The following is a 54,129-nucleotide window of genomic DNA, read 5'->3' as shown; positions in this document are numbered from 1 at the left end:
AGCGCTGCGGGAAGTGCGGCGTGCGCTTTTGGAAGCGGATGTCGCGCTCGAAGTGGTGCGCGCCTTCACCGAGAAGGTGCGCGAGCGTGCCGTCGGCGCCGAAGTCGTGCGCTCCGTCAAGCCGGGGCAGATGGTCGTCAAAATCGTCCACGACCAGCTCGTCGAGATGCTGGGCGAGGAAGCCTCGGAGATCAATCTTCACGCCGCGCCGCCCGTCGCCATCATGATGGTCGGTCTGCAGGGCTCGGGCAAGACGACCTCGACGGCGAAGATTGCCAAGCGCCTGTCGGAGCGGGAGAAGAAGAAGGTCTTGATGGCCTCGCTCGACACCCGCCGGCCGGCGGCGCAGGAGCAGCTCAAGGTGCTGGGCGAACAGATCGGCGTCGCGACCTTGCCGATCATCGAAGGGCAGGGGCCGGTCGACATCGCCAAGCGGGCGCAGAATGCGGCTCGCCTCGGCGGCTACGACGTGCTCATGCTCGATACGGCGGGCCGCACGCATATCGACGAGCCCTTGATGATCGAGATGGAGGAGGTGAAGCGGGCTTCCAATCCGCATGAAATCCTCCTCGTCGCCGATGCGCTCACCGGCCAGGACGCCGTCAATGTGGCGCGCTCCTTCAACGAGCGCTGCGCCGTCACGGGCATCGTGCTGACGCGTATCGACGGTGACGGACGCGGCGGTGCGGCGCTTTCCATGCGCGCCGTCACCGGCAAGCCGATCAAGCTCATCGGTACCGGCGAAAAGATCGACGCGATCGAGGCCTTCCATCCCTCGCGCATCGCCGACCGCATTCTCGGCATGGGCGACATCGTCTCGCTCGTCGAGCGGGCGTCGGAGCAGATCGACCAGGAGAAGGCCCTCAAGACCGCCCAGAAGATGAAGAAGGGCGAGTTCGACCTCGAGGATTTTGCCGAACAGCTTCGTCAGATGGAAAAGATCGGCGGCATGTCGGGCATCATGAGCATGATGCCGGGCATCGGTAAAATGAAGAAGCAGGTGGCCGCGGCCGGCATCGACGACAGCGTCGTGAAACGCCAGCTCGCCATCATCTCGTCGATGACGCGCCAGGAGCGGCAGAAGCCGGCGGTGATGAATGCGAGCCGCAAGAAGCGCGTGGCGGCGGGCTCCGGCGTCGAGGTGCAGGACGTCAACAAGCTCCTCAAGATGCACCGGCAGATGTCGGACATGATGAAGAAGCTCGGCCGCAACAAGAAGATGGCCGGTCTCTTCGGGGGCGCGCAGCCCGATCCGGCGATGCTGGAAGAAATGCAGAAGGGCGGTTTGCCGGGCGGCATGTCTGGCGGGCTCCCGGGCGGTCTCGGCGGTATGCCGGGCGGCCCGCCCAAAGGATTGCCGGGCCTTCCAGGAATGGGAGGCGGGATGGGCGGTCTGCCGGGGCTTCCCGGTCTTGGCCGCGGCAAGAAGAAATAAGGTTCAAACGCAAGGAAGACTGAAATGACTGTGAAACTGAGATTGTCCCGCGGCGGCAGCAAGAAGCGCCCGTTCTACCGGGTCGTGGCCGCTGACGAGCGCTCCCCGCGCGACGGCCGCTACATCGAGCGTGTCGGCACCTACAATCCGCTTCTGCCGAAGGATCATGCCGAACGCGTCGTGCTCAACACCGAGCGCGTCGAATACTGGCTGTCGCAGGGTGCCCAGCCGACCGATCGCGTGCTGCGCTTCCTCGACGCGGCCGGCCTTGCCAAGCGTCCGGCGCGCAACAACCCGAAGAAGGCCGAGCTCGGCGCCAAGGCCAAGGAGCGCCTCGAGCTGCGCCGCCAGGCCGAAGAAGAGGCGAAGGCTGCCGCCGAGGCGCCGGCCGAGGAAGCGGCGGAGTAATCCGCCGCTTTGCCGGTGCGGCAGGACAGGCCGATGGCGGTTTCGCAAGATCGTGCGGCGGGAGACCGCCTCATCGTCGCAAAGATCGGCCGGGCGCATGGCGTCAGAGGCGAGGTGAGGGTGAAGGCCTTCACCGCCGATCCCCTGGCGCTCGCCGATTATTCGCCGCTTTTTGCGTCGGACGGGCGGAGCTTTTCCGTCAAAGAGCTGCGTGCCGACAAGGGTGACATGGTCGTCGCCCGCTTCAAGGGCGTGTCGGACCGCAATGCGGCCGAGGCGCTCAACGGCACGATGCTCTTCGTCGCGCGCGCGGCGCTGCCCGCGCCTGACGAAGACGAGTTCTATCACGCCGATCTCATCGGCCTTGCGGCCGAGGCGCCCGACGGTTCCCCGCTCGGGCGGGTCGTCGCCGTGCACGATTTCGGTGGCGGCGATATCCTCGAGGTGAAGCCCGAGCGGGGCGAGAGCCTGCTCGTCTCCTTCACGCGCGAGGTGGTTCCCTCCATCGATCTTGCCGGCGGGCGCATCGTCGTCGACCTGCCTGCCGAGATCGAAGTGCGGGAAGACGATGCGGCGCGCGAAGATGCGCGAGAAGACGACGCGCAGGACGAAGCCCCGCAGACAGAGAACGCAGGCGAAAGCCCGGCGGAAGAGGACAGGGCATGATCATCGTTGCCGGCGAATTTCGCATTCCCGAGGACCAGCGCGACGCCTTTCTGCCGGCGGCGCAGAAGGTGATGGCCGCGACGCGGCAGGAGGCGGGCTGCCTCCTCTACACCTTCGCCTTCGATCTCGACGTGGCGGGGCTCGTGCGCGTCTTCGAGAAATGGGAAAGCCGCGAGGCGCTCGCGGCGCATTTCAAGACTGAACATATGGCCGAGTGGCGCCAGGCGCTGTCGGCGATCGGTGTCTCCGGGCGAAGCGTCAAAGCCTATGCCGCCGATGACGGCGAGCCGGTCTAGGACCGGTCCGGAATGAGCTTCAAGGCGAGCGTTCTGACGCTCTTTCCCGAAATGTTTCCGGGGCCGCTCGGCATCTCGCTGGCCGGGCGGGCGCTCGAGGCCGGCCGTTTCGCGCTCGAGGCGCGGCAGATCCGCGAGCACGGCATCGGCACGCACCGCATGGTCGACGACACGCCGGCCGGCGGCGGGCCGGGCATGGTGATGCGCGCCGACGTGATGGCGGCGGCGATCGATGCGGCAGCGCCCGAAGGCGATCCGCGCCCGCGCCTTCTGATGAGCCCGCGCGGGCGTCCCCTGACACAGAGAATGGTGAAGGATTGGGCCCAAGGCCCCGGCCTCGTCATCGTCTGCGGGCGGTTCGAGGGGATCGACGAGCGCGTCATCGAGGCGCGGGGCCTCGAAGAGGTGTCGATCGGCGATTTCGTCCTCTCGGGCGGCGAGATTGCAGCACTTGCTCTTCTCGACGCCGTCGTGCGGCTTCTGCCGGGCGTCATGGGCAAGGCGGAATCAGCTTCCGAAGAGAGTTTTGAAAACGGGCTTCTGGAATATCCGCAATATACGCGGCCGCAGGAATTCGAGGGGCGCGAGATCCCGGAGGTTCTGACCTCGGGCCATCACGGCAAGGTCGCCGAATGGCGGCGCGCGGAGGCGCTCAGGCTGACGCGCGAAAGACGGCCGGATCTCCTGGAGACACCCGCTCAGCCCGTCACGAAATAATAGACGGTGAGGACGAGGCCGACCGCGATGACGAAGCCGCGGACATAGGTCTGCGGGAATTTCCGTGCCGCGGCGACGCCGAGATAGCCGCCGAGCGCGACGGCGACGAGCATCACCGAGCCGGCCTTCCAATCGACGATGCCGCCCTGGACGAAGACGGCGATGGCGATGATGGCGATCACCACCGACAAAAGCGTCTTGATGGCATTGATGCGGTGAAAATCGTCGCCCTCGGTGAGGCCGAGCGAGGCGAGCATCATGATGCCCATGCCGGCGCCGAAGAAGCCGCCATAGATCGCCACGACGAACTGGATCAGCCAGGCGAGCCAGGGCGGGGAATGGAGATCGCGCGCCCGCAAGGTGCGTGTGACGCGGGGACCGGCGGCAAAGAGCGAGGTGGCGGCGATCAAAAGCCAGGGCACCATGGCGCGAAATTGCGGATTGTCGAGCGCCAGAAGTACCAGGGCGCCGATCAGCCCGCCGAAGATGGAGACGATGAGGTACGGGAACGCTGCGCGGCCGATCTTCCGCAATTCGCGCCGATAGGCGAGCGTCGAGGTCACATAACCCGGGAACTGGGTGATGGAGGTCGTGGCGTTTGCAGTGATCGGCGGGACGCCGACGAGGGTGAGCGCGCCGAAGGCGATGAAGGTTCCGCCACCGGCAACGGCGTTGATGGCACCGGAGACGAAACCGGCGAGGACGAGCAGAAGAATGTCGAGAAGAGACATGGCGCAGGTTTCGTCGTGACGAATTGAGGCGTTTCGGAGCGGTGGATGGCCGTTTGTGGGCGGCGCACGTCGTAAACCTGTCTCCGCCGGGGCGCAAAAGGCAAGTCCGCCATTGTGACGAGAGATGAAAGGTGTCATCGGGGGTGGGTCGGAGCCGCAGAGTCTCGCTGCAGCGTCGTTTTTGCATGCCGGGGGCGTCGACATGAGGCCAGAGAGCGTGTATATGGCCGCCAACTTCCGATCCGATGTGCGAAACAAAGCCGCGCAACGGTCGTTTCGTCGTGAAACGACACGTCGAGACAAACCAGCGCGCGACGAAGAGGTTTGAGAAATGAACGCGATCCAAGAGATCGAGCAGGCGGAGATGGCGGCGATCGTCGATCGGCGTGTCATTCCGGAGTTCGAGGCGGGCGACACGGTCCGCGTACATGTGCGTGTGACGGACGGCAACCGCACCCGTCTGCAGGCCTATGAGGGCGTGGTTATCGCGCGCTCCGGCGGCGGTCTTCACGAGAGCTTCACGGTGCGGAAGATCTCGTACGGCGAGGGCGTTGAGCGCGTCTTCCCGGTCTATTCTCCGCTGATCGAAAAGCTCGAAGTTGTGCGGCGCGGCAAGGTGCGGCGCGCGAAGCTTTATTATCTGCGCGGCCGTCGCGGCAAGTCGGCACGTATCGCCGAAGATGCGCGCGTGCGCGCCAAGCGCTTGAACGACGAGGCGCGAGAAATCGCAGCCGCCGAGCGCGCAGCCGTCAAGGAAGCCAAGGAAGCGGCCAAGGCAGAAAACGCCGAAGCCTGAGCTTCAGCTTTTATTCCGGTCCGTTTTATCGGGCCGCGACATTCAAAGGCGCCCCGCGGGGCGCCTTTTTATTTGCGCGATCGAACGTCTGTCCTTCAGAAAATTTTGCGGCAGTGCAACCGAGCCTTGTCGGAACGGCGCGGACCATCGAAAGTAGTATTGCGATGGGTGCATGGGACCTATACCGAAACGCATGGCGAACCAGCGTCGCCCGAATGCGGTCCGCCGCCAACGAATTGAAAAATATACTGGAGGAATGAACGCTCATGAGCACTAACGATAGGACGAGTCTGTCTCGCCGCAGCCTCCTCAAGGCCTCCGCTGCCGGCGCGACCGTACTCGCGGCCCCGCATTTCTTCATCAAGGGTGCGTACGCGGCCGAATACTGCAACATGCCGACGGGCGACACAGTCACGCTCGGTTTCAACGTGCCGCAGACCGGCCCTTACGCCGATGAAGGCCTCGATGAACTCAAGGCCTTTAAGCTCGCCGTCAAGCATCTGAACGGTGAAGGCGACGGCGGCGCGCTCAACACGTTCAAGCCGTCGAACCTCAAGGGCAACGGCATTCTCGGCAAGAAGGTCGCCTATGTATCGGGCGACACGCAGACGAAGTCGGATGCCGCCCGCGCGTCTGCCAAGCGCATGATCGAAAAGGACGGCGCCTTGATGATCTCCGGCGGTTCCTCGTCGGGCGTCGCGGTGGCGGTGCAGTCGTTGTGCCAGGAAACCGGCGTGATCTTCATGTCCGGCCTCACGCATTCCAACGACACGACCGGCAAGGACAAGCGCCGTTACGGCTTCCGCCACTTCTTCAACGCCTATATGTCCGGCCAGGCGCTCGGCCCGATCCTCGCCCAGGAATACGGCAAGGACCGCAAGGCCTATCACCTGACCGCCGATTACACCTGGGGCTGGACGCAGGAAGAATCGATCAAGGACGCCACCGAGAAGCTCGGCTGGGAGACGGTGCAGACCGTGCGCACGCCGCTCGGTGCCGGCGATTTCTCGCAGTATCTGACGCCGGTCCTGAATTCCGGCGCCGACGTGTTGATCCTCAACCATTACGGCTCCGACATGGTGAACTCGCTGCGCCAGGCGGTGCAGTTCGGCATGCGCGAGAAGCAGGTGAACGGCAAAGACTTCCAGATCGTCGTGCCGCTCTATTCCGAGCTGATGGCGATGGGTGCCGGCGAGGCGGTGAAGGGCATTCTCGGCACCGCCAACTGGAACTGGCAGCTCGACAACGACGGTACCAAGGCCTTCGCCAAGTCGTTCGGCCAGGAATACGGCCAGCCGCCGTCGCAGGCGGCGCAGACCTGCTACGCCCAGACGATCCTCTACGCCAATGCCTGCGAGACGGCGGGCGAGTTCACGCCGCCGGCGGTGATCAAGGCGCTGGAAGGCTTCGAATTCGAGGGCCTCGGCAACGGCAAGACGCTCTATCGCGCCGAAGACCACCAGTGCTTCAAGCCGGTGCTCGTCGTGAAGGGCAAGGAAAACCCCTCCAACCAGTTCGACATCCTGGAAGTCGTCGAAGTGGTGTCGACCGAACAGGTGACCTACGACCCGTCGATCTTCGGCGGCGAGCTCGGCCCCTACGAGGTCAAGGGCTGCTAAGGCCCAAGCAACCGGTGCCGACCGCCTGCGTGCGGTCGGCTTCCTCCCCCCGTTGATGCCTGATCGACCCGCTTTGCGAGCGGGTTGGAGGGGATATGGACGCGCTTATTCTTCAAATTTTGAACGGTCTCGACAAAGGCGCCGCCTATGCGCTCATCGCGCTCGGCCTGACGCTCGTCTTCGGGACGCTCGGTGTCGTCAACTTCGCCCATGGGGCGCTTTTCATGCTCGGCGCTTTCTGCGCCGTGACCATGCAGAAGCTTCTGACCCTGTCGACGCGGGTTCGCGACGAGAGCATCACCTTCTTCGAAGCCTATAAGGAAGTCCCGTATCTGGAGAGCTGGCTCGGCGATACGGGGCGGATCATCATCGATTATTCGGTGCCGCTTTCGATCCTCCTGACGATCCCCGTGATGATGCTCGTCGGCGTCGTCATGGAGCGCGGCCTCATCCGGCATTTCTACAAGCGCAGCCATGCCGAGCAGATCCTCGTCACCTTCGGTCTCGCGATCGTGCTCCAGGAGATCATCAAGGCGATCTTCGGCGCCAATCCGGTGCCCGTGCCGGCACCGGCCGCCGTTGCCGGCTCCGCTTCGATCGGTGAATGGTTCGGCCTCGGCCCGGCGATCTCCTATCCCTGGTGGCGCCTCGTCTATCTCGGCTTCTCTCTCGTCATTCTCGCCGCCGTCTTCGCCTTCCTGCAGCTCACCACCTTCGGCATGACGGTTCGGGCGGGCATGCGCGACCGCGAGACGGTCGGGCTTCTCGGCATCGACATCGAAAAGCGCTTCATCATCGTGTTTGCGCTGGCGGCGATCGTCGCAGGCCTCGCCGGTGCGATGTACGCGCCGATTCTCGCGCCCAACTACCATCTCGGCATGGACTTTCTGGTGATCTCCTTCGTCGTCGTCGTGGTCGGCGGCATGGGATCGCTCGGCGGCGCGGTCGCGGCAGGCTTCCTTCTCGGCATCCTGCAATCCTTCGCCTCCATGACGGAGGTGAAATCGATCCTGCCGGGCATCGATCAGATCATCATCTATCTCGTCGCCGTCGTGATCCTCTTGGTGCGCCCGCGCGGTTTGATGGGCCGCTCCGGGATCATGGAGACCTAAGCATGGTCAAAAAAGTCATCCAAAAAATCCGCAAGGCCGCGATTTCCGATCCGGATTTCGAAGTCTCCACCCGGCAATTGCCGCCGCGGGGGCCCGAAACGAAGCCGATGACGCCGGTCGACAAGGACTGGATCGCCATCGTCGCCTTCACGATCATCATCCTTGCCATGCCCTGGTGGCTGCAGCCGCTCGGCGCCGCCTATCCGGACCTCATGCAGAAGTTCGCGATCTACGGCATCTTCGCGCTCGGCTTCAATCTGCTCTTCGGCCTGACGGGCTACCTCTCCTTCGGGCATGCCGCCTTTCTCGGCGTCGGCTCCTATGCGGCGGTGTGGTCGTTCAAGCTCTTCACCATGAACATCATCCCGGCGGTCCTCTTCGCGATGCTGATCGCCGGTGTGCTCGCCGTCGTCATTGGCTTCATCAGTCTCAGACGGTCGGGCATCTACTTCTCGATCCTGACGCTGGCGCTTGCCCAGATGTGCTACAATCTCGCCTATTCGGTCCTGACGCCGATCACCAATGGCGAGACCGGCCTGCGCGTCTTGCGCGACGATCCGCGCTATCTCGACGCCGCCTTCGGGGCCGAGCACCAGGGCGTGCTTCTCGGCACGCTCTTCGGCGAGCGGATGGTCGGCTATCCGGGCTTCTATCTGTGCGCGGTGCTTCTCATCATCGCCTTCTACATCGCGCTTCGGATCATGCGCTCGCCCTACGGCATGATGCTGCGGGCCATCAAATCGAACCAGAACCGCATGATCTATACGGGCTTCAACCCGCGTCCCTACATGCTGACGATCTTCATCATCTCCGGCATGTATGCGGGGCTTGCCGGCGCGCTCCTTGCCATCACCGATCCGCTGGCCGGGGCGGAACGCATGCAGTGGACGGCCTCGGGCGAGGTCGTGCTGATGACCATTCTCGGCGGTGCCGGCACCATTTCCGGACCGATCCTCGGAGCGGCCATCATCAAATATTTCGAGAACATCTTCTCGGCCCTGAACGACAGTGCGCTCGCCTCCGCCTTCTCGTTTCTGCCGCACAGCGTCCAGGAATTCGTCGTCACTATTCTGAGCCCCTTCGTCGGCGAGGGATGGCATCTGACGCTCGGCCTCCTCTTCATGGTGATCGTCATCTTCCTGCCCGGCGGCATCATGGAAGGCATCCGGCGGACCTACCGCTTCCTGCGGGGGCATGACCGCCGATCCAAGGCGCAGACCGATCTGCAGGCTGCAGAGTGAAAGGCTGACAGATGACCAACGCAGTCCTGCAAGTGTCGGAAGTGCAAAAGAGCTTTGGGGGCCTTCGCGCCCTCACCGACATCGAGCTCCAGGTGGAACAGGGCAAAACCCACGCCATCATCGGGCCGAACGGTGCCGGCAAATCGACGCTTCTCAATGTGTGCATCGGGCGGCTGCCGCCCGATTCCGGCACCGTCACCTTCGATGGGCATCTCATCACCGGGCGGCCGCCCTATGAGATCAACCAGCTCGGCGTGGCGCGCGTTTTTCAGACGCCGGAGATCTTTCCCGATCTCTCGCTTCTGCAGAACGTCATGGTGCCGGCCTTCGCCAAGCGCGACGGAACGTTCCGCATGAGCGCGCTCTCCTCGCTCGAAAAGGAGACGGATCTGCGCGAGGAGGCGGAGAAGCTTCTGGAGGATGTCGGGCTTCTGCAGTTCTACGCCAAGCTCGCCTCCAGCCTGTCGCGCGGCGACAAGCGACGGCTCGAACTCGCCATGTGCCTCATCCAGCATCCGAAGCTTCTGCTTCTCGACGAGCCGACGGCGGGCATGTCGCGGCACGACACCAACCGTACCATCGATCTTCTCAAGCAGATCAAGGAGCGCGGCATGACCAAGGTGATCATCGAGCACGACATGCATGTCGTGTTCTCGCTCGCCGACCGTATCTCGGTTCTGGCGCAGGGCAAGATCATCGCCGAGGGAACGCCCGACGAAGTGCGCGGCAGCCCGCGCGTGCAGGAAGCCTATCTGGGAGGAGCGCATTGATGAACGCCATGATGACCGGGACAAGCGAGGCGACCCCGATCGATCCCAAGGCGTCGACGGCTGCGAACCCGCAGGCGCCGGGCACCGCCCAGACGAAGATGATCGAGAGAACCGGCTACGAAGAAGGTGCCTTCTTCTCCTGCCGCGATCTGCATGCCTATTACGGCGAGAGCTATATCGTGCAGGGCGTCAGCTTCTCCATCCAGGAGAGGGAAGTGCTCGCCCTTCTCGGGCGCAACGGTGCCGGCAAGACCTCGACCTTGCGCACCATCGCGCGCGCCAGCAATCCGGAACTCAGGCAGGGCGAGATCTGGCTCAAGGATCAGGCGCTGCACAAGATGGTCGATTATCAGGCGGCGCGGGCCGGCGTCGTTCTGGTGCCGGAGGACCGGCGCATCATTCCGGGGCTGACGGTGGAGGAAAACCTCGTCCTCGCCCGCATCGAAGAGCCGCGCGGCTGGGAAATCGAAGAGGTCTACGAGCGTTTTCCGCGGCTTGCCGAGCGGCGCAACCAGGAAGCCACGACGATGTCGGGCGGCGAACAGCAGATGCTGGCGGTCGCCCGCGCGCTGGTGCGCGATCTGAAGCTTCTGCTCCTCGACGAGCCCTATGAGGGGCTCGCGCCTGTCATCGTGCGGGAGATCGAAAAGATCGTCGCCGAGATCAAGGAGATCGGCATCACCACGGTGATCGTGGAACAGAACGCCGTCGCCGCCTTGCAGCTCGCCGACCGGGCGATGATCCTCGACATGGGCGAGGTCGTCTATGAGGGGACGGCGAAGGAAGTCCTCGAGAACGAGGATCTCAGGCACGAATATCTGGCTGTGTGATCGGCCCGGCGATCCGGGCGGCCGCGGGGTGTGTCACCGGCGGCCGCTTATTTCCCGCTATTCCTGCCGTCTATTTTTCGACCGTCTACTTCTCTGCCGTCACGGCGATGATCGGGCCGAGCGGGAAGAAACCGTCGGCGCGGCGCAGCTCGGGAGCGTAGAGGCTCGATATCGAGCCGTCGAGAAACAGCGCGTTGTCGCAGCCGATCCGGTCCTTGAAGAAGCCTGAAAACTCCCAGAACGTCACCGGGCCTTCCGAGACCGCGAAAACGATCTCGCCCTTTTTGGTGACGCAGACGCCGTTTCTTTTCTTGGCGCTGTCGCTGTCCTTCAGGAAGCGCGGATGGCGCTTGCCGTCGATCAAGAGCATCGGGCCGGACTGGGTGGCAAAATCCGCCGGCGGCTTGCGGCGCAGATAGGCCTCTGTCTCCAGAACCCCCGCTTTGCCGCCGCCGATCCAGAAGATGCCGTTCGGCAGCATGTGGAAATTGCCGGGGCCCTTGTTGGTGTTGGCGCTCTTCACCGTGCGGCCGCCTTCGACATAAAGGCCGACCGGCGAGAAATCCTCGTGGTACATGCCGCCGTTCATGGCGAAGACGAGACGCTTTCCCTCGCTTTCGAGCGCCGATTTCAGCGCCCGGAACGAGCCATAGGGCTTGCCCGTCGCGTCGTTGAGATAAAGGCGGACGTCGTCGGTTGCGGGATCGAAGCGGCAGACGGCATAGGAGCGTTCGCCGTCGCGCGTCACCTCGCAATTCTGGCCGGCGGCAAAGGCCGGGCCGAGAAGGGCGGAGGGAATGGTGAGGCCCGCAAGAAGCAGGGAAAGAAATCTGCGCATTCCTCCGGTTAGCCCGGACCGGCGGCGAAGTCATCCCGGCGCGTTGCGAAGAAGGGCCGGCACGAGGCGAAGGGCGGTCTGCCCCTCACGCGCAAGGCCATGAGCGAACTTACGCAATTGTGCGGGATGAAAGAATTGAGAGGAGCGGGCCAAGTTGCTATATGCAGCGCCATGTCGTCGAACGAAACGCCCAAGGCCGGATCGCGCGGAGCGATCGGGGCCATCTTCCATTCCACGCACGCTTTTGCGGCGATCGACGACCATGCGCGTCTGCCCTGGCGGTTTTTTGCGCGTCTCTTCGCCTCCGACGGATCGCTTACGAGCGCCTGACGGCGCCCTTTCCCCTTTTTGCGATCACAACCGAGTAGACCCATGAAACCGAGAACGCTTTACGACAAAATCTGGGACGACCATCTGGTCGACCGCCAACCCGACGGCACCTGCCTCCTCTATATCGACCGTCATCTCGTGCACGAAGTGACGAGCCCGCAGGCCTTCGAGGGCCTCAGGATCGCCGGGCGCAAGGTGCATGCGCCGGACAAGACGCTCGCCGTCGTCGATCACAACGTGCCGACGACCGACCGCTCGAAAGGCATCGACGATCCGGAATCGGCGTTGCAGGTCGACACGCTCGCCACGAACGCCGCCGATTTCGGCATCGAATATTACAATGAACTCGATATGCGGCAGGGTATCGTCCACATCATCGGGCCGGAGCAGGGCTTCACGCTGCCCGGCATGACGATCGTGTGCGGCGACAGCCACACCTCGACGCATGGCGCCTTCGGCGCGCTCGCGCACGGCATCGGCACGTCCGAAGTGGAACATGTGCTCGCCACGCAGACGCTCATTCAGTCGAAGGCGAAGAACATGCGCGTCACCGTCGACGGCAAGCTGCCGGACGGCGTGACGGCGAAGGACATCATCCTTGCGATCATCGGCGAGATCGGCACGGCCGGCGGCACCGGCCATGTCATCGAATATGCCGGCGAGGCGATCCGCTCGCTGTCGATGGAAGGCCGCATGACGGTGTGCAACATGTCGATCGAGGGCGGTGCCCGCGCCGGCATGATCGCCCCCGACGAGATCACTTATGCCTATATCGCCGACCGGCCGCGGGCCCCGAAGGGCACGGCCTGGGACATGGCGAAGGCCTATTGGGAGAGCCTGCCCTCCGACGAGGGGGCGCATTTCGACCGGGAAGTCCGGCTCGACGCGGCCAATCTGCCGCCGATCGTGACCTGGGGTTCATCGCCCGAAGATGTCATCTCGGTTCTCGGCGCGGTGCCGAACCCGGACGACATCGCCGATGAGAACAAGCGCGCCTCGAAGTGGCGGGCGCTCAAATATATGGGGCTGACGCCGGGCACGAAGATGACCGACATCACGCTCGACCGCGTCTTCATCGGCTCGTGCACCAATGGCCGCATAGAGGATCTCAGGGCTGCCGCCAAGGTCGCGGAAGGCCGCAAGGTCGCCGAGAGCGTCAATGCCATGGTGGTGCCGGGATCGGGCCTCGTGAAGGCGCAGGCGGAAGCGGAAGGTCTCGACAAGATCTTCATCGCGGCGGGCTTCGAATGGCGCGAGCCGGGCTGCTCCATGTGCCTTGCCATGAATGCCGACAAGCTCGCCCCGGAAGAGCGCTGCGCCTCCACCTCGAACCGCAATTTCGAGGGGCGCCAGGGTTTCAAGGGCCGCACGCATCTCGTGTCGCCGGCCATGGCGGCCGCGGCGGCGATCGCCGGGCGCTTCGTCGATGTGCGCGATTGGGGCCACTGAATCTCGGGCCACTGAATTAGGGGCCGCTGAGAACTGCTCACCCTGAACTCTCAGGGATTTGAATACGGAAAGGGCCGTCCCTCGGGCGGCCCTTTTTCGTTGGGAATTTTTCGGTTCGCTGCGATTTTCGGGTGGTGCGCCGCGTTCAGCGATGCACGATTTTGTTGAAGCGGCTGGTGCGGCCGCCGGCCGTCTCGTTCTGAACGAGCAGCGCCAGGTTGCCGCCCTCGAAGGTTTCGAACCAGGTCTCCCAGGTGATCGGCTCCAGCCCCTCTTCAGGTTCGCCGAAATCGATCCGGAGCACGCCGACGCCGTCGCCCTCTGTGGCCGTTGCCGACACCATCGCGGGTTTGCCGCCGCGCTCTTCGACCCACTTCTTGATGTCTTCGTGGCGGGTCAATTTGTGCGCTTCGCTCATCGCTGTCTCCTCTGGGTTTGCTGAGGAAACAGGTGTGGTTGGGTCCGGTTCCCCGGGAATTGGGGGTGTCCCGCAGAAGCAGACGGGTGGGCGGTCCTCTCCGGGTGAGCGACTTTTCGCAAGCGCTCACGCAAAAACAGGCGGGGCCGCGGCCCCGCCTGTCATCACCCGCAAATTGCGGGAAGGCTCTTAAAGCTCTGCCGAAGAGAGCTTAGTTGTTGGTGCCTTCGGTCCCCGGAGCATACGGCTCCAGCGGACGGTCACGGCTTTCCTCGCTGGCCATGTTCGAGTCCGAAGACGCCGAATCCATCGACCCCGAGTACATCGTCTTGTCGTCGTCACAGGACACGTAGACCTCGCGGTCGTTGTCCATCATCGTGTAGTAATTGCCGGTCTCGCAGGTCTCCGGGCGCTCGCCAGAGGTCTCACCCGGGCCATAGATGCGGGCTTCCTGCTCGGTCTCGGTGTTGACGATCACCTTGTTGTCCTGGGCGTCCTTGCGCAGGATCATTTCAGCGTTGGCGGCGCTCACGCCCACCATCATGGCGGTCATGGAAACGGCGGTCAGCTTGGCGATATTCATGGAGTAGCTCCTTAATCGTTTGCCTCTCGTTGCGGGTTCCCGCCCGATCGATCGCATGAGGGATCAGACGGCACGGGAGAGGCGATGTTGGCGTTGCCTCGCCGAAACAACGTGGAGACCTGGAGAGGGTTCGCTGAAAAAAATGTGATCGGTGAGACGGCTAAGTGGTTGGAACTCAAGGACGAAACGTCTGTTCGCGCGCGCCTTGCGCGAGCGCATTGGATAGAGTGAGGGGCTTTCGGGCGCCGAGGGACTTTGAGTTCATCGCAAGCGGGGGAGGGGCTGAAATGTTATCGTGTGCCGGAAAGTTGGAGGTGATCGGTGAGTGAGGATCGCGAGGCGAGAAGAAGCCGCGAGGCGCGCGAGGCGCTCGAACGCGTGCACCGCGACAGCGAGGCTGTCGGCACGTCGTCGTTCGCCCGCGCCGCCGGCCGCGCGAAGGACCATCTGGCGGGCGCCGACGCGCCGGCGAACGACCGCGTCGAAGTGTGGGGCCGCCGCGTCGGGCGCGGGCTCTCGATCGTCTTCGTGATGTGGCTTTTATGGTATCTCGTCAGCACCTATCTGACGCGCTGACGTCCACTTCGCCGGTGCCGCGCCATGTCCGCCTTTTCATCGATCCCCGACCTTGAAGAGTTCGAGCGCATCGCGCTTGCCGCCTACGACGGATTGCCGGAGGAGTTCCGGGCGCTGACGGGCGACATCCAGATCCGCGTCGCCGAGCGCGCCGACCGGGAATCGCTCGCCGCCGTCGGGCTGACGCATCCCCTCGAACTTCTCGGCCTCTTCGAAGGTATCGGCCTCGCACATGCGCCGGCCACGCCCTATTCCGGGCTGATGCCGAACCGGGTGTGGCTCTACCGTCAGGCGATCCTCGCCTATTGGCAGGATCACGACGAGCGGCTCGACGACATCATCGCCCATGTTCTCGTCCACGAGATCGGCCATCATTTCGGCCTCTCCGACGACGATATGGAAGAGATCGAGGCGGCTGATTGAGGCCGGCCCGCAAGGGCGCAGCCAAGATCGGACCCGTAATATCTTGACCGGAACGCGCCTGCGAAGCATTGAAGGGGACTTCGAAAAGGAACCTGCGAATGGAAAAGTTCACGACCCTCACTGGCGTCGCCGCGCCGATGCCGATCATCAATATCGACACCGACATGATCATTCCGAAGCAGTTTCTGAAGACGATCAAGCGGACCGGGCTCGGCGCGTCGCTCTTCTACGAGATGCGCTTCAACGACGACGGCTCGGAAAACGAGGATTTCGTCCTCAACAAGCCGGCCTATCGCAACGCCAAGATTCTGGTTGCGGGCGACAATTTCGGCTGTGGCTCGTCGCGCGAGCATGCGCCCTGGGCGCTCAAGGATTTCGGCATCACCTGCGTGATCTCCACCTCCTTCGCCGACATTTTCTACAACAATTGCTTCAAGAACGGCATTCTGCCGATCATCGTCTCGCCGGACGATCTCGAGAAGCTTCTCGACGACGCCTCGCGCGGCGCCAATGCGACCTTGACCGTGGATCTGGAAAAGCAGGAAGTGCGCGGCCCGGACGGCGGCAAGATCGAGTTCGAAATCGACGCCTTCCGCAAGCATTGCCTGCTCAACGGCCTCGACGATATCGGCCTGACGCTGGAGAAATCGGAAAAGATCTCCGGTTTCGAAGGCCAGATGACGGAAGACCGTCCCTGGGTCTGACGCGCCGCTGATGTGCTGATGATGTGTTTGGGGGCGTCCGTGGGATGCCCCTGAGACGTCTGTGGAGGGGCGGCGCTCTCGGCGCCGCCGCGAGGGCGCCCGTTTCTCTCAAGTTGCCGTGATAACGACGATTTCACCGGCAATTTTGATTTCGTTAACCATTTTCAAACTGCGGTGAGCGAGGCTCCCGGGACGTGCACGCGGATTCTCATCCGCGCTGAGACCGCGTACAATTTTTCTGCGACCACTGAGGAGTGCAGATGCGGACCGCAATCCCCGGCCTGGCTGCGCGCGCTCTTGTCGGAGCGACGCTCGCTTTCGGTCTTTCCTTCGCCCCGATGCCCGCATCGGCCGCGAGCTTTTCTTCCTGCGTTCAGAGCCTGAAGCAGGCGGCGGTTGCCGCCGGCGTCAGCCCGCGGCTTGCCGCACGGGCGCTCGACGGCGCCCGCGTCGACGACGAGGTGTTGCGCAAATCGCGGGCGCAACCGGAATTCAAGACGCCAATCTGGGATTATCTCGGCTTCCTTGTCGACGAGGAGCGCATCGCCGACGGCAAGACGATGATGCGGCGCTATGATCGGGTGCTGCGCGCGGCGGAGGAACGCTACGGCGTCAACCGCTATGTCATTGCCGCGATCTGGGGTGTGGAGAGCAATTTCGGCCAGGATGCGGGGGACGATTTCCTGCCGCATGCGCTCGCCAATGTCGCCTGCTACGGCAGCCGGACAAAATTCTTCCGCGGCGAGTTGATCTCCGCCTTGAAGCTCGTGCAGCGCGGCGATCTCGATCTCGACGAGCTCTACGGGTCGTGGGCCGGCGCCTTCGGGCAGACGCAGTTCATTCCTTCGACCTATGAGCGGCTCGCTGTCGATTTCGACGGCGACGGTCGGCGCGACCTCGTGAAATCGGTGCCCGATGCTCTGGGCTCGACGGCGAATTACCTGCGCCGTGCCGGCTGGCGTCCGGGCGAGGCCTACATGATCGAGGTGAAGGTGCCGGCGAGCTATAAGGGGCCGACGGGCCGCAGCCGCAAGGCGTCCCTGTCGACCTGGGCGAAACGCGGCGTGGTACGTGCCGATGGCGCGCATCTTTCGGGCGGCAGCCAGGCGGGCCTGCTTCTGCCGTCGGGGCCGCGCGGGCCGGGCTTTCTCGTCTTCCGCAACTTCGATGCGATCTATTCCTACAACCAGGCGGAATCCTACGCGCTCGCCATCTCCCATCTCGCCGACCGCATGGCCGGCTATCCGGGCCTGCGCACGGCCTGGCCGACGGACGATCCGCCCCTGTCGCGTGCCGAGCGCTTCGAGTTGCAGCGGCTTCTTCTTGCGCAGGGCTATGATGTCGGCGAGGTCGACGGGAAGGTCGGGCCGATGACGCGCGATGCGATCAAGAAGGCGGAGCAGCGTTTCGGTATGGAGCCGACCGGGCGGCCGGGCGGCAAGATCTACCGCAAGCTCGGAGGGCGCTGAGGGCGTTTTACGCTCTCTGGCCCAAGCGCCTTCTCCTGATGAGGTCGGGCAGTTACCGTCAGGTGACCTCCGGAATTGTCACTGCGCCTCTTCGATGCTAGGCGGATAGCCCGGCCAAGGGGAGAGGCCATGGTTTCCATCCGCAGTGTTCTGGCGCTGTCGCTTGCGGGGCTGCAGTTTGTTGCAGTCGTCGCCGTCCTCTTTCTTTCCTACGTCACCTCCGAGCGGGTTCTGCTGCAGCATGCGCGCGATCTCATGGGCGATGTCGCGCGCAGCACCATCAACCATACGGTCGCTTTTCTCGCCCCTGCGGAGGCGGCCGCCGACCTGTCGCAGCGGCTTGCGCGCCAGGAGGTCGTCAGCAGCGAAAACGAAGGCGCGATGGAGCGCTACTTTTTCGAGCAGCTGCGATCGCACAGCCAGTTCGCCGGCATCTTCTACGGCAACACCAACGGCGATTTCGTCTTTGTGAACCGCGATGCGAGCGTCGCGGGCGCGCCGTTTCGCATCAAGACCATCGCCAACCGTGCGCAGCGCCGCGACGTGGAGCTCTATTGGCGCGACGGAGATTATACCGTCGCCGCCCATCGCAGCGATCCGGCCGACGGTTACGATCCGCGCACGCGGCCCTGGTACGGCCGGGCGGTGGAGGCCGGCGGGGTCACCTGGACCGATCCCTATATCTTCTTTTCCTCGCAGGAACCCGGCATCACGGTCGCCACTCCGGTGACGGGCACGCGCGGCGAACTCCAGGGTGTCGTCGGCATCGACATCGAGATCTCGGCCTTATCGACCTTTCTTGCCGATCTCGAAATCGGCGAACATGGCAGCGCCTTCATCCTTAGCGACAGCGGCGACGTGATCGCCCATCCGGAGCCTGCAAAGATCAAGACGCGTGGCACGGCGGGCGACACTTTGCGCTTCACCCGCATCGACGAGCTCGACGACCCGCTGGCGCAGGCGGCCGCGGCCTCGTTCAACACCTCGCAGACGGCAAGCGATGCACCGAACGAACGCGCGGCGAGCTTCACCTTCGGCGGGGAGACCTATCATGCCGTCGCCTCGTCTCTGCCGGGCACGCGCTGGCCGTGGACGGTCATCACCTATGTGCCGGAGAACGACTTTCTCGGGGCGATCAAGGACAATCGCCGCAACGGCGTCCTGCTTGCGGCGCTGGTTGCTGCGGTGACGGCGATGATCGGTCTTGCCATCGCCCGCTCCATCACGCGGCCCGTCGGCGCGCTGGCGGGGCAGGCCGACCGGATCAGCGGCGGCGACATTTCGCCGATGCCGCCGTTGCGCACGCATTATCGCGAGTTGCAGCGGACGGGATACGCCTTCGGGCGCATGACGGAATGGCTGAACCGGCGCAATGCGGAAAACCTCGCTCTGACCGATGAACTGCGCGCGGCCTCGCGCGAGCTCGAGGCGCGGGTGGAGGAACGCACGCGGGAGCTCAATCACGCCAATGCGCAATTGCGCGAGGAGGCGGAGCTCAGGGCGCAGCAGGCGGAGAAGCTGGAGCGGGCGAACACGCAGGCGGAGCTTCTGACGCGGGAGCTCAATCACCGGGTCAAGAACGTCTTCGCCGTCGTCTCCGCCGTTCTGTCGCTCGGAGCCCGCTCCGCGCGTTCGGTGGAGGATCTCGCGAGCACGACGCGCCGCCGCATCGACGCGCTGTCGAAGGCGCATTCGGCGACGCAGGGGCATCCGGGCCGCGCCGGCAGCATCGCAGATCTCACGCGCCTCGCCGAACTCGTCCTGGCGCCTTATGCGGGCGACGGGGAGGGCCGGATCGACGTCTCGGGCGTCCGGGTGCGGTTGGGCGGCGAAGTCGCCACCGCGCTCGGCCTCATCCTCCACGAACTCGCCACCAATGCCGCCAAATACGGCGCGCTCAGCGCGGAGGCCGGGCGTGTCGAGTTGAGCTGGACGCTCGACGAGGATGGGCCAAAAGTGCTGCACCTCGTCTGGCGGGAAACCGGCGGGCCGGTGCCGCAGAAGCCGGCGGAGGACAAGCGCGGCTTCGGCACCAAGATGGTGGAACAGATCATCGCCCAGTATCATGCGACCTATCACATCGACTGGCGCACCGAGGGTGTGGTGGTGACGCTCAACATGGTCCTTCCCGCCGAGGAGCCGGCAGATGACGTTGCGTGAGCCGGCATGGCTTGCGCCGCGGCCGGTGAGCGGCTAGCTGACAGACCTCATCACGACGGATCTTCAAATGACGCACAAGCTCCTGCTTCTCGCCGGTGACGGCATCGGCCCGGAAATCATGGCCGAGGTGAAAGCTCTCATCGATTGGATGAACGCCGAAGGCATCGGCTCTTTCGAATGCGAGGATGGCCTGGTGGGCGGTGCAGCCTACGACGCCGAAGGCGTAGCGGTCAGCGACGCCACCATGGAGAAGGCGCTCGCCAGCGACGCGGTTCTCTTCGGCGCGGTCGGCGGGCCGAAATGGGACGGGGTGCCCTACGAGGTGCGCCCGGAAGCGGGGCTTCTTCGCCTGCGCAAGGATCTCGGCCTCTTCGCCAATCTGCGCCCGGCCATCTGCTATCCGGCGCTCGCCGATGCTTCCTCGCTGAAGCGCGACGTGGTGGAGGGCCTCGACGTCCTCATCGTGCGCGAGCTTACCGGCGGCGTCTATTTCGGCGAGCCGAAAGAGATCAAGGATCTCGGCAACGGCCAGAAGCGGGCGATCGATACGCAGATCTACGATACCTACGAGATCGAGCGCATCGTCCGCGTCGCCTGCGACCTCGCCCGCACGCGGCAGAAGCGCGTCACCTCGATGGAAAAGCGCAACGTCATGAAGTCCGGCCTGTTGTGGAACGAGGTCGCGACCCGGATCGCCGGCGAATATCCGGATATCACCTTGGATCATGTGCTCGCCGATGCCGGCGGCATGCAGCTCGTGCGCTGGCCGAAGCAGTTCGACGTGATCGTCACCGACAATCTTTTCGGCGATATGCTGTCGGATGTCGCTGCCATGCTGACCGGCTCGCTCGGGATGCTGCCGTCGGCTTCGCTCGGCGCGCCCGATCAGGCGACCGGGCGGCGCAAGGCCATGTACGAGCCGGTGCACGGCTCCGCCCCGGACATCGCCGGCACCGAGGTCGCCAATCCGATCGCCATGTTCGCATCCTTCGGCATGGCGCTTCGGTATTCCTTCGGCATGATCAGCGAGGCCGACAAGCTCGATCAGGCGATCGCCGACGTGCTCGACGAAGGGCTCCGTACGCGGGATATCCTGCCGCGCGGCGGCGGCAACGGGCTGACCGAGGTCGGCACCAAGGGTATGGGCCAGGCGATCCGCGAGCGGTTCCTGAAGCTGATGCACGGCGCCTGAGCGACGATCCTTCGCCAGACGTCTTTTTGAGTTACCCTTGAGTTAACTGCAATCGGACGGGGAAATTGCATAAAATTTTCCCCTCCGACAATGTGAGGTTGCGCGCTTCAGGGGGGATTCGATGGCGGGTGAAGACAGACGTTGTTGCGGGGGGGCTTGCCCGCGAGGTTGCGTGGCATGAGCAGCGCCAATGCTTCGCCACGCACATCATCCGCCGATATGGCCGCCCCTCAAAGCATGCAGGTGTCTTCCGAGAGAAATGCTTCTTCTGCCGTGGAGGTGGTGGGCGACGTCCGCCAGGCGGTGACGGCGGAATTCCGCCGCGACTGGCGGAAATTGGCCGCCGAGGCCGGGACGCCCAACGCCTTTGCGGAGCCTTTTTTCGTCGAAGCGGCGCTTCAGCGCCTGGTGCGGCCGGGCAAGGTCAAGCTCGTCGCGTTTGCCGACGATCATGGGCTCATCGGTCTTCTGCCCCTGACCGTTTCGCCGCCGATCCCGGGCATCGGCCGTGTGGCCAATCGCTTTATGCACATTCACGATTTCGACGGCACGCCGCTGGTGCGCCGTGGCAGCGAAGCCTTGTTTCGCGCGAAACTCGGGGCCTGGCTGAAGCGTGAAGGGATCGCCTTTCTGCGTTTTCGCGATGTGGAGGAGGCGAGCCCCGCCATCGATGGGCTTCTCGACGGAGAGGACGAGACGCTTCGAGGGGCCGTCGTCGCCCGGCTGGTGCGCGCGGCTCGCCATCTCGGAGACGGGTCCTGCGGGCTGGAGGCTCTGCAATCGGGCAAGAAACGGCGCGGTATGCAGCGGCGCAAACGTCGGCTCGAGGAACTCGGAGAGCTTGCCTTCGTCGATTTGAGCGCGCAGCCGCCTTCCTCCTGGGCGGACGATTTCCTGAGGCTCGAAGCGAGCGGCTGGAAGGGAGAGATGGGAACGGCGATCGCCTGCCGTCCGCAGGAGCGCGCCTTCTTCGACAAGATGGTGGACGCGGGAAGCGCCAACGGCAACCTGATCGTCCACGCCCTGGAGCTCGACGGGCGGCGCATTTCGATGACGCTTTATCTGCGGGCCGGCGAGACTGCCTGGGGCTTCAAGAAAGCCTATGCCGGCGATCTCGCGCGATGTTCTCCGGGTTTCGTCCTGGAGGCCGAGAGCGTCGCGGCCCTTCAGGCGCAGGGCGATGTCGCCTTTGTCGACACGTGCAGCATCGATACCTCGACCCTCGTTCCGGGACTGTGGCCGCAACATCGGGCGATGGCCGACATCGTCGTTGCCGTCGGCCCCGCGCGCAAATGGCTGAAAACGGCGGTGTGGCTGGAGAAGACGTATCGGGCGAGGCGGCGCGATCTGCGCAGCCTTTATGTGCGGCTGAAACGTCTGCCCGCGCAGGCGCGCCGGGACCGGCCGGCTGCGACACACAATTGACATTGTGCGCACCTGCGATAAAACCTCCGCCACCATGATGAGCACAGCCAAGACGAAGACGACCGGCTAATCGCTCCGCCCCGATCTCTCCCCGGGGCGGGGGAGAGATGCTTTGTTTTCGGGGAGAGAGGAGCTAGACATGGGTTACAGGATCGCTGTCGTAGGTGCGACCGGCAATGTCGGGCGGGAAATGCTCGACATTCTCGATGAACGTGGTTTCCCCGCAGACGAAGTCGTGGCGCTCGCCTCCCGGCGCAGCCAGGGCACGGAAGTCTCCTTCGGCGACAAGACGCTGAAGGTTCAGGCGCTCGAACATTTCGATTTCGCCAATGCCGATATCGCGCTGATGTCGGCGGGCGGCTCGGTGTCGCTGGAATGGGCGCCGAAAATCGCCGCGAAGGGCTGTGTCGTCATCGACAATTCCTCGGCCTGGCGCACCGATCCGGACGTGCCGCTGATCGTGCCGGAAGTGAATGCCGATGCCGTTGCCGGCTTCGCCAAGAAAAACATCATCGCCAATCCGAACTGCTCCACCATCCAGCTCGTCGTGGCGCTGAAGCCGTTGCATGAGCGCGCGAAGATCAAGCGCGTCGTCGTTGCGACCTATCAGTCGGTTTCCGGCGCCGGCAAGGACGCGATGGACGAGCTCTTCAATCAAACGCGCGCCGTCTTCGTCGCCGATCCGATCGAGGCGAAGAAATTCCCCAAGCGCATCGCCTTCAACTGCATTCCCCATATCGACGTCTTCATGGAAGACGGCACGACCAAGGAGGAATGGAAGATGGTGGCGGAGACGAAGAAGATCCTCGATCCGAAGATCAAGCTTTCGGCCACCTGCGTGCGCGTGCCGGTGTTCGTCAGCCATTCTGAAGCCGTCAATATCGAGTTCGAGGAAGAGTTGTCCGCCGAAGAAGCGCGCAACATCCTGCGCGAGGCGCCGGGCTGCCTCGTCATCGATAAGCACGAGCCGGGCGGCTACATGACGCCCTATGAGAGCGCCGGGGAGGATGCGACCTACATCTCCCGCATCCGCGAGGATCCGACGGTCGATTCCGGTCTTTCCATGTGGGTTGTGGCCGACAATCTTCGCAAGGGCGCCGCGCTCAATACGGTGCAGATCGCCGAGCTTCTGGTGAACCGCAAGCTCCTGGAGAACCGCAAGGCCGCCTGATGGCGGGCGCGACGGGGCGAGGGGCGAGCGGCGGCGACAAAGCGGGCCGGCCGCGTCTTCTGGTGACGGGCTTCGGCCCGTTTCCGGGCGTTGCGATCAATCCGAGCGCCTGGGTGGTGGAGCGGCTCGCCGACGAGGCGGGCGGGTTCGCTTCTCACGCCGATGTGCGGACGGCCATTCTCGCGACCGACTGGCAGGAGGGGCCGAACACACTCGACCGCCTCTGGCAGGCGCACCGCCCGGATGTCGTCGTGCATTTCGGTGTGGCGTCGGCGGCGCGGGGCTTTCGGCTCGAACGTGTGGCACACAACAGGCGGCTCGCGCGTCCCGACGTGCAGGGCGCCCTGCCGCCATCGGCGGAGCTCGAAGAGGCGGGGCCACCCTCCTGGCGCGGCTCGCTGCCGCTGCGGCGCATCCGTGCGGCGCTGTCGGGCGCCAACATCCCGGCACATTTTTCCGACGATGCCGGCGATTATCTCTGCAACGCCATCTTCTACCGGTCGGGCCGCTATGCGGCCGAAGCCGGCCGCCTCGTCATGGCGGGTTTCATCCATCTGCCGTTCTGCACCTCGGCGCCGGCTTCGGCGCTGCCTGGCGGCTTCGAAGGCGACGGCGAGGCTGATCCGACCTGCCTTCCCGACGCGGTGATGCTCGCCGGCGCGCGTCTCGTTCTTCTCAGCGCCATTGCGGCGTGGCGAGAGCGCGCCGACCCGAGTTTCGATCGCGACCAGTGATCGCAACCAGTTCGAGGGCGACTAGCGGCGCTGCCAGTTCTGCGTCTTGCAGAAGATGCCGAGCGCGCAGCCCTTGAGTTTGAGGCTGTTCGCGGAGGTGAGGGTGGCGGAGCCGGAATAGGTCTTGTCGTCTTCCGGATTGACGACCGTTCCCTTGTACTTGCCGTCCGAACCCTGCATGCGGCCGATCTCCTTGCCCTTGTTGGGGCCGCTGGTCACCTTCATGCAAAAGGCGTTGCCGCAGGAGCTGATGCGCACCGTGTTGCCGGTGGCGGCGACCCAATTGCCTTCCAGAGGATCGGCTGCGGCGAGGGCCGGCCATGCGATGAGGGCCGCGATGAGGGCGATGGTTTTGGTCTTCATGAGGTCTCCTCCCAAGTTTTTTGCCACTATGGGGAGGAGTTGAGACAAAGAAAACCGCGATTTTTGCGTCTGGCAGAGCTGCCGTTGCGGAAGTCTTCGCGGTTATGAACAGGTTTCACGTCAGGCTTATTGGGCCTTTCGCTTCGGCGATGCGCCGCAACGCGATGCGGCCGAGATTTGGCCTGAGCATCACGTCCTGTCCTTCGGCAAAGGCAAGTTCATCGCGGCCGAGCTGTTCGGTGACGACGAAGAGATCGGCCGTGCCGGCCGCCGCGAAGGCGAGCGCTTCTTCAGAGGACGCGCCGAGGATCTTGCGGCCGAGATAAAGCGCCGAAAAAAGATCGCCCGCACCCTTCGCCGGATTTGCCACGACGGGATGCTCGGCGAGGATCGTCTCGTTCGGCTTGACGAGCACGGCCGCCATGCGCCCGCGCATCAGGGCCGGGGCCGAGGTGACGATGACTTCGGCCGGGCCGAGGCGGCGTGCGTCGGCGACGAGCGCGGTCGGGTCGGGCTCAGGCTTCGTGCCCGTCAGCCAGCCGAATTCGAAGACGTTCGGGGTGGCGATGTCGGCGATCGGCAGAAGGTGGTCGCGGATCGCCTCCGCCACGGGCTCCGGTACGTAGAGGCGGTCGGAATCGCCCATCACCGGATCGCAGAGATAGACGAGGCCCGGAAAACGATCCTTCAAGCCGGCGATGAAGTTGGCCGTCTCGGCCACGTGTTCGGCGCGGCCGAAATAGCCGGTGGCGACGGCGAGCGGCGGGCGCTCGGAAAAGCGCGTGGCCACACCGGCGAGAAGAGCTGCGAAATCGGCGGGGCTCGCCAGGATCGGGCGGCCGAGGCCAAAGCCCGGATGATGCGGCAGAAGTACGGTCGGGATGTCGACCGTCTCCATGCCGAGCCGCTCCAACGTGAAACCCATGATGCGGTTGCCGACGGCGCCGGCGGCGACATGGCTGGAAATCAAAATAATCCGGCCGGAGGAAGCCATTGCATTCCTTCACAATGAGGCAGGGAGAATCGGCTCCATCTGAACCAAGGCGGCCTTAAGAGCAAGGAGCCCGCCGCAATGCGACGGGCTCCTAGAGATCAAACGGGGCTTTTTGCGGTTGAGGCGATCGCCTCAAATCAGCGCGTGCGAACACCGCGGCGACGCTGGCTTGCAATCCGATCGGCGCGACGGCGGACCAATTCCGCGTTCGGATCAGCAGACAGCGGCATGGCGAGGGCGCTTTCGACCTCAAAACGCGTCAGGCCGATATCCTGCAGCATCTGGTCGTCGAGGGTGGCAAGCCGGTAGGCGGCACGGCGTCCCTTGATGGCACGCGCAAGACGCAGGAGCGTGTTGGCGACCGGCTGCAGGAAGGCGCCGGCGCGGGCGGCGAGATCGCCTGATCCGGCGGTTCGGACCGCTGGATTGTGGGAAAGATTGTCGAGCATTGCTGCCTCCAAACGAAAAATCGGGTCTTCCGAAACCCGGTTCAGGGAATGGCGGCGGGACACCGTGTCGTACCGTCCATGAGCCTCATTTCGTCTTTCCCTATTGATCAATCAAACGAAAAGGTTTTACATTTCGGTTCAGTTTCATTGAACCGCGAGGCGCGTCATGCAGCCGATCCTTGATGCCGATCTTCTGCGTACATTTGTCGCGATTGCCGATACCGGAAGTTTCTCCGTCGCCGCCGAACGGGCGGGGCGTACGCCCTCGGCCGTCTCCATGCAGGTGAAGAAGCTCGAAGACCTCGTCGGGCGGCGGCTTTTCGACCGCGATTCCCGGCGCGTCGCGCTCACCGCCTTCGGGGAATCGATGCTGCCGGATGCGCGCCGGATCCTGCAGATGCATGCCGAGCTCTGGGGCCGTCTGAAGCAGCCCGATCTCGAAGGCTCGATCACCGTCGGCACGCCGGACGAATATGCGAGCGCCTTCCTGCCGCGCGTTCTCAGAAGTTTCGCCCGCACGCATCCACGCGTGCAGGTCAACGTCATCTGCGACATCTCGGCGAAGGTGCGCGTCTATCTGGAACGCGGCGACATCGACAGCGGGCTCGTCACCAATGCGGACATTTCGGATGCGCAGTTCCTCCGCCGGCAGGTGCATGAGGAACAACTCGTCTGGCTCGGGGCGCGCGGAGGCACCGCCTATCGGCGCGAGCCCCTGCCGGTCGCCGTCGCCAATCCCGATTGCTGCTGGCGCAAACGCTCCGTGGCGGCCTTGAACAAGGCAGGCTTTCGTCACCGTGTCGCCTATCAAAGCGCCTCGGCTGCCGGTCAGATCGCAGCCGTTGCCGGCGACCTCGCCATTGCGCCGCTGCCGGCGTCGCTGGCGCGCGGCGATCTCGTGCTTCTCGGTGCCGATACAGGGCTGCCGGATCTCGGCACCTATGCGATCTCATTCATCGCGCGGGACGAAAACGATCCTCTCGTCATGGCGCTGTCCGACCATGTGGCGGAGAGTTTTGCCCCGGCGAGCGTCCCCGCCCCCGGCATGAGCCTCGGCAAGGCGGCGTAAGGTTTCACCGCCTGGCGCTGAGGAAAAGGTCAGGGAGCCCGGGAGGAGCTCGGAAGAGGTTCAGGAACCGGCGGGAGCTGCCGCCGAAGGCGCTTCGCGGGTCGTCTGGGCGGTGCCGTCGAGCGCCGCCTTGATCAGCCTCGTGCCATCGGCCGAATTCCATTCCGCCGGGCCGTTCATATGGCCGACGAGGCAGCCATTGCCGTCGACGAGCGCCGTCACCGGCAGGCCGACGGCGAGCCCCATCGCCTTCATCTTGTTGAAGATGTCCATGGATTTGTCGGTGAGAAGCGGCAGATGCTCGACGCCGATCTCATCGAGGAACTGGCGTGGCCGCTCCGGCCCGGAGGTGTCGATGTTGATCGGCACGACGGAGAAGTCGTCGCTGCCGAGATCGCCCTCGAGGGCGTCGAGTGCCGGCATTTCCTCGCGGCAGGGGGCGCACCAGGTGGCCCAGAGATTGACGAGCTTCAAACGGCCGGAGAGATCGGCGAGGCTCTGCTCGCTTCCGTCCGCGCCGGTGAAGGTGAGGGCGCTCAGATCCTGCGGCTGGCTTGCCGGGATGAAGGCCGCCACTTCGCCGCCGATCACCGGGTCGAGGCGTGCGCCTGCCTCAACGGCCGCCTGGCAATTGGCGCCCAGTTCGCCGGCCGCATCATTGCCATCGCCGGGAATCCCGTATAGGGCGAGTCCAAAGCCGAGGACGATCACTGCGAACGTACCGAAGGCCAGATAAGTGCGTTTCACTGTAATCTGCTCCGAATCTTCATCTTCAAAGACTGCGATCAGCTGATGTCCAACCGCATGTGGGGCGGCCGCTTTTCCGAAAGCCCGGACGCCATCATGGAAGAGATCAACGCTTCCATCGATTTCGACCGGGCTCTGGCGAGCCAGGATATTGCCGGCTCCAAAGCCCATGCCGAGATGCTGGCGAAAGCCGGCATTATTTCGACGGAGGATGCCCGCAAGATCATCGACGGTCTCGACCAGATCGCGGCCGAGATCGAGGAAGGCCGCTTCACCTTCTCGCGGAACCTGGAAGACATTCATATGAATGTCGAGGCACGTCTCGCGGAATTGATCGGCGATGCGGCAGGGCGCCTGCATACGGCGCGCTCGCGCAACGATCAGGTGGCGACCGATTTCCGCCTTTGGGTGCGTGATGCGCTCGACGATCTCGATCGCCAGATCCTCGCCTTGATGAACGCGCTGGTGACGAAGGCAGCAAAGCATGCCGGCACCGTCATGCCGGGCTTCACGCATCTGCAAAGCGCGCAGCCGGTCACCTTCGGCCATCACATGCTCGCCTATGTGGAGATGTTCGCGCGCGACCGGAGCCGCTTCTGCGATTGCCGGGCGCGCCTCAACGAATGTCCGCTCGGCGCCGCAGCCCTTGCCGGCACCGCCTTTCCGATCGACCGGAAGATGACGGCGGCCGCGCTCGGCTTCGACAGGCCAGCTGCCAATTCGCTCGATGCCGTCTCCGATCGCGATTTCGCCATGGAGGCGCTTGCGGCCGCCTCGATCTGCGCGGTGCATCTGTCGCGCTTTGCCGAAGAGATCGTCATCTGGTCGTCGGCGCAGTTCCGCTTCGTCAAGCTCTCCGACAAGTTCACAACCGGCTCCTCGATCATGCCGCAGAAGCGCAATCCGGACGCGGCGGAGCTGGTTCGGGCCAAGGCCGGGCGCATCATCGGGGCGATGAATGCGCTGATGGTGGTGATGAAGGGTCTGCCGCTCGCCTATTCCAAGGACATGCAGGAAGACAAAGAGCAGGTTTTTGACGCCCTGCCGTCGCTGTCCCTGTCGCTTGCCGCGATGGCCGGCATGGTCGCCGATCTTCAGCCGAACGAAGCCCGTTTGCGCGAGGCCGCCGGCATCGGCTTTTCGACGGCAACCGATCTCGCCGATTGGCTGGTGCGCGAGGCGGGACTGCCGTTCCGCGAGGCGCATCACATCACCGGCCGGATCGTCGCCGAGGCGGAAGCGCTCGAGGTCGATCTCGGCGAGATGCCGATCGAGGCGCTGCGCAAGGTCTATCCGAAGCTCGATGCGAGCGTGTTCGACGTCTTGTCCGTCGATGCCTCGGTCGCGAGCCGCGTGAGCGAAGGCGGCACCGCCCCCGACAATGTGCGCCAGCGCGCCAAAGAATGGCAGGCCCGGCTCGCCGAGGAGGAGGCTCTTGCAAAAGCCACTCCGCTTTCGCCCGAGGGCTCGCTATAGTCCGCGAAAGGAAGAGGTTCGCGATGGCCTGGCTGCGCTTAGCTGTGGTTTTGATGATGACGGCGACGGTGGTTGCCGGCTGCGGGCGCCGCGGCGCGCTGCAGCCGCCTCCCGGTGCGCCCGAAGCGGTGACGCCGCGCGGCGACATCGGCAATCCAGGCTCGAGCGACCGCAATTTCGACGATCTCACCAGGCTCGACGAGCCGGCGGCGAACGACGAGGACGGCGACATCGCCACACGTCGTGCCGAGGAAGCGGAGAAGGCCCATGGCGGGCGCCGCTTCATCCTCGATCCGCTGATCTAAGCAGGGCGCCAGGGAAGGGCGAAGCTTTGCATCATTTTTCCTATCGCGGCGGCGTGCTCCACGCCGAAGACGTGCCGATCCCGGAAATCGCCGCGGCGGTCGGCACGCCGTTCTACTGCTATTCGACGGCGACTTTGACCCGGCATTATCAGGTCTTCGAGGAAGCGTTTGCGGACCTGCCGCACCGCGTCTGTTACGCTCTCAAGGCCAATTCCAATCAGGCGGTGATCGCGACTTTGGCGCGGCTTGGCGCCGGGGCCGACGTGGTCTCGGAAGGCGAATTGCGGCGGGCGCTCGCGGCCGGTGTCCCGGCCGAAAAGATCATGTTCTCCGGCGTCGGCAAGACCGCCCACGAGCTGCGTTTCGCGCTCGAGGCCGGCATCCATTGCTTCAACGTGGAATCGGAGCCGGAGCTTGCCCTTCTCTCCCGGCTTGCCGTCGAAGCCGGGCAGGTGGCGCCGGTCAGCCTGCGCATCAATCCCGACGTCGATGCCGGCACGCACGACAAGATCGCGACGGGGCGCAAGGAGAACAAGTTCGGCATTCCGGCTGACCGGGCGCGTGCCGTCTATGCGGAAGCGGCCAAGATGCCGGGGCTCAAGATCATCGGCATCGATATGCATATCGGCAGCCAGATCACCGAGCTTCAGCCTTTCGATGCGGCCTTCCGGCGGCTCGCCGAACTCGTCGTGATGCTGCGCGAGGACGGTCACCAGATCGAACATGTCGATCTCGGAGGCGGGCTCGGCATTCCCTATGACGAAGACAAGGCGGCTCCGCCGCTGCCGTCGAACTATGCCGAGATCGTACGCCGCCACATGAATGCGCTCGGCGCCACCGTCATCTTCGAGCCCGGCCGCCTCATCGCCGGCAATGCCGGAATTCTGGTGAGCGAAGTCATCTACGTGAAGGAGGGAGAGGGGAAGAATTTCGTCATCGTCGATGCGGCGATGAACGATCTCATCCGCCCGACCCTCTACGAGGCCTATCATCGGATCGCGCCGGTGCAAGAAAGCGATGCCGAGACGATCGTCTGCGACGTGGTCGGTCCGGTCTGTGAGACCGGCGATTTCCTCGGCAAGAATGTGCGCATGGCGCGGCCGGAAGCGGGCGATCTCGTCGCCGTCTTCTCCGCCGGCGCCTATGGCGCGGTGCAGGCCGGCACCTACAATACGCGCCGCCTGGTGCCGGAAGTGCTGGTGCACGGACATGAATATGCGCTGGTGCGGGCGCGGCACAGCTACGAGGAGCTCATCGGTCTCGACCGTGTGCCGTCGTGGCTCATGCCGGACGACGCCTGAGCGAGATCACGAAGACGTCAAATCTCGCGCAAGGCCTTGATGTGGCCATGCTTCGCCCTTGTCCTTTCCGCTCATTCGTTGTCCGCTATACTTGTGACGATCGGACGCAATCTGTCCTTGCGACGCGGCTTCTGAGCCCGGTCGGATGCGCGGCGGGCGAGGTTGCCGTCGAAGCCGGCAGAATGACGAGGCCGGCAAGATAAGGAACTGGCCGTGAGCGATGCGCCGAAGACGATGCCAGGCAGAGATTTCGACGGGCCAGGCGAGGATGTCCCTGGCGACGACCTGAGCGCCCGCGAGAGGACGCCCGACGAGGCGCGGGCGCAAGTCGCCGAAGAGCGCCTTGCCCGCCTCACACGCCGCGCCCGGCTCGCGCTCTTCTGGGAGGCGGCCTGGCCGCGGCTCGTGCCGCTTCTGTCGATCGTCGCCCTGTTCTTCGCGCTCTCGTGGCTCGGCGTCTGGAGCTTTGTCGGCGATTGGGTGCGTGGCGGCATCCTCCTCGGTCTGGGTCTTGCCGCGATCGCAGCATTCGTCTGGATCCTGCGCACGCCCTTTCCGAGCCAGGCCGCCGCCCTGAAGCGGGTGGAGCGGAATTCGCCCGTCTCTCATCGCCCGGCAAGCGGCTTGCGGGACACGCTCTCCACCGTTTCCGAAGGGCCGGCGGCGAAAGCTCTGTGGGCGGCGCATCGCCGGCGATTGATGGCGTCTCTGGCCGCGATGCGCGCCGGGCCGCCGCGTCCCGACATGGTGCGGCGCGATCCGAATGCGCTGCGCTTTGTCGTCCCCGTTTTGCTCTTCGTGGCGTTTCTGGTCGGCTGGGGCGAGCACTGGCCGCGGCTTGCCGATGCCTTTCGGCCCGTCTCGGCGCATCTTTCGACCGGCGTGCCGGCCCGCATCGACGCCTGGGTCGATCCGCCGACCTATACCGGCGCGGCGCCCGTCTATCTTTCGCGCCGTGGTGAAAGACAGGGCGAGAGGCCGGGCGAGAACGCCGGAGAGGCGACGGCGGTGCGGGTGCCGCAGGGAAGCCGGCTCACCGTGCGCGTCGCTTCGAGCGAACCGGCCGTCGTCACGCTCGACGGACCCGGCGGTCCGACGGCGCTTGCGGCCGATGACGACGGCGGGGCTTCCAAGCCGGGTGCGCAGCCGCAAGCGGCCGATGATGCGGCGAAGACGGCAGCTCCGGCATCCGGCGCAAACAAAGCGGGCTCGCGCGGCGACCAGACGATTCGCAGTTACACGACGACGCTCGAAAGCGACGGCTCCGTCTCGGTCGAGGCCGGGCGGGCCAGCGAGCATTACGCATTCCGCATCATTCCAGACCGGCCGCCGACGATCCGGCGCGGCGAGGTCACCGTCAATCGGTCCGGCTCCTTCACCATGGCCTTCACGGTGGAGGACGATTACGGCGTGACCGACGGCAACGTCACGTTCCGGCCGCAGACACCACCCGAAAAGGGTGCGCATCCTCTGGTCGAGGCGCCGTCGATCGCCATCCGCACGGGACGCGGGCGCAAGGAGGAGAACGGTGCCAAGGCGTCGGGGCGCCTGGAAGAGCATCCTTATGCCGGCATGCCAGTCGTCGCCGACGCTGTCGTGCGCGATGCCGCCGGCCAGGAAGGCCGGCCGGCCGATGACGGCGCCATGACGCTGCCGGCTCGGCCATTCCGCAACCCGATCGCCAAGGCGCTCATCGAGCAGAGGCGTGAGCTCGCTCTCGATGCCCGCAGCAAGGACCGCGTCGTGCAGGTGCTCGATGCGATGACCATCCGGCCGGGCGATTTCGTCAAGGATTCCGGCATCTATCTCGGCCTCACCGTCGCCTATCAGAGAATGCGGGCGGCCGAGAGCGACGACGAGCTGCGCGCGATGCTCGATTATCTCTGGGAGATGGCGGTTCTCATCGAGGACGGAGAATTGTCGGAGGCGCAGGAGCGGCTTGCGGAGGCGCGCGAGGCGCTCGAACAGGCGCTCGCCGAGGGTGCCTCGGAGGAAGAGATTTCGCGTCTCACCGAAGAGCTGCGGCAGGCCATGAACGACGTCATGCGCAGCATGGCCGAACAGATGGCACGCTCCGATCCGCAGAAATTGATGCCGATCGATCCGAACGCGCAGGTTCTGTCGCAGCAGGATCTCGAACGCATGCTCGACCGCATCGAAGATCTGGCGCGGCTCGGCGACAAGGAAGCGGCGCAGGAGCTCTTGAGCCAGCTCCAGGAGATGCTCGACAATATGCAGATGGCCCAGCGCATGCAGCAGCAGATGCAGAGCGGCGAAATGGGCCAGATGATGCAGCAGATGGAGGAACTCGGCCGGCTGATGCGCGAGCAGCAACGGTTGATGGACGATACGTTCAGCCTCGATCAAGGGCAGCGGCCGGGGCAGAAACCCGGCGACGGCGAGATGTCGCCTTCGGAAATGGCGGAAATGATGCGCCAGCTGCAACAGAACCAGGGCAATCTGCAGGAGCAGCTGCAGGCGCTCCTCGACAAGCTGCGCCAGCAGCAGGGCCAGGGCCAGCAGCCGGGCGAGCAACCCGGCGGCGAGCCGGGGCAGGGCGGCGAAGGCCAGATGGGGCAGGGCGAGCGCGCCCTCGACCGCGCCGGACGGGCGATGGGCGAAGCCACCGGCTCACTCGGAGACGGCGAACCCGGTCAGGCCATCGGTCCGCAGGGCGAGGCGCTGCAGGCGATGCGCGAAGGCATGCAGCAGATGATGAGCGAGATGATGGGCCAGCAGGGCCAGGGCGGGCAGCAGCGGGTCGGCCGCGGCGGCAACCCGCAGGGCCAGACGGACCCGCTCGGCCGGCCGCAGCGGGCGCAAGGGCCGCAGCTCGGCGAGGATGTGCGCATTCCCGACGAATTCGACGTGGAGCGCGCGAGGCGCATTCTCAACGCCATCCGCGAACGCCTCGGCGAGCGCTTTCGGCCGAGCTACGAGCTCGATTACCTGGAACGGCTCCTGCAGCGCGATTGAGCGCGCTTGCTGAGAAAGCCCGGCTGAGAACGCGCGGCCTCTTAAATCGAAGCCGGGAGCGAACCGGAAAAGCCGCGCGTCGTCTGGGATGAAGGAAGGTCGGCGGTCTTCGCCGTGGCAGATCAGGCGACCTGCTGCTTTTCTGCACCCGCGACGCTGACCGCGGTGCGGATTTCCTGAAGCGTGAAGGGCTTGGTGAGGACGTCGCGAATGACCTTCTGAAGGTCATCGGCGCGCTCGCGCTGATCGGCGAAGCCGGTCATCAGAAGGATCGGGAGGCCCGGCCATTTGCGCGCGGCGCTGTGGGCGAGATCGATGCCGTCCATGAGCGGCATCTTCACGTCGCTGACGAGCAGATCGAATTCGCCATCGCTGGCGAGAAGTCGGTCCATGGCTTCCAGGCCATCGCACGCCGTCTCGACGCTGTGGCCATCCAGTTCCAGCGCGCGGCTGACGAAAGCTCGGACGGAATCATCGTCTTCCGTCAGGAGAATACGCATTACCCTTCCCCGCTAATTGGCTCCCTCCTCGTCGCTTTCGACTACGCCGACAAAGGGGAGTTCGCGATGGGCATGGCCTGCATCCATGCCGTAACCGACTACAAAATAGTCGGGACAGGTAAACCCAACGTAATCAGCTTCGATTTCTGCCTTCCGGCCTTCGGGTTTGTCGATCATGACCGCCACCTGGACGCGGCGGGCGCCGCGTGTCGCCATCAATTCGCGCGCAAAACGGACGGTGAGGCCGGAATCGAGGACGTCGTCGATGATGAGGACGTCGCGTCCGGCCACAGGGCAGCCGATGTCGCGCAGGATGCGCACTTCGCCGCTCGTCTTCAGGCTGGCGCCATAGGAAGAGAGTGAAATGAACTCGATCTCCATCGTCACGCCGCGGCGCGACATGGCGCGGACGAGATCGGCGCCGAAGACGAAGCCGCCTTTCAAGACGACGATGGCGAGAAGCTCTTCCGGCTTCGTCGTGCAGATCGCTTCGGCGAGCTCGTTGATGCGGCGGTCGATCTCTTCGGCGGAAAAGAGCGGGCGGATATGCGCCGTCGTCACTTTCGTCATGAACCGGCAACGGCGGTCTGGATGAAGGGGTCGGCGAAGCGAAGCTCGATCCTCGCGGCATTGGGCGGGGTATCGGTCAGGGTGTAGGCGAAGGACAGCCGCTCGCGCGGTGCGATTTCCGGGGCGGGGGCTTCCATGGCGCGATTTGCCAGTTTCTCGCCTGAGGCGCTGTAGATCTCCATGGAGACCGGTTGCAACGGCTGCGAGCGGTGGTCAAGGCTGACGAGCCGGCCGGTGACGAGAAGGGCGTTTTGTCCCGCCATTTCTGCGCGATAGACGTTGACCGCCTCAAAGGCGACGGGATCGGCGCTCACCTTCAGCCCGGCGAGCCCGTAGAGGCTGGCGAGATCGGGCGCCGCCTTGACGATTGCAGGTCGTGCAAGGACGAAGAGGACGAGGAAGGCGAGCGAGAGGGCGCTGAGAACGGGAAGGGCCACGCCTTTCCATTCGGACTTCTGCACCGGCGTCTCGTCGTCGAAGAAGCGCGAACGGCCCGGTGAGGGTTGCGGCTCTTCTTCCCAGATCTTCGCGGTTCCGGCCGACGGCAGCGGGGAGGCCGCGATCGGTTTTACGGCGAAGGCCGGGAAGGCGGCCGGGAAGGCGGGAAGGAGGGCCCGATGCAGGTCGGTGTGCGCCTTCCAAGTCTCGCCGCAATGGCCGCAGACGATAAGCTTCGTTTCGGCATCGAGCGATGCCGTCTGCAGGTGCTCGCGCGCGCCGCAGCCAGGGCATTCCATTTCGAGTTCCCTGGCGGGTCGCTTGTCGCCCGCGTGGCATTCGGGCATGCAGGACTCCGTTTACCATGCCCGACGACTTGTTGCCGAACATCGTTAACGTCGGCTTAACGGGCGGCGAGGCAGATGGGACGACGATGGTGGTGTGCTTCGGCGGCCACAGCCTGGCTTGTGAAAGGACGCATGGAAGAACGATCGGCGCACGGGTATCAGCCCCTGATTCGCTTCGACAATGTCGGGCTGCGCTACGGGCTCGGGCCGGAGATCCTGCGCGACGTGACCTTTGCGATCGAGCCCGGCTCTTTCCAATATGTCACCGGGCCGTCGGGTGCCGGCAAGAGCTCGCTTCTGCGGCTTCTCTTCCTGTCCTTGAAGCCGACGCGCGGGATGGTGGAGATTTTTGGCCAGGACGCGGCGACGGCGAGCCGGACGACCGTGCCGGTGCTGCGGCGGCGGATCGGGATCGTCTTCCAGGATTTCCGGCTTCTGGAACATCTCACCACCTATGAGAACGTCGCTCTGCCCCTGCGCGTGCTCGGACATCCGGATTCGAGCTACCGCCACGACGTCACCGAGCTTCTCGAATGGGTGGGGCTCGGCGACAAGATGTGGGTGCATCCGCCGGTCCTTTCGGGCGGTGAGAAGCAGCGCGCCGCGATTGCCCGCGCCGTCATCACGCGCCCCGAAATCCTTCTCGCCGACGAGCCGACAGGCAACGTCGATCCGCCGCTGGCGCGGCGCCTGTTGCGGCTCTTCATCGAGCTCAACCGGCTCGGAACGTCGATCGTGATCGCCACCCACGATCTCGCGTTGATGGACCAGTACGATGCGCGCCGGCTCATCCTCAATTCAGGCTTGCTGGAAATTCACGATGTCGTCTGAGCCCGGCCGGCAGAAACGCCGCCTGAAGCGGCCACGGCTTTCGCGCCGGCGGGCGCCGCAGGCGGCCGCGCCTGTCGATGATATCGATGCGAGCCTGCGTCGTCCGGGCGTTTCGGTCAGCTCCGGCCCGATCGAGCAGCCGCGCGAAGAAAACCCGATCGTGCCGCCGCGCTCCGTCGCCGGGCGTGCGCTTCTGGTACTCGTGGCGATCATGAGCTTTCTGTCGTGCCTGTCTGTCGCCTCCGTCTCCGTCGTCTCCGACCGGGCGCGCGGCTGGGAGCGCCAGATCGCCGCCGAAGTCACCATCCAGGTGAGCGTCACCGGCGGTCACGACGTGGCGCAATCGATGGCGCGCGCGGAGGAGATCGCCGAGGCGACGCCGGGTGTCCTTTCGGCCGAGCCGGTCAGCGAAAAGGATTCCAAGGCGCTTCTGGAGCCGTGGCTCGGCAGCGATTTCGATCCGGTCGAATTGCCCGTTCCGCGCCTCATCGCCGTGCGGCTCGGCGGCAATGTCGATCTTTCGAGCCTGGCGCGGCAATTGCGCGACGAAGTGCCGGGGGCGAGCCTCGACGATCACGGCGTCTGGCTCAAACGTCTGGCGCGCATGGCGCAGGCGATCACCTTCGCCGGGCTCGGCATCGTCGCTCTGGTGATGACCGCGACGGCGCTCTGCGTCGTCTTCGCGACGCGCGGCGCCATGGCCGGCAACAAAGATGTGATCGAGGTCCTGCATTTCGTCGGCGCCGAGGATTCCTATGTGGCGGGTGAGTTCCAGCGGCATTTTCTGGTGCTCGGGCTGAAAGGGGCCGGTCTCGGCGGTATCGCCGCCATCGCGCTCTTTGCGCTTCTGTCGCTGATCGGCGGCGTCGAAGGGCCGACGCCGGAAGAGGCGCAGCTTCGAAGCCTTCTCGGCGGGCTCACGATCGGGCCGCCGGCTTATATCGGCTCCGTGATCACGGTGGTGGCGATCGCCGTGATCATCGCAGCCACCGCACGCTCGACCGTGCGGCGAACGCTGTCACAGATCGGATAGACGTTGCCAATGTGCGCGAAGCAGATCAGGAAGCCCCGATCAAAGTTCGGCAGCAAAGGTCGTTGATGTCCCGCGAGACGCTGGCTGAGAAAGTCGAGGCGAAATCTCCCCGCCCGCGCCCCTCGATCGGGCGGCGGCTGGTGCGCGTCGTCGTCTTTGCGGTGTTCCTGATCGGCCTGTTCTTCGTCGGCGGCTTCCTCATCTTCGCGCAGCAGGTCGCCTCCGCGCGCCCGCCGGCCGCGCCCCAGGCCGACGCGATCGTGGCGCTCACCGGCGGTTCGGCGCGCGTGGAGGGGGGCGTGGAGCTTCTGCGTGCGGGCGCCGGCCAGCGGCTCCTGATTTCAGGCGTCTATGCGGACAACAGCAAGCAATCGATCGCCAATGCCGTGGCGTCCGAAAGCTCCGATCTCTTCCGCTGCTGCGTTGATCTCGGCAAGGCGGCCCGCGACACGCGCGGCAATGCGGAGGAGACGCGCGAATGGGTGCGCCATCACGGCTATCATTCGCTGATCGTCGTCACCAGCGCCTACCACATGCCGCGTTCGATCGCGGAATTGCGGCGCGAAATCCCCGATGTGCGGCTCATTCCCTATCCGGTGCGCCGGCCGGGCCTCGATCTCGGCGACTGGGCGCAGCGCAAGGAGATCTTCGTCATCCTGTTCCGCGAATATCTCAAATATATCGTCGTGAAGCTGCGCTGAGCGGGCGTTGCGGTGAGGTCGGTAACGGCCCCGGGATGGCGGTGCAAATTGTCACAGCAGCTTAGAAGCGATTGATCCGCCACGGCTCTGCAGCGACGTTTGCCGGGGTTCGGGACTGAGGTCATCACTTCCAATGCCGCAGGGGGTGGCATTCGATGAGCGATATCTCTTTGCCTGAGCATTCTAGGCTCGGCCAGTTTCCGATCAGCTTCTTTGCCATCGTGATGGGGCTTTCGGGCCTCACATTGACCTTGCGTGCCTGCGAGCACGCGCTTGCCCTCGACGGGCGGATTTCCTCATGGGCGCTTTATGGGACGGTCGCGGTGTTTGCCGTGATCGCGCTGCAGTACGCGCTGAAACTCAGCTTTCATCCGCGTGACGTGGTGGAGGAATGGGCGCATCCGGTGCGCATCGCCTTCTTTCCGACGATCTCGATCTCGCTCCTCTTGATGGCGACGGCCGCCGCGCCGGTCTGGCCGGAGGTCGCAAGGCCGGTGTGGATCGCGGGGGCTGCGGCACAGGCCGTTCTGTCGCTCAGCGTCATCGCCAATTGGATCGGCCACCGCCCGTTCGAGCATGTGCATCTCAATCCGGCCTGGTTCATTCCGGCCGTCGGCAACATCATCGTGCCGTTGGCCGGGGTCGAGTTCGGCTTCGTGGAGGTGAGCTGGCTCTTCTTTTCTGCCGGGCTGATCTTCTGGCTCGTGCTTCTGACCCTGGTCGTCAACCGGCTGATCTTCCACGATCCGCTGCCGGGGCGGCTGGTGCCGACGCTCGTCATCCTGATCGCGCCGCCGGCCGTCGCCTTCATCGCCTATCTCCGGCTGGAGGGCGAGGTCGACGCCTTCGCGCGCATCCTGATCAATGTCGGCTATGTCTTCGCGCTCGTCGTGGTGACGCAGGTGCCGAAGCTCGCGCGGCTTCCCTTCGCGCTGTCCTGGTGGGCGCTGTCGTTTCCGGTCGCGGCTCTGGCCGTCGCCTCGCTCCTCTTCGCGGAGACGGCGGGATCGGCCTTCCATCTGTGGGTCGGATTTCTGCTCGCAGGCCTTCTTTGTGCGATCGTCGCCGTGCTGGCGCTGCGCACGGGCCTGGCGATCCAGGGAAAGGAAATCTGTCGTCCTGAATAAGTGTAGGTGCGATTTCGGGCGTCGGCGCTTCGGCTGTGGGTTCCACGACATGGCGGCCCGACTTGACGCCCCGACTTGACGTCGAGGCCCGAGCGCGCCACTCCGGTTGCGCCCCGCTTGGGCGAGGCTTCAGAGGCTGGCCATGTACGCGCGCTCCATCCTGTTCAACATTGTTTTCTATGTGAATTTCGCGGTCCAGGCGATCGTGTTCTCGCCGATGCTGCTGCTGCCGCAGCGCTACGGCATCTGGGTGACGAAGTTCTGGACCGCCTCTTCGCTCTTCTGGCACCGGCTCATCTGCGGCGTGAAGGAAGACGTGCGCGGGCTGGAGAACATCCCGAAGGGCGGCTGCATCATCGCGGCCAAGCATCAATCGACATGGGAGACGATGCGGCTCGTCTATATGCTGGACAAGCCCGCCTATATTCTGAAGCGCGAGCTCATGTGGATCCCGCTTCTCGGCTGGTACATGAAGAAGTACGGCCATATTCCCGTCGACCGGGGCAGCCGCTCCAAGGCGCTTTTTTCGATCACCGAACACGCCAAAGACCGCGTCGCCAAAGGTTTCCAGGTCATCATCTTTCCCGAAGGGACACGGCGGGCGCCGCTTGCGCCGCCGAATTACCGCTACGGCGTCGTGCATCTTTACAAGGAACTTCAGGTTCCAGTCGTGCCGGTGGCGCTCAATGCCGGCCTTTACTGGCCGCGGCGGTCGTTTGCGCATATTCCCGGCACGGTTCGGGTCGAAGTTCTGCCGCCGATCGAGCCTGGCCTTGATTCCGCCACCTTCGCCGCAAAACTTCAGCAATCTATTGAAGATAAAACAAATGAGTTGATGCAAGAAGCACGCGACCGCGATCCGGCGACGCGGCGCATCGTTGTCGAAGAGCATGTCGCAGAGGTGACTTGAACCGACGCGGCAACGAGATGGAAGGTTTTCGTGACCGTTAAGTCATCACTGCCGCATGTGGTGCGGGAGCAGGGTGTTTCCGACCGGTATCTCTATTGGTCGGGGGCTTCGGGTCGGCGCTATCTCTTCAGCAGACTCGATTTGGAACATGTCCTCAGCGTGAAAGACGCCGTGGTTCTCTGCGTGAAGGGCGGGGATCTCCGCTGGGTCGGAAGCGACGATGCGCTCGATCCTGCGGATGTTTTGCGATTCGCCGCCGATGGCGTGATCTTCTATGCGCATTTTCTTGCCGGGTCGGGGCGCTCCAGACAATTGGTGAGCGAAGATCTGAGCTCTTCGGAAACCCCTCCGGAAAAACGCCGCGGCGGCGGTTACTGCGTCGCCGCCTGATTGCCGCCGCTTTCGCCCGCCACCGCAGGGCGATGATGTTCCAATTCTTCGGCGAGCCAGAAGAGATGGCGGTCGACGACGCCCATGTCGCGCAGATGCTGGGCCGTGCTGACGACATAGTCGGTGTTCGGCCCGGATTGTCCGTGCGCGTGACGGACGATTTCGAGCTGGTGGGGCGCATCGAGAACGCCGGCATATTGCTGGTGCGTGCGATCGACGAGATAGACGAGGGCATGGCCGCGGCCATCCGCGAAGACGACCTGCCGGACGGCTTCCTTGTAGACGCGCGTCACCTGTTCGCGGGCGCGAAGATATGCGACGACGGCTTCGCGGTCTTCCGCCTTCACCTTGAAGGCGAGGCCCCGGCAGCTGCCGCCGCGATCGAGGCCGAGCACCAGGCCCGGCCGTTCTTCGGTGCCGCGATGCACGAAGGAATAGACGCAGAGCGAGCGGTGGGCGCCGATGAGACGCGCCGGTTTCGTCTCGACATGCGGAAAGCCCGGGTTCCACATGAGGGACCCGTAGCCGAAAACCCAGAAATCTTCGTCTGAAGGAACTTGCGCCATCGCGGGCTGGAGCTATCAGTTGCGCCGGCCGACCGCAACGGCCGTGAGGGAGAAGCCTGAATGCGACGCATCTTGACGGTCCTGGCGATCATCGCCGTCATCCTGGCGGGTCTCTGGTCGGCGGGGTGGTACGCGCTTGCGACCTATGCCGACCGGCAGGTCGATGCTTTCCTTACCGAGCAGGCGCGGCGCGGCGTCGTCATGTCGTGCCCGGGCCGGCACATCGGCGGCTTTCCCTTCCGCTTGCGGCTCAGCTGCTCGCAGCCGGTGGAATTCACCTCCGCCGGGACCGAGGCGGCGACGCCGGCGCTTGCCGCGACCGTGCGGGCCGAACGCCCGCAGCAGGTCGAAACGGAGCTGGCGAGCCCCTTGACCATCAAGGCGCCCTATCTCGCCGAACCTCTGAAACTCGAATTCGCCGATGCCAAGATGACGACCGGTTTCGGCGGGGACGGCCTCAAGCGCGCCACCGTCGACGTCATGGGCGGACGCACGGTGCAGGGTGCGGTGACGGCCGGCCTCGATCGCGGGCAGGCTCTGGTGAAGCCCACGGAGGCGGAAGACGGCACCTCGGTGCAGGTGGCGCTGCGTGGTTTCACCATCACCAAGGACGATCTCGCTTTGCCGGCGAGCGATCTGGCGCTTGCCGCCGATGTCGCGGCCTCGCCGGAGGCCGTTCTGAGCGGGCTTCCGGGCCTGCGCCAGAGCGGCCTCGAATTGCGGCAGATGAGTGCGGAGCTCAAGACCGGGGGTGCGCGGGTGCTGGCATCCGGACCTTTGCGGATCGGCCCCGACGGGCTCGTCTCCGGCCAGCTCGATGTCACGATCACCGGCATCGAAGCCCTGTCGCGCTCCATCAAGGAGATGCCGGACGGCATCCGCGAGCCGGGTCAGCTGGTGCTGGCGGCCATTTCCGGCATCGGCGTGCCGGCCGAGGTGGACGGGCTTCCGGCAAGGCGCCTCACGATCAGCCTCGACCGGGGCGCGGCGCGCATCGCCTTCATCAATCTCGGGCGGGTGCCGCCGCTCTTTTGAGGTTTACGCCTTTTTCTGGCGGCCAAAATCGGGATCGGCCGTTTCCTGGCCGGCCTCGATGATCCCGCGGCGGATCGCACGCGTGCGCGTGAAGAGATCGAAGAGCGTGTCGCCGTCGCCCCAGCGGATCGCCCGCTGCAGGGCCGTCAGATCCTCGTTGAAGCGGGCGAGCATCTCCAGAACCGCTTCGCGGTTGGTGAGGAAGATGTCGCGCCACATGGTCGGATCGGAGGCGGCGATGCGGGTGAAATCGCGAAAACCGCCGGCAGCGAATTTCATCACCTCCGATTCCGTCACCGTCTCCAGATCGGCGGCGGTGCCGACGATGTTGTAGGCGATGAGATGCGGCACATGGCTGGTGATGGCGAGGACCATGTCGTGATGGCTGGGCTCCATCGTCTCGACATGCGAGCCGAGCCGTTCCCAGAAGGCTTTGAGCTTCTCAACGGCCTCGGGATTGGTCCCTGAGGGCGGGGTCAGAACGCACCAGCGCCCGTCGAAGAGTTCCGGAAAGCCCGCATCCGGGCCGGAATGCTCGGTGCCGGCAATCGGATGGGCGGGCACGAAATCGATGTGGTCGGGCAGATGCGGTTGCATCGCGGCGACGACCGCACCTTTGACGGAGCCGACGTCGGAGACGATCGCACCCGGCTCAAGATGCGGGGCAATGGCCTGCGTGATGTCGCCCACCGCGCCGACCGGCACGCACAAAATGACGAGATCGGCGCCTTTGACCGCCTCCGCGGGATCGGTCGTATAGGTGTCGCCAAGACCGCGGCGCGCCGCCGCGTCGACGGTGTCCTGGCGCCGGCTCTGGATGGCGATCTCCTCGACGAGGCCCTCCTTGCGCGCCCGCAGGGCGATCGACGAGCCGATGAGACCGATACCGATGAGACAAAGACGTTTGAACATGATGGGAAATGGATCAGGCAAAGAAGCGGGTGAGCACGTCCACCACCTTGCGGTTGGCCGCTTCCGTGCCGATGCTCATGCGCAGTGCGTTGGGAAAGCCATAGCCCGTCACCCGGCGCAGAATGCAGCCTTCGGCCCGCAGAGCCTTGTCGGCGGCTTCGGCATTCCTGCCCGGTGTGTCCGGAAAATGGATGAGGATGAAATTGCCGGCGCTCGGCGTCACCGTCAGGCCGAGCTTTTCAAGCTCTTCGCTCACCCAGGGCAGCCATTTTTCGTTGTGGGCGATCGCCGTCTCGACATGGGCGCGGTCGGCCATCGCCGCCGCACCGGCGGCAAGCGAGGGCGCCGACACATTGAAGGGACCGCGCGTGCGGTTGAGGAGATCGATGACGGAGGCCGGACCATAGCCCCAGCCAATCCTGAGCGCGGCGAGCCCGTAGATCTTGGAGAAGGTGCGCGTCATCAGGACGTTCGGCGCTTCGCCCGCGAGCTCGATGCCGCTCTCGTAATCGTTGCGCCGGACGTATTCGGCATAGGCCGCGTCGAGGACGAGAAGGACGTTCGCCGGCAGGCCGCGCTGCAGGCGGCGGATCTCCGAGAAGGGCAGATAGGTGCCCGTCGGGTTGCTCGGATTGGCGAGATAGACGAGCCGCGTCTTCTCCGTGACGCAGGCGAGGATCGCATCGACGTCGACGGTGAGGTCTTTTTCCGGCGCCACGACCGGCGTCGCGCCGGCCGACAGGATGGCGATGCGGTAGACGAGAAATCCGTACTGCGGATAGATCGCCTCGTCGCCCGGCGACAGGAACGTCTGGGCGGCGAGCGTCAGGATCTCGTCGGAGCCGTTGCCGCAGATGATGCGGTCGGGATTGAGACCATGGGCGGCGGCGATCGCCTCACGCAGTTTGCGGGCCGAGCCGTCGGGATAAAGATGCAGGTCGCCGGCGAGCGAACGAAACGCTTCCACCGCCGCCGGGCTCGGGCCGAGCGGGGTTTCGTTGGAGGAGAGTTTGAACGTCTCCCGGCCGCCGTCCCCGCTATCGCCCGGCACATAGGCGGCGATATCGAGGACCCCTTTGCGGGGCGTGAGAGCCTTGGTGCTCATACCTGGTCTTCTTCCGTCTGTTCTTCCTCCTGGCCGACGAAATGGATCGGTGCGGCGAAGGAGCCGAGCTCCACGGGCTCGGAAAAGGTCGCGCCGCGCTTTTCAGCTTCCTCGCGCAACGCGGCGTAGGAGATCGCGCCCGAAATCTCGACGAGGATCTCGTCGCCCTCGCGCGTGACGACGCGCGCGTTGAAGGCGGACAGCGTTTTTTCGAAGGCGCCCGTCGCGTGCATGCGCCAGAGGCGGATATCGGCCTCCGGTGGCACGGACAGCTTGGGGCCGGCGACATAGGCCTCGGCCTGGACGGGGTGGTTCGGCGCGATGATGAAGGGCAGGCGCGCGAAAATCTGCAGATCCTCGCCGTCGAAATCCCGCCACCAGCGCCCGGGCGAGTGGGGGGACAGAATGGCGATGAGATCGCCGTCGCGGCGCAGGGCGGCAAGGGCGTCGGCGTCGCTTGCCGCCGCTTCCGCTGGCACGGAAAAGCCGAACTGAAAGCGCACGAGATCCTGCAGTGCGGCGGGGTCCGTCGACTGGCCGATCAGGATGCGGAAAGGTGCCTGCATCGCGGTGAAGGTGGAGATCACCTCGCGCCAGATGTGCTCGACGGTCGCGAGCGGCAGAATGCCTTCGTGACGCATGACGAGCGCCCGCATCATGTGCGCTTCCCGGTCCGGCCGGAAGGCCGCTCCCGGCGCGCTCGTCCCCTTGATGTGGATGAGTTCGTCGATCACAGCGCTGCGTTCGATCAGAAGGCGATGAACCTCCTCGTCGATGTGGTCGATACGCTGGCGGATCTTGGCAAGCGCGTCGGGTGCCATGGCGCTCATGGGTGTGTCCGGTCTTACTAAACGGCAGGTTTCTTCGCTTTGCTGCATAGCGAGACGGCCCGCTGGACGCAAAGAAAAGATTGACAGGCGCGAAGCTCGCTTCCTAAGCCGCTCAACCACCGAAGGAACGTCGCAATGGATGCCGGTGTGCCAAATCATGCCACCGCCGCTGCCCGGCAGGTGGATTGCCCTTCAAGCCTCTGCATGGCTTTTGCGGAGACGCTTGCGCTCGACGGCGGCGATGCGCTGCCGAGCTTTCAGATCGCCTATCAGGTCTACGGAACACTCAACGCCGACAAATCCAACGCCATCCTGGTCTGCCATGCGCTGACCGGCGATCAACATGTCGCCAACGAGCATCCGGTGACCGGCAAGGCCGGCTGGTGGTCGCTGATGGTGGGGCCGGGCCGGCCGATCGACACGGACCGCTATTTCGTCATCTGCGCCAATGTGCTCGGCGGCTGCATGGGGTCGACGGGACCGGCATCATCGAACCCTGCGAGCGGCGAGCCCTATGCGCTCGATCTGCCGGTCATCACCGTGCGCGACATGGTGCGGGCGCAGGCGCGTCTCGTCGACGAACTCGGCATCGAGAAACTCTTTGCGGTCGTCGGCGGTTCGATGGGCGGCATGCAGGTTCTGCAATGGGCCGTCAGCTATCCCGAGCGCGTCTTCGCCGCGATTCCGATCGCGACCGCGCCGCGCCACACCTCGCAGAATATCGGCTTCAACGAAGTCGGCCGGCAGGCGGTGATGGCCGATCCCGATTGGTGCGGCGGCAAATATCTGATGCTCGGCAAGCGGCCGGCGAAAGGCCTCGCCGTGGCGCGCATGGCGGCGCACATCACCTATCTGTCGGAGAGCGCACTGCACCACAAATTCGGCCGGCATCTGCAGGACCGCGAGGCGCTGACCTTCGGCTTCGATGCCGATTTCCAGATCGAATCCTATCTGCGCCATCAGGGCATGACGTTCGTGGAGCGCTTCGACGCGAACTCCTATCTCTATCTGACGCGGGCGATGGATTATTTCGACCTGGCCAAGGATTTCCGCGGGCGGCTGGCGGATGCCTTTCGGGGGGCCACGTCGCGCTTTTGCGTGATCTCCTTCAGCAGCGACTGGCTGTTTCCGACGGCCGAGAACCGTTCGATCGTGCATTCGCTCAATGCGTCGGGCGCCAATGTCTCCTTCGTGGAGGTGGAGACGGATCGCGGCCACGACGCCTTCCTGCTCGACGAGCCGGAGCTGTTTCGCACCGTCTCAGGCTTTCTGCGCGGTGCGGCACGTGTCAGGGGGCTGGCGGAATGAGCGAGATGCAATTGGCGACGATGGCGGCCGATCCGGACCGCGTCGATCTGCGTGTCATCGCCGGCTTCGTCAGTCCGGGGTCGCGCGTGCTCGATGTCGGCTGCGGCGACGGGGCGCTTCTGAAGCTTCTCGCCCAGGAAAAGGGCGTCGACGGGCGCGGCATCGAATTGTCGCAAAGGGGCGTGAACCAGGCGGTGGCCGAGGGACTTTCCGTCATCCAGGGCGATGCGGACCGCGATCTCGAAACCTATCCCGACGGCGCCTTCGATTTTGCCATTCTGAGCCAGACGCTGCAGGCGACGCGCAATCCGCGCACGGTCGTGGAGAATCTTCTGCGCATCGGCCGGCGGGCGATCGTGTCGTTCCCGAACTTCGGCAATTGGCGCATCCGCAGCCAGTTCATGGTCTGGGGGCGCATGCCGATCACCTCCAACCTGCCCTATAGCTGGTACGACACGCCGAACATCCATTTCTGCACGATCAAGGACTTTTTGACCCTGACGGGCGAGATCGATGCCACGATCGAGGACGCGGTCTGCCTCTATGGGGAAGGCAAGCGGATGACGCAGACGGCTCCCTGGACGATCTGGAACCTCTTCGGCGAGCAGGCCGTGTTCGTTCTGAGCCGCGGTTAGATCCTTCGCGAGGACCGGCCTCAGGTCGCGTCGATCATGCCGACGCCCGGCTGAAGCGCCGGCTTCAGCGCCGGACGGAACGCCCGTTTCGCCTTCACTGTCGTCGCCGGCATCACCACCTTTTGCGCATAGACGCAGGTGACGCCGGAAAACGCCGGCCAGAGATTGCGGCCGAGCTTTTCGATGGCGGGCGACAGGCTGAGGAGCGAGCGGCTTTGCGTCGGCCACATATGGAGCGCGGTCGTCCAGGCGGTAACGTTGAAGCCCGTCTCCTGCAGGAGAGACTTCAGCTGGCTGCGCGAATAGGGGCGGCCATAGCCGAAGGGTGAGGTCTCGACGCGCGCCCACGCCCCCTGGCGATTGGGAACGACGATGAAGACGCGGCCGTTGTTGGTGAGAACGCGGCGCAGCTCCGCCATCAGTTCCGGCGGTTGCGACGAGGTTTCGAGCGCATGGACGAGAATGGCAAGATCGATGGCGGCATCGGGCAGAGGCAGACAGGTCTCCTCCACGAGGGCCGTCGCAGAGCGGCTGGCGCAGGGCCATTCCATAACACCCTGCGGCGCCGGCATGAAGGCGAAGACGCGTTCGGCCCGGCCGAGCTGCGGGCCGAGATAGGGGGTGGCGAAGCCAAGGCCGAGGACGCGATCGCTCGGTCCGACATTGATCAGCCGGTGCATGCTGTCGCGCACATGCCGCGTCACCATTCTGCCGAGAAGGCTTGCGTAGAATTCGCGCAGATCGACGACGTCAAGATGCATCACGTGAACCTGCCAGACCTTCCTCCGTCAGCGCCGTGGCACTGGGACCTAACTGCGCCCCATCGTCTAGCATGCCTTGCTCACGGCTTCATGGCGGGAAATATCGCCCTATACTGGCCGCACGCCAACACCTAACGCCAACACCGAGCGTCCAGCGCAACCCAATCGAGAAGGAGAAGGCCTTGGCGGCACTCGAAATCGTTCAGTTTCCGGCCCGTTCGGACAATTACGCCGTGCTGGTGCATGACCCTGATTCGGGGGCGACGGCGGCCATCGATGCGCCCGAAGCCGATCCCATCATCGAGGCGCTGCAGGCGCGCGGCTGGGTGCTCACAGATATTTTCGTGACCCACAAGCATTTCGACCATATCGAGGGCGTGCCGGCGCTGCGCGAGACGTTTTCCGCGCGCACCATCGGTCCGCGCAAGAGTGCGGCCGCGACCGGCCTCTACGACAAGACGGTGGAGGACGGCGAGACGTTCAAATGGGCCGGCCGCACCATCCAGGTATTGGAGACGCCCGGACATACGCTCGACCATCTCGCCTATTATTTCACCGAGGACGGCGTCGCTTTCGTCGGCGACACGCTGTTCGCGCTCGGCTGCGGGCGGGTCTTCGAAGGCACGGCCGAGCAGATGTGGAATTCGCTGCAGAAGCTGCGCGCGCTGCCGGACGAGACCGTCGTCTATTGCGGTCACGAATATACGCTCGCCAATGCGGAATTCGCCGTCAGCGTCGATCCCGACAATGAAAAGCTTGCCGAGCGCAAGAAGGAAGTCGAAGGGCTGCGCCAGGACGGCCATGCGACGCTGCCGACGACGATCGCGCTGGAAAAGGCGACCAATCCGTTCCTGCGTGCCGATGATCCGGCATTTCAGCAGGCGCTCGGTATGGAAGGCGAGGAGCCTGTCGCGGTCTTTGCCGAGACGCGCAAGCGCAAGGACAATTTCTGAGCGACGGGCGGAAACGATGCCGGGAGAAGACCGGGCCGGCGGCCGGATGGAGAGCCTGAGCGCGGAGGAGGTGATTGCCCTCCTGAAGCTCACGCCGCATCCGGAGGGCGGGTATTTTCTGGAGACGTTTCGCGATGAGCGGGAGGCCGGCGGACGGGCCGCCGGCACGCTCATCTATTTCCTTCTGGCCGAAGGCGAGCGTTCGCACTGGCACCGGATCGATGCGAGCGAGGCCTGGCATTATTACGCCGGAGCGCCGCTCGCTCTCGAGATCGCCGAAGAGGGGGTGGCGCGGCGCCGGCATCTCCTCGGTCCCGATCTCCTCTCCGGCGAGCGGCCGCAATGCGTGGTGCCCGCCTTTGCCTGGCAGGCGGCGGAAAGCCTCGGCGCCTGGACGCTCGTCGGCTGCAGCGTGGCGCCGGGCTTTCAGTTCGAGGCGTTCGAGCTGGCGGAAGCCGGCTTCGAGCCCGGTCTCTGACGCGAGAAGCGCCCGCCCCTTGCGGCAAGAAGTGCGCCTCCGGTGATGAGGAGCGCGGCGACGGCGATCTGCGGCGTCAGTACGCCATAGCCGGCTGCAATCAGGATGATCGTGGAGAGAAGCGGCGCGGCATAGCTCGTCACGCCGAGGAGCTGGATGTCGCCGCGTTTGACACCGATGTCCCAGACATAGAAGGCCGCGCCGACGGGCATCAGGCCGAGGCCGAGGACGGCAAGCCATTCGCCGCCGTCGGCCGGCCACACCGTCGTCTCGAAAAGAAGATGCGCGATCGCCGCGCCGATCGCCGTCGTGCCGCAATAGCCGGCGACGATGCCGGTCGGCACCGAGGCGAGGCGGCGCGACAGCACGGAATAGCTCGACCAGGTGAGGGCGCAGCCAAGTGCTGCGACATAGCCGAGCGTGTAGCGCGGATCAAAGCTCAAGCTCTCGCCCCGGGTGACGATGAGAACCGTGCCGGAGAGGCCGAGAAGCGCGCCCACGAGATGATACCAGCGCAGTTTCTCGCCCGGCAGAAGCGCCGAAAAGACGACGATCAGAAGCGGCCAGAGGTAGGCGATGAGGCCTGCCTCCACCGGCGGGGCGTTTCTGAGCGCGGTGAAATAGAGCGCGTGATAGCCGAAGAGGCCGACCGTGCCGAAGACCCAGACGGAGAGCGGCTGCCGCAGTTCATGAAACCGCCCCTTGGCCCAAAGCCAGATGAAGCCGATCGCGGTGCCGACCGTGAAGGTGAGGGCGGCGAGCTGGAAGGGCGGAACCTCGCCGCTCGCGGCGGTGAAGAGAGCGAGCAGCGCCCACATCAAGATCGCAGTCGTGCCGAGCGCGGTGGCGAGAGAACGGCTCACGCGGCAGCTCCTCAACGCCGACCGAAGGGCAATTTCAGTTGGTGGCGCATCATCCAGGTTTCCTTGCGATTGGTGATCTCGTCGTCGATGGCACGGTTGAGCTCCGCACCGTACTGGAAGATGAGCGCCTGGATATAGAGGAAGAACATCAGCGCTACGATGCCGCCGAGGCCGGCATAGGTGGCGGAATAATTGGCGAAGACGGAGATGTAGAAGGAGAAGATGCGTCCGGCCACCCACCACAGAGCGACGGTCAGGATGACGCCCGAGGCCAGGACGCGCACGCGGCGGTGGTTCGCCGGCAGGAAGATGTGCACCGAGGTCAGCATCGCGACCATGACCAGGAAGAGGATCACGCGGCCGCCGGCGGAGATCATCTCCTGATAGAGCGCCTGGTCGGGGAAATAGGCGCGCACGACGGCAAGCCAGATCGGCAGGGCGACGCCGAGCGCCGAGACGATGATCAAAAACGCCATGCCGAGGAAGACGAAGATGACGCTGCCGCCATAGCGATGCAGGAAATTGCGCTGATCGGAACAGCGATAGGCCTTGTTGAGGGCTTCGCGCACGGCCTCCACGGCGCCGGTGATGGAGACGAGCGTGACGAGAAGGCCGATGGTGATGAGGCCGCCATTGCGGCTGTCGAGGACGCGGTTCACCTCCGGCTCGATGGTTCTCACCATGTGCTCGGGCATGACGTGGAAGGCTTCGCGGGTGAGATAATCGGCAAGTTCCGGGCCGCCGAAGACGCCGGCAAGCGCGATCAGGAACAGGAGAAACGGAAAAAGCGCGAAGATCAGCGAAAAGGCGATGGCGCTCGCCAGCATGATGCCGTCATGGCGCAACAGCCCGGAGATGGCGTTGATATTGACGCGCCAGAGGAAGCGCAAGGCGCGCCAGATCAGCCGGACCAGACGAACGGGCCAGATCTCCTCGCTGTCGCCAAATGCCATGATCGCCTATCAGCAAGGGCCCGGTCGTGAGACAGAAACGACCGCATGCCCTTGCCGTCTGCAGCCGATCTATCAGGGCATGTACTGGCCGCCGTTGGCCGTCAAGGTGGAGCCGGTGATGAAGCCGGCGTCATCGGAGGCGAGAAAGACCACGATGCGGCCGACTTCCTCAGGTTCTCCGAGGCGGCCGATGGGGATCTGCGGCAAAATCCGCTTGTCCATCACTTCCTGAGGGACGGCCTTGATCATCTCGGTGGCGATGTAGCCCGGGGTGATGGCGTTGACGGTGATGCCCTTGCGAGCGCCTTCCTGGGCGAGCGCCTTGGTGAAGCCGAGTTCGCCCGCCTTGGAGGCGGAATAATTCACCTGGCCGATCTGGCCGCGCTGGCCGTTGATCGACGAGATGTTGATGATGCGGCCAAAGCCGCGCTCACGCATCCCGTCCCAGACCGGGCGCGACATGTTGAAGAGCGAGCCGAGATTGGTCTCGATCACCTTGTGCCACTGCTCGCCCGTCATTTTGTGAAACATGGAATCGCGGGTGATGCCGGCATTGTTGACGAGAATGTCGACGGGGCCGAGGTCTTCTTCGACCTGGCGCACGCCCTGGGCGCAGGCTTCTTCGTTGGACACGTCCCATTTGTAGACGGGAATGCCGGTCTCTTCCTTGAAGGCGGCAGCCTTTTCGTCATTGCCGCAATAATTTGCTGCAACTTGATAGCCGGCCTCTTTCAGAGCCTTTGCAATGGCGGCGCCGATGCCGCGGGTTCCGCCTGTGACCAGTGCAGTCCGTGCCATGTATTTCCCCCCGTCAGTGGCTCCTCAAGGAGCTCGTTACCGTCCCTGCATGTGACCAGGATGACGAAAACCTTGCGTTGAGCAAGGGCATTCATGCATATCGCGCGTGAAAATTTCTCGGCCGGAAGAATAGCTCAGGCCAAAGGGGTGCCGGCGGAGACGCCGAAGCGGCGCCTCCGTCACCAGCGCAATTGCGCGACCGCCCGACGGCGAATGCGTGCTTCCTGCGGCTGCGCGGCGGGCGTGACGGGGCTTAGGGGCGCTCTACGCACATGGCGACGCCCATGCCGCCGCCGATACACAAGGTGGCGAGCCCCTTTTTGACGCCGCGGCGTTGCATCTCGAAGAGAAGCGTCGTCAAAACCCGCGCGCCGGAGGCGCCGACCGGATGGCCGATGGCGATGGCGCCGCCATTGACGTTGACGATCTCCGTGTTCCAGCCGAGATCCTTGTTGACCGCACAGGCCTGCGCGGCAAAGGCCTCGTTGGCTTCGATGAGCTCGAGGTCGTCGATGGTCCAGCCGGCCTTCTCAAGCGCCTTGCGGGAGGCGGGGATCGGTCCCGTGCCCATCACGGCCGGATCGACGCCCGCGGTTGCCCAGGAGACGATGCGAGCAAGCGGCTCGATGCCACGCTTTTCCGCCATTTCGGCCGTCATGATAACGGCGGCTGCCGCGCCGTCGTTGATGCCCGAGGCATTGCCTGCGGTGACGGAGCCTTCCTTGTCGAAGGCTGGACGCAGGGCGGAGACCTTCTCGATCGTGGTTCCGGCGCGGATATATTCGTCGTCCTCGACCACCGTATCGCCCTTGCGGCCCTTCACGGTGACGGGGACGATCTCGTCCTTGAAGCGGCCGGCCTTCTGCGCGGCTTCGGCCTTGTTCTGCGAGGCGACGGCGAAACTGTCCTGCTGTTCGCGGGTGATCTGCCACTGACGGGCGACGTTCTCGGCCGTCACGCCCATATGGTAGCCGTTGAAGGCATCGAGGAGCCCGTCCCTCAGCATGGTGTCGACCATCTTGTAGTCGCCCATCTTCACGCCCTGCCGAAGATAGGCCGCATGCGGGGCCATCGACATGGATTCCTGGCCGCCGGCGACGATGATGTCGGCATCGCCCTGGGCGATCTGCTGCATGCCGAGCGCGACGGCGCGCAGGCCGGAGCCGCAGAGCTGATTGATCCCCCAGGCAGTCGTCTCTTTCGGGCAGCCGGCGGCCATGGCGGCCTGCCGGGCCGGATTCTGGCCCTGGGCCGCGGTGAGGATCTGACCCAGGATGACTTCCGTCACTTCCTCCGGCGACACGCCGGCACGGTCCAGCGCGCCTTTGATGGCCACCGCGCCGAGATCGTGCGCCGGCACGCTCGCAAAGGCGCCGTTGAAGGATGCAACCGGGGTGCGTGCGGCACTCGCAATAACGATATTGGGCAAAAGCTCCTCCTCTTTCGGGCCTGTTCGTGGGGCGATTGTCGATCGCTAAGGCAAAAAAAGCAGCATTCGTCGGCCCGCCAATACAAAGTTAAAGAGCGCGGCGGGCGGGGCTGTCAACGAGGGGTAGAGCTGGGTTTTTGCGCAAAAGGGTGGGGATTTCAGGCAAAGCGTGGCCTTCGCGCTGTTGGGCGGTGCAAAAAGAATTGGCAACGACTGCCTATTTCCCGTTATCCTGCCCTCTGAAGGCGAATGAGTTCCAAAGCGGAAACCAGCACTGCATGAGCCAAGAGACCCCAACCGTTATCAAGAAATACGCCAATCGGCGTCTCTACCACACAGGCACCTCGACCTATGTGACGTTGGAAGATCTCGCCGAGATGGTGAAAGCCGGCGAAGATTTTACTGTCACGGATGCCAAGACCGGAGAGGACATTACACGCGGTGTCCTCGGCCAGATCATCTTCGAGCAGGAAAACAAGGGACAGCATCTTCTGCCGATCGCCTTTCTGCGTCAGCTGATCCGGTATTACGGCGACAGCATGCAGACCTTCCTGCCCACCTATCTCGAAACCTCGCTGTCGGCCTTCAGCCGCAATCAGGACAAGCTGCGCGACCAGATGAGCCGTGCGCTCAAGGGCGACGCTTTCGGAGCGATGGAGGAGCAGGCGCGGCGCAACATGGACATGTTCACCGAGGCGATGCGCATGTTCACCCCCTTCCCGCAGGCGGGTTCCGCGGCGGCGGGCACGCGTTCGGCGCCGCGAACGGCGGAAGGTCAGGCGGAAGAGATCGAGGCTTTGCGCGAGCAGCTTCGCGAGATGCAGCGCACCATCGAGACGATCGCGAGCGAGCGCAAGCAATAGGAGTTTGTTGCGGCGCGAGA

The 54,129-nt window shown here is 64.6% G+C and carries 59 protein-coding genes (1 of these 59 cut by a window edge); 39 read left to right on the top strand and 20 right to left on the bottom strand.

All coding sequences use genetic code 11. The features are described from left to right. The 5 genes in view from ffh to trmD are tightly spaced (at most 33 nt apart) and all read left to right on the top strand, a layout consistent with a single transcriptional unit that may run on beyond the window. On the top strand, positions 1 to 1,435 hold the 3' portion of the coding sequence (ffh, locus tag NYQ83_RS14350) for a signal recognition particle protein (RefSeq protein ID WP_261215497.1). The gene continues 86 nt to the left of window position 1, outside the view; only the last 1,435 of its 1,521 coding nucleotides appear in the window; the start codon falls outside the window, past its left edge; its stop codon occupies positions 1,433 to 1,435. A 24-nt stretch (positions 1,436 to 1,459) separates the two neighbouring features. Next, positions 1,460 to 1,843, top strand: a complete 384-nt coding sequence (gene rpsP, locus NYQ83_RS14345) for a 30S ribosomal protein S16 (protein ID WP_128290684.1) — start codon at positions 1,460 to 1,462, stop codon at positions 1,841 to 1,843. A gap of 33 nt (positions 1,844 to 1,876) precedes the next feature. Next, entirely contained in the window at positions 1,877 to 2,509 is a 633-nt protein-coding gene (gene rimM, locus NYQ83_RS14340; protein WP_261215496.1) for a ribosome maturation factor RimM, read from the top strand. After that, complete coding sequence (locus NYQ83_RS14335; RefSeq protein WP_261215495.1) at positions 2,506 to 2,805, top strand: putative quinol monooxygenase; 300 nt, start codon at positions 2,506 to 2,508, stop codon at positions 2,803 to 2,805. Before rimM ends, NYQ83_RS14335 begins: the two co-directional genes overlap by 4 nt. Before the next feature lie 12 nt (positions 2,806 to 2,817). After that, on the top strand, positions 2,818 to 3,522 hold the full coding sequence (trmD, locus tag NYQ83_RS14330) for a tRNA (guanosine(37)-N1)-methyltransferase TrmD (RefSeq protein WP_261215494.1): 705 nt from the start codon (positions 2,818 to 2,820) through the stop codon (positions 3,520 to 3,522). On the opposite strand, the gene NYQ83_RS14325 is transcribed toward trmD, so the two are convergent. Continuing rightward, positions 3,504 to 4,253: a sulfite exporter TauE/SafE family protein gene (locus NYQ83_RS14325; RefSeq protein WP_261215493.1), complete on the bottom strand. Its 750-nt coding sequence runs from the start codon at positions 4,251 to 4,253 to the stop codon at positions 3,504 to 3,506. The two genes, trmD and NYQ83_RS14325, sit on opposite strands and share 19 nt — an antisense overlap. Positions 4,254 to 4,584: 331 nt before the next feature. On the opposite strand from NYQ83_RS14325, the gene rplS reads away from it, so the two are divergent. The 6 genes from rplS (at position 4,585) to NYQ83_RS14295 (ending at position 10,621) form a co-directional block, all read left to right on the top strand. Then, positions 4,585 to 5,049 carry a 50S ribosomal protein L19 gene (gene rplS, locus NYQ83_RS14320; protein ID WP_128290689.1) on the top strand — a complete coding sequence of 155 codons (465 nt, stop codon included), beginning with the start codon at positions 4,585 to 4,587 and terminating at the stop codon, positions 5,047 to 5,049. Positions 5,050 to 5,315: 266 nt separating this feature from the next. Next, complete coding sequence (locus NYQ83_RS14315; RefSeq protein ID WP_261215492.1) at positions 5,316 to 6,668, top strand: substrate-binding protein; 1,353 nt, start codon at positions 5,316 to 5,318, stop codon at positions 6,666 to 6,668. A 95-nt stretch (positions 6,669 to 6,763) separates the two neighbouring features. Continuing rightward, entirely contained in the window at positions 6,764 to 7,780 is a 1,017-nt protein-coding gene (locus tag NYQ83_RS14310) for a branched-chain amino acid ABC transporter permease (RefSeq protein ID WP_261215491.1), read from the top strand. Positions 7,781 to 7,887: 107 nt separating this feature from the next. Beyond that, positions 7,888 to 9,021: a branched-chain amino acid ABC transporter permease gene (locus NYQ83_RS14305; RefSeq protein ID WP_409977023.1), complete on the top strand. Its 1,134-nt coding sequence runs from the start codon at positions 7,888 to 7,890 to the stop codon at positions 9,019 to 9,021. An 11-nt stretch (positions 9,022 to 9,032) separates the two neighbouring features. Then, positions 9,033 to 9,791 (top strand): ABC transporter ATP-binding protein, encoded by a 759-nt coding sequence (locus tag NYQ83_RS14300; protein WP_261215489.1) that lies wholly within the window; start codon positions 9,033 to 9,035, stop codon positions 9,789 to 9,791. Positions 9,792 to 9,889: 98 nt separating this feature from the next. Then, a complete protein-coding gene (locus NYQ83_RS14295; protein WP_128291767.1) occupies positions 9,890 to 10,621 on the top strand; it encodes an ABC transporter ATP-binding protein in 732 nt (243 codons plus the stop codon). Between the two features lie 85 nt (positions 10,622 to 10,706). On the opposite strand, the gene NYQ83_RS14290 is transcribed toward NYQ83_RS14295, so the two are convergent. Beyond that, complete coding sequence (locus NYQ83_RS14290) at positions 10,707 to 11,459, bottom strand: phosphodiester glycosidase family protein (RefSeq protein WP_261215488.1); 753 nt, start codon at positions 11,457 to 11,459, stop codon at positions 10,707 to 10,709. Positions 11,460 to 11,630: 171 nt separating this feature from the next. On the opposite strand from NYQ83_RS14290, the gene NYQ83_RS14285 reads away from it, so the two are divergent. Both NYQ83_RS14285 and leuC read left to right on the top strand, forming a co-directional pair. Continuing rightward, positions 11,631 to 11,789 (top strand): hypothetical protein, encoded by a 159-nt coding sequence (locus tag NYQ83_RS14285; RefSeq protein ID WP_164879522.1) that lies wholly within the window; start codon positions 11,631 to 11,633, stop codon positions 11,787 to 11,789. Positions 11,790 to 11,831: 42 nt separating this feature from the next. Then, complete coding sequence (leuC, locus tag NYQ83_RS14280; RefSeq protein WP_261215487.1) at positions 11,832 to 13,238, top strand: 3-isopropylmalate dehydratase large subunit; 1,407 nt, start codon at positions 11,832 to 11,834, stop codon at positions 13,236 to 13,238. Positions 13,239 to 13,383: 145 nt separating this feature from the next. Here leuC and NYQ83_RS14275 read toward each other — a convergent pair whose 3' ends face one another. Together NYQ83_RS14275 and NYQ83_RS14270 are read right to left on the bottom strand one after the other, a co-directional pair. After that, a complete protein-coding gene (locus NYQ83_RS14275) occupies positions 13,384 to 13,656 on the bottom strand; it encodes a hypothetical protein (protein ID WP_234630277.1) in 273 nt (90 codons plus the stop codon). A 211-nt stretch (positions 13,657 to 13,867) separates the two neighbouring features. After that, on the bottom strand, positions 13,868 to 14,239 hold the full coding sequence (locus tag NYQ83_RS14270; protein WP_261215486.1) for a hypothetical protein: 372 nt from the start codon (positions 14,237 to 14,239) through the stop codon (positions 13,868 to 13,870). Between the two features lie 321 nt (positions 14,240 to 14,560). On the opposite strand from NYQ83_RS14270, the gene NYQ83_RS14265 reads away from it, so the two are divergent. The 9 genes from NYQ83_RS14265 to NYQ83_RS14225 all read left to right on the top strand — a co-directional run bounded on the left by NYQ83_RS14265 (position 14,561) and on the right by NYQ83_RS14225 (position 24,093). Then, entirely contained in the window at positions 14,561 to 14,815 is a 255-nt protein-coding gene (locus tag NYQ83_RS14265) for a hypothetical protein (protein WP_261215485.1), read from the top strand. Between the two features lie 24 nt (positions 14,816 to 14,839). Further along, positions 14,840 to 15,238, top strand: a complete 399-nt coding sequence (locus NYQ83_RS14260) for a metallopeptidase family protein (protein WP_261215484.1) — start codon at positions 14,840 to 14,842, stop codon at positions 15,236 to 15,238. Positions 15,239 to 15,336: 98 nt separating this feature from the next. Continuing rightward, entirely contained in the window at positions 15,337 to 15,942 is a 606-nt protein-coding gene (gene leuD / locus NYQ83_RS14255) for a 3-isopropylmalate dehydratase small subunit (protein WP_128290699.1), read from the top strand. Positions 15,943 to 16,202: 260 nt separating this feature from the next. Then, positions 16,203 to 17,411, top strand: a complete 1,209-nt coding sequence (locus NYQ83_RS14250) for a lytic murein transglycosylase (protein ID WP_205649801.1) — start codon at positions 16,203 to 16,205, stop codon at positions 17,409 to 17,411. Between the two features lie 129 nt (positions 17,412 to 17,540). Continuing rightward, positions 17,541 to 19,571, top strand: a complete 2,031-nt coding sequence (locus NYQ83_RS14245; protein ID WP_261215480.1) for a sensor histidine kinase — start codon at positions 17,541 to 17,543, stop codon at positions 19,569 to 19,571. Positions 19,572 to 19,638: 67 nt separating this feature from the next. Then, the gene (gene leuB, locus NYQ83_RS14240; protein WP_128290701.1) at positions 19,639 to 20,763 is read left to right on the top strand and encodes a 3-isopropylmalate dehydrogenase; all 1,125 of its coding nucleotides are present in this window, start codon (positions 19,639 to 19,641) and stop codon (positions 20,761 to 20,763) included. Positions 20,764 to 20,940: 177 nt separating this feature from the next. Continuing rightward, the gene (locus tag NYQ83_RS14235; protein WP_261215479.1) at positions 20,941 to 22,188 is read left to right on the top strand and encodes a GNAT family N-acetyltransferase; all 1,248 of its coding nucleotides are present in this window, start codon (positions 20,941 to 20,943) and stop codon (positions 22,186 to 22,188) included. A 139-nt stretch (positions 22,189 to 22,327) separates the two neighbouring features. Beyond that, positions 22,328 to 23,359 (top strand): aspartate-semialdehyde dehydrogenase, encoded by a 1,032-nt coding sequence (locus tag NYQ83_RS14230; protein WP_261215478.1) that lies wholly within the window; start codon positions 22,328 to 22,330, stop codon positions 23,357 to 23,359. Continuing rightward, positions 23,359 to 24,093 (top strand): pyroglutamyl-peptidase I, encoded by a 735-nt coding sequence (locus tag NYQ83_RS14225; RefSeq protein WP_261215477.1) that lies wholly within the window; start codon positions 23,359 to 23,361, stop codon positions 24,091 to 24,093. The genes NYQ83_RS14230 and NYQ83_RS14225 overlap by 1 nt, the downstream gene beginning before the upstream one ends. A 21-nt stretch (positions 24,094 to 24,114) precedes the next feature. Here the strand turns inward: NYQ83_RS14225 and NYQ83_RS14220 are convergent, their stop codons facing one another. The 3 genes from NYQ83_RS14220 to NYQ83_RS14210 form a co-directional block, all read right to left on the bottom strand. After that, positions 24,115 to 24,456, bottom strand: a complete 342-nt coding sequence (locus NYQ83_RS14220; protein ID WP_261215476.1) for a DUF2147 domain-containing protein — start codon at positions 24,454 to 24,456, stop codon at positions 24,115 to 24,117. Positions 24,457 to 24,571: 115 nt separating this feature from the next. Further along, entirely contained in the window at positions 24,572 to 25,450 is an 879-nt protein-coding gene (locus tag NYQ83_RS14215) for a PfkB family carbohydrate kinase (protein ID WP_261215475.1), read from the bottom strand. A 137-nt stretch (positions 25,451 to 25,587) separates the two neighbouring features. Beyond that, the gene (locus tag NYQ83_RS14210) at positions 25,588 to 25,899 is read right to left on the bottom strand and encodes a DUF1127 domain-containing protein (RefSeq protein ID WP_261215474.1); all 312 of its coding nucleotides are present in this window, start codon (positions 25,897 to 25,899) and stop codon (positions 25,588 to 25,590) included. Between the two features lie 166 nt (positions 25,900 to 26,065). Between NYQ83_RS14210 and NYQ83_RS14205 the strand changes: the two genes are divergently transcribed. Continuing rightward, positions 26,066 to 26,968 carry a LysR family transcriptional regulator gene (locus tag NYQ83_RS14205; protein WP_261215473.1) on the top strand — a complete coding sequence of 301 codons (903 nt, stop codon included), beginning with the start codon at positions 26,066 to 26,068 and terminating at the stop codon, positions 26,966 to 26,968. A 60-nt stretch (positions 26,969 to 27,028) separates the two neighbouring features. Here the strand turns inward: NYQ83_RS14205 and tlpA are convergent, their stop codons facing one another. After that, complete coding sequence (tlpA, locus tag NYQ83_RS14200; protein WP_409977022.1) at positions 27,029 to 27,754, bottom strand: thiol:disulfide interchange protein TlpA; 726 nt, start codon at positions 27,752 to 27,754, stop codon at positions 27,029 to 27,031. 6 nt (positions 27,755 to 27,760) lie between these two features. On the opposite strand from tlpA, the gene argH reads away from it, so the two are divergent. The 4 genes from argH (at position 27,761) to NYQ83_RS14180 (ending at position 33,773) form a co-directional block, all read left to right on the top strand. Continuing rightward, on the top strand, positions 27,761 to 29,191 hold the full coding sequence (gene argH / locus NYQ83_RS14195; protein ID WP_261215469.1) for an argininosuccinate lyase: 1,431 nt from the start codon (positions 27,761 to 27,763) through the stop codon (positions 29,189 to 29,191). Between the two features lie 23 nt (positions 29,192 to 29,214). Then, entirely contained in the window at positions 29,215 to 29,496 is a 282-nt protein-coding gene (gene lptM, locus NYQ83_RS14190; protein WP_128290710.1) for an LPS translocon maturation chaperone LptM, read from the top strand. Positions 29,497 to 29,522: 26 nt separating this feature from the next. Next, entirely contained in the window at positions 29,523 to 30,797 is a 1,275-nt protein-coding gene (lysA, locus tag NYQ83_RS14185) for a diaminopimelate decarboxylase (protein WP_261215466.1), read from the top strand. A 213-nt stretch (positions 30,798 to 31,010) separates the two neighbouring features. Next, positions 31,011 to 33,773, top strand: a complete 2,763-nt coding sequence (locus tag NYQ83_RS14180; protein ID WP_261215464.1) for a TIGR02302 family protein — start codon at positions 31,011 to 31,013, stop codon at positions 33,771 to 33,773. A 122-nt stretch (positions 33,774 to 33,895) separates the two neighbouring features. Here the strand turns inward: NYQ83_RS14180 and NYQ83_RS14175 are convergent, their stop codons facing one another. Genes NYQ83_RS14175 through NYQ83_RS14165 form a run of 3 tightly spaced genes read right to left on the bottom strand, consistent with a single transcriptional unit; the run spans position 33,896 to position 35,628 of the window. Then, complete coding sequence (locus tag NYQ83_RS14175) at positions 33,896 to 34,273, bottom strand: response regulator (protein ID WP_092813577.1); 378 nt, start codon at positions 34,271 to 34,273, stop codon at positions 33,896 to 33,898. Positions 34,274 to 34,285: 12 nt separating this feature from the next. Next, complete coding sequence (gene hpt / locus NYQ83_RS14170; protein WP_128290713.1) at positions 34,286 to 34,843, bottom strand: hypoxanthine phosphoribosyltransferase; 558 nt, start codon at positions 34,841 to 34,843, stop codon at positions 34,286 to 34,288. After that, on the bottom strand, positions 34,840 to 35,628 hold the full coding sequence (locus NYQ83_RS14165) for a hypothetical protein (protein WP_261215462.1): 789 nt from the start codon (positions 35,626 to 35,628) through the stop codon (positions 34,840 to 34,842). The genes hpt and NYQ83_RS14165 overlap by 4 nt, the downstream gene beginning before the upstream one ends. A gap of 165 nt (positions 35,629 to 35,793) precedes the next feature. On the opposite strand from NYQ83_RS14165, the gene ftsE reads away from it, so the two are divergent. The 6 genes from ftsE to NYQ83_RS14135 all read left to right on the top strand — a co-directional run bounded on the left by ftsE (position 35,794) and on the right by NYQ83_RS14135 (position 40,620). Beyond that, positions 35,794 to 36,459 carry a cell division ATP-binding protein FtsE gene (ftsE, locus tag NYQ83_RS14160; protein WP_128291770.1) on the top strand — a complete coding sequence of 222 codons (666 nt, stop codon included), beginning with the start codon at positions 35,794 to 35,796 and terminating at the stop codon, positions 36,457 to 36,459. Next, the gene (locus NYQ83_RS14155) at positions 36,449 to 37,492 is read left to right on the top strand and encodes a cell division protein FtsX (RefSeq protein WP_261215460.1); all 1,044 of its coding nucleotides are present in this window, start codon (positions 36,449 to 36,451) and stop codon (positions 37,490 to 37,492) included. Before ftsE ends, NYQ83_RS14155 begins: the two co-directional genes overlap by 11 nt. 65 nt (positions 37,493 to 37,557) lie before the next feature. Further along, positions 37,558 to 38,193, top strand: a complete 636-nt coding sequence (locus NYQ83_RS14150) for a YdcF family protein (RefSeq protein ID WP_261215458.1) — start codon at positions 37,558 to 37,560, stop codon at positions 38,191 to 38,193. A gap of 155 nt (positions 38,194 to 38,348) precedes the next feature. Next, positions 38,349 to 39,320, top strand: a complete 972-nt coding sequence (locus tag NYQ83_RS14145; RefSeq protein ID WP_261215456.1) for an SLAC1 anion channel family protein — start codon at positions 38,349 to 38,351, stop codon at positions 39,318 to 39,320. 142 nt (positions 39,321 to 39,462) lie between these two features. Continuing rightward, a complete protein-coding gene (locus NYQ83_RS14140) occupies positions 39,463 to 40,230 on the top strand; it encodes a lysophospholipid acyltransferase family protein (RefSeq protein WP_261215454.1) in 768 nt (255 codons plus the stop codon). 30 nt (positions 40,231 to 40,260) lie between these two features. Beyond that, on the top strand, positions 40,261 to 40,620 hold the full coding sequence (locus NYQ83_RS14135) for a hypothetical protein (RefSeq protein ID WP_128290718.1): 360 nt from the start codon (positions 40,261 to 40,263) through the stop codon (positions 40,618 to 40,620). Here NYQ83_RS14135 and NYQ83_RS14130 read toward each other — a convergent pair. Beyond that, positions 40,602 to 41,186, bottom strand: coding sequence for a gamma-glutamylcyclotransferase (locus NYQ83_RS14130; RefSeq protein ID WP_261215451.1), 585 nt, complete (start codon positions 41,184 to 41,186; stop codon positions 40,602 to 40,604). The genes NYQ83_RS14135 and NYQ83_RS14130 overlap by 19 nt on opposite strands. 60 nt (positions 41,187 to 41,246) lie before the next feature. On the opposite strand from NYQ83_RS14130, the gene NYQ83_RS14125 reads away from it, so the two are divergent. Further along, on the top strand, positions 41,247 to 42,221 hold the full coding sequence (locus NYQ83_RS14125; RefSeq protein ID WP_261215449.1) for a DUF2125 domain-containing protein: 975 nt from the start codon (positions 41,247 to 41,249) through the stop codon (positions 42,219 to 42,221). A 3-nt stretch (positions 42,222 to 42,224) separates the two neighbouring features. Here the strand turns inward: NYQ83_RS14125 and NYQ83_RS14120 are convergent, their stop codons facing one another. Genes NYQ83_RS14120 through NYQ83_RS14110 form a run of 3 tightly spaced genes read right to left on the bottom strand, consistent with a single transcriptional unit; the run spans position 42,225 to position 45,068 of the window. Next, complete coding sequence (locus NYQ83_RS14120; protein ID WP_261215447.1) at positions 42,225 to 43,133, bottom strand: prephenate/arogenate dehydrogenase family protein; 909 nt, start codon at positions 43,131 to 43,133, stop codon at positions 42,225 to 42,227. 13 nt (positions 43,134 to 43,146) lie between these two features. Next, positions 43,147 to 44,238, bottom strand: coding sequence for a histidinol-phosphate transaminase (gene hisC / locus NYQ83_RS14115; protein WP_261215445.1), 1,092 nt, complete (start codon positions 44,236 to 44,238; stop codon positions 43,147 to 43,149). After that, positions 44,235 to 45,068 carry a chorismate mutase gene (locus tag NYQ83_RS14110; protein ID WP_261215443.1) on the bottom strand — a complete coding sequence of 278 codons (834 nt, stop codon included), beginning with the start codon at positions 45,066 to 45,068 and terminating at the stop codon, positions 44,235 to 44,237. Before NYQ83_RS14110 ends, hisC begins: the two co-directional genes overlap by 4 nt. 135 nt (positions 45,069 to 45,203) lie before the next feature. Between NYQ83_RS14110 and NYQ83_RS14105 the strand changes: the two genes are divergently transcribed. Together NYQ83_RS14105 and metW are read left to right on the top strand one after the other, a co-directional pair. Further along, entirely contained in the window at positions 45,204 to 46,376 is a 1,173-nt protein-coding gene (locus tag NYQ83_RS14105) for a homoserine O-acetyltransferase (RefSeq protein WP_261215441.1), read from the top strand. Next, the gene (gene metW / locus NYQ83_RS14100; RefSeq protein ID WP_370642436.1) at positions 46,373 to 47,011 is read left to right on the top strand and encodes a methionine biosynthesis protein MetW; all 639 of its coding nucleotides are present in this window, start codon (positions 46,373 to 46,375) and stop codon (positions 47,009 to 47,011) included. The genes NYQ83_RS14105 and metW overlap by 4 nt, the downstream gene beginning before the upstream one ends. Positions 47,012 to 47,031: 20 nt before the next feature. Here the strand turns inward: metW and NYQ83_RS14095 are convergent, their stop codons facing one another. Then, a complete protein-coding gene (locus tag NYQ83_RS14095) occupies positions 47,032 to 47,772 on the bottom strand; it encodes a class I SAM-dependent methyltransferase (RefSeq protein WP_234630395.1) in 741 nt (246 codons plus the stop codon). A 182-nt stretch (positions 47,773 to 47,954) separates the two neighbouring features. Here NYQ83_RS14095 and gloB point away from each other — a divergent pair, with 182 nt between their 5' ends. Beyond that, positions 47,955 to 48,725, top strand: coding sequence for a hydroxyacylglutathione hydrolase (gene gloB, locus NYQ83_RS14090; protein ID WP_261215439.1), 771 nt, complete (start codon positions 47,955 to 47,957; stop codon positions 48,723 to 48,725). Positions 48,726 to 48,771: 46 nt separating this feature from the next. Continuing rightward, on the top strand, positions 48,772 to 49,203 hold the full coding sequence (locus tag NYQ83_RS14085; RefSeq protein WP_261216186.1) for a cupin domain-containing protein: 432 nt from the start codon (positions 48,772 to 48,774) through the stop codon (positions 49,201 to 49,203). Here NYQ83_RS14085 and NYQ83_RS14080 read toward each other — a convergent pair. The 4 genes from NYQ83_RS14080 to NYQ83_RS14065 form a co-directional block, all read right to left on the bottom strand. Next, the gene (locus NYQ83_RS14080) at positions 49,152 to 50,066 is read right to left on the bottom strand and encodes a DMT family transporter (RefSeq protein ID WP_261215437.1); all 915 of its coding nucleotides are present in this window, start codon (positions 50,064 to 50,066) and stop codon (positions 49,152 to 49,154) included. The two genes, NYQ83_RS14085 and NYQ83_RS14080, sit on opposite strands and share 52 nt — an antisense overlap. Before the next feature lie 11 nt (positions 50,067 to 50,077). Continuing rightward, positions 50,078 to 51,019, bottom strand: a complete 942-nt coding sequence (locus NYQ83_RS14075; protein WP_128290727.1) for a YihY/virulence factor BrkB family protein — start codon at positions 51,017 to 51,019, stop codon at positions 50,078 to 50,080. A 72-nt stretch (positions 51,020 to 51,091) separates the two neighbouring features. Beyond that, the gene (phbB, locus tag NYQ83_RS14070; protein ID WP_128290728.1) at positions 51,092 to 51,817 is read right to left on the bottom strand and encodes an acetoacetyl-CoA reductase; all 726 of its coding nucleotides are present in this window, start codon (positions 51,815 to 51,817) and stop codon (positions 51,092 to 51,094) included. Positions 51,818 to 52,070: 253 nt separating this feature from the next. Further along, the gene (locus NYQ83_RS14065) at positions 52,071 to 53,246 is read right to left on the bottom strand and encodes an acetyl-CoA C-acetyltransferase (RefSeq protein WP_128290729.1); all 1,176 of its coding nucleotides are present in this window, start codon (positions 53,244 to 53,246) and stop codon (positions 52,071 to 52,073) included. Positions 53,247 to 53,524: 278 nt separating this feature from the next. Between NYQ83_RS14065 and phaR the strand changes: the two genes are divergently transcribed. Further along, complete coding sequence (gene phaR, locus NYQ83_RS14060; protein WP_261215432.1) at positions 53,525 to 54,109, top strand: polyhydroxyalkanoate synthesis repressor PhaR; 585 nt, start codon at positions 53,525 to 53,527, stop codon at positions 54,107 to 54,109. Positions 54,110 to 54,129: the final 20 nt, after the last annotated feature.

This window comes from Afifella sp. JA880, from assembly GCF_025379905.1.
Taxonomy (GTDB): Bacteria; Pseudomonadota; Alphaproteobacteria; order Rhizobiales; family Afifellaceae; genus Afifella; species Afifella aestuarii.
This window is presented reverse-complemented; position numbering and strand designations above follow the sequence as displayed.

Excerpts from the sequence above, each read along its gene's own strand:
- NYQ83_RS14270 (WP_261215486.1), bottom strand. The coding sequence starts at position 14,239 with ATGAATATCGCCAAGCTGACCGCCGTTTCCATGACCGCCATGATGGTG.
- trmD (WP_261215494.1), top strand. The coding sequence starts at position 2,818 with ATGAGCTTCAAGGCGAGCGTTCTGACGCTCTTTCCCGAAATGTTTCCG.
- NYQ83_RS14225 (WP_261215477.1), top strand. The coding sequence starts at position 23,359 with ATGGCGGGCGCGACGGGGCGAGGGGCGAGCGGCGGCGACAAAGCGGGC.
- NYQ83_RS14215 (WP_261215475.1), bottom strand. The coding sequence starts at position 25,450 with ATGGCTTCCTCCGGCCGGATTATTTTGATTTCCAGCCATGTCGCCGCC.
- NYQ83_RS14075 (WP_128290727.1), bottom strand. The coding sequence starts at position 51,019 with ATGGCATTTGGCGACAGCGAGGAGATCTGGCCCGTTCGTCTGGTCCGG.
- lptM (WP_128290710.1), top strand. The coding sequence starts at position 29,215 with ATGGCCTGGCTGCGCTTAGCTGTGGTTTTGATGATGACGGCGACGGTG.
- rpsP (WP_128290684.1), top strand. The coding sequence starts at position 1,460 with ATGACTGTGAAACTGAGATTGTCCCGCGGCGGCAGCAAGAAGCGCCCG.
- NYQ83_RS14310 (WP_261215491.1), top strand. The coding sequence starts at position 6,764 with ATGGACGCGCTTATTCTTCAAATTTTGAACGGTCTCGACAAAGGCGCC.
- phbB (WP_128290728.1), bottom strand. The coding sequence starts at position 51,817 with ATGGCACGGACTGCACTGGTCACAGGCGGAACCCGCGGCATCGGCGCC.
- NYQ83_RS14260 (WP_261215484.1), top strand. The coding sequence starts at position 14,840 with ATGTCCGCCTTTTCATCGATCCCCGACCTTGAAGAGTTCGAGCGCATC.
- NYQ83_RS14175 (WP_092813577.1), bottom strand. The coding sequence starts at position 34,273 with ATGCGTATTCTCCTGACGGAAGACGATGATTCCGTCCGAGCTTTCGTC.
- NYQ83_RS14165 (WP_261215462.1), bottom strand. The coding sequence starts at position 35,628 with ATGCCCGAATGCCACGCGGGCGACAAGCGACCCGCCAGGGAACTCGAA.
- NYQ83_RS14305 (WP_409977023.1), top strand. The coding sequence starts at position 7,888 with ATGACGCCGGTCGACAAGGACTGGATCGCCATCGTCGCCTTCACGATC.
- NYQ83_RS14150 (WP_261215458.1), top strand. The coding sequence starts at position 37,558 with ATGTCCCGCGAGACGCTGGCTGAGAAAGTCGAGGCGAAATCTCCCCGC.
- rimM (WP_261215496.1), top strand. The coding sequence starts at position 1,877 with ATGGCGGTTTCGCAAGATCGTGCGGCGGGAGACCGCCTCATCGTCGCA.
- rplS (WP_128290689.1), top strand. The coding sequence starts at position 4,585 with ATGAACGCGATCCAAGAGATCGAGCAGGCGGAGATGGCGGCGATCGTC.
- NYQ83_RS14205 (WP_261215473.1), top strand. The coding sequence starts at position 26,066 with ATGCAGCCGATCCTTGATGCCGATCTTCTGCGTACATTTGTCGCGATT.
- NYQ83_RS14325 (WP_261215493.1), bottom strand. The coding sequence starts at position 4,253 with ATGTCTCTTCTCGACATTCTTCTGCTCGTCCTCGCCGGTTTCGTCTCC.
- NYQ83_RS14295 (WP_128291767.1), top strand. The coding sequence starts at position 9,890 with ATGATCGAGAGAACCGGCTACGAAGAAGGTGCCTTCTTCTCCTGCCGC.
- NYQ83_RS14290 (WP_261215488.1), bottom strand. The coding sequence starts at position 11,459 with ATGCGCAGATTTCTTTCCCTGCTTCTTGCGGGCCTCACCATTCCCTCC.
- NYQ83_RS14335 (WP_261215495.1), top strand. The coding sequence starts at position 2,506 with ATGATCATCGTTGCCGGCGAATTTCGCATTCCCGAGGACCAGCGCGAC.
- NYQ83_RS14300 (WP_261215489.1), top strand. The coding sequence starts at position 9,033 with ATGACCAACGCAGTCCTGCAAGTGTCGGAAGTGCAAAAGAGCTTTGGG.
- NYQ83_RS14120 (WP_261215447.1), bottom strand. The coding sequence starts at position 43,133 with ATGTTCAAACGTCTTTGTCTCATCGGTATCGGTCTCATCGGCTCGTCG.
- NYQ83_RS14250 (WP_205649801.1), top strand. The coding sequence starts at position 16,203 with ATGCGGACCGCAATCCCCGGCCTGGCTGCGCGCGCTCTTGTCGGAGCG.
- leuB (WP_128290701.1), top strand. The coding sequence starts at position 19,639 with ATGACGCACAAGCTCCTGCTTCTCGCCGGTGACGGCATCGGCCCGGAA.
- NYQ83_RS14085 (WP_261216186.1), top strand. The coding sequence starts at position 48,772 with ATGGAGAGCCTGAGCGCGGAGGAGGTGATTGCCCTCCTGAAGCTCACG.
- NYQ83_RS14110 (WP_261215443.1), bottom strand. The coding sequence starts at position 45,068 with ATGAGCGCCATGGCACCCGACGCGCTTGCCAAGATCCGCCAGCGTATC.
- NYQ83_RS14125 (WP_261215449.1), top strand. The coding sequence starts at position 41,247 with ATGCGACGCATCTTGACGGTCCTGGCGATCATCGCCGTCATCCTGGCG.
- leuD (WP_128290699.1), top strand. The coding sequence starts at position 15,337 with ATGGAAAAGTTCACGACCCTCACTGGCGTCGCCGCGCCGATGCCGATC.
- NYQ83_RS14285 (WP_164879522.1), top strand. The coding sequence starts at position 11,631 with ATGTCGTCGAACGAAACGCCCAAGGCCGGATCGCGCGGAGCGATCGGG.
- NYQ83_RS14210 (WP_261215474.1), bottom strand. The coding sequence starts at position 25,899 with ATGCTCGACAATCTTTCCCACAATCCAGCGGTCCGAACCGCCGGATCA.
- argH (WP_261215469.1), top strand. The coding sequence starts at position 27,761 with ATGTCCAACCGCATGTGGGGCGGCCGCTTTTCCGAAAGCCCGGACGCC.
- NYQ83_RS14220 (WP_261215476.1), bottom strand. The coding sequence starts at position 24,456 with ATGAAGACCAAAACCATCGCCCTCATCGCGGCCCTCATCGCATGGCCG.
- NYQ83_RS14275 (WP_234630277.1), bottom strand. The coding sequence starts at position 13,656 with ATGAGCGAAGCGCACAAATTGACCCGCCACGAAGACATCAAGAAGTGG.
- leuC (WP_261215487.1), top strand. The coding sequence starts at position 11,832 with ATGAAACCGAGAACGCTTTACGACAAAATCTGGGACGACCATCTGGTC.
- NYQ83_RS14315 (WP_261215492.1), top strand. The coding sequence starts at position 5,316 with ATGAGCACTAACGATAGGACGAGTCTGTCTCGCCGCAGCCTCCTCAAG.
- NYQ83_RS14230 (WP_261215478.1), top strand. The coding sequence starts at position 22,328 with ATGGGTTACAGGATCGCTGTCGTAGGTGCGACCGGCAATGTCGGGCGG.
- hisC (WP_261215445.1), bottom strand. The coding sequence starts at position 44,238 with ATGAGCACCAAGGCTCTCACGCCCCGCAAAGGGGTCCTCGATATCGCC.
- hpt (WP_128290713.1), bottom strand. The coding sequence starts at position 34,843 with ATGACGAAAGTGACGACGGCGCATATCCGCCCGCTCTTTTCCGCCGAA.
- NYQ83_RS14140 (WP_261215454.1), top strand. The coding sequence starts at position 39,463 with ATGTACGCGCGCTCCATCCTGTTCAACATTGTTTTCTATGTGAATTTC.
- NYQ83_RS14155 (WP_261215460.1), top strand. The coding sequence starts at position 36,449 with ATGTCGTCTGAGCCCGGCCGGCAGAAACGCCGCCTGAAGCGGCCACGG.
- NYQ83_RS14145 (WP_261215456.1), top strand. The coding sequence starts at position 38,349 with ATGAGCGATATCTCTTTGCCTGAGCATTCTAGGCTCGGCCAGTTTCCG.
- NYQ83_RS14130 (WP_261215451.1), bottom strand. The coding sequence starts at position 41,186 with ATGGCGCAAGTTCCTTCAGACGAAGATTTCTGGGTTTTCGGCTACGGG.
- metW (WP_370642436.1), top strand. The coding sequence starts at position 46,373 with ATGAGCGAGATGCAATTGGCGACGATGGCGGCCGATCCGGACCGCGTC.
- NYQ83_RS14245 (WP_261215480.1), top strand. The coding sequence starts at position 17,541 with ATGGTTTCCATCCGCAGTGTTCTGGCGCTGTCGCTTGCGGGGCTGCAG.
- phaR (WP_261215432.1), top strand. The coding sequence starts at position 53,525 with ATGAGCCAAGAGACCCCAACCGTTATCAAGAAATACGCCAATCGGCGT.
- NYQ83_RS14105 (WP_261215441.1), top strand. The coding sequence starts at position 45,204 with ATGGATGCCGGTGTGCCAAATCATGCCACCGCCGCTGCCCGGCAGGTG.
- NYQ83_RS14235 (WP_261215479.1), top strand. The coding sequence starts at position 20,941 with ATGAGCAGCGCCAATGCTTCGCCACGCACATCATCCGCCGATATGGCC.
- NYQ83_RS14095 (WP_234630395.1), bottom strand. The coding sequence starts at position 47,772 with ATGCATCTTGACGTCGTCGATCTGCGCGAATTCTACGCAAGCCTTCTC.